Consider the following 56,650-nt stretch of genomic DNA (forward strand, 5'->3'; position numbering starts at 1 on the left):
GTGTTCGAAAAATAAATTGTTCTTTTCCACTGCCCATTTCAAGTGCGGTCTGTGCCTTTTTCGCAATCGGTGTTTCAAGCGACTCGGGAATCGAAACTGTTTTCAGTCCTAATTGATTGGCGCATTCAATCGCTTCGTACACAAGTTTTGTTTGGCCTCCTTGTGAAATGAAGATATAGAGTGCATGTTGATCACAAAGTGCTCGGTTATAGTGTTCAACAAAAATACTGGGGTACATTAATTCAACTTCAATGTGGCATGTAGATTCCGCAAATGTTTTTGTGGTAAATGCCGTATTGTAAGATGAACCCGAACCCACAACCACAACTTTGCGTACAGTATCTCCATGTGTCGCTTGGTTTATTGCGGTTGCAATCACATCACGTTGATCACGTAAATGATTTAATTTTTCTGGGATTTCAATAATACAATCCCTTAATGTATTCATTGAGTCACCTCTCTTTCCTTTGCTCGCCTTTATCATACATATCTCTGGTTTTTAGTTCCATAGGGACTTTTGCACGAATGTTCGTGCATAAATTTAAAGCGGTTTCAAAACTGAGTTTTAATGCTTGTTTTGTGTGTCAATATGTAAAATATAAAAACTCACAAAAAAGAATGAGAAATGAAAAACAAAGTTACTAACAATGATAAACGTTAATTAATTTATCTTTCAAGTTTACATTCTTCAATTTCGCGGGAATTTCATGCAATACTCAAGAATTTCGGTGAGGGTTATGTTTAAATGAAATTAGTTCGAAAGGATGTGACGATGTGATTGTGGTTTTTGACAGTTTAACGGGGCAATGTCAACGATTTGCGGAAAAACTTGGCGTACCATGTATTGATATCTTAGAGTATGAACCGATGGATGAAGACATTTTTTTGGTAACGCGGTCATGGGATTTCGGTAAGGTAACGGAAGAGACCAAAGCATTTTTGGAACACGAAGCTGCAAAGGTCGTTGGCGTTGCGGTTGGTGGCAATCGCAATTGGGGCACAAACTTCGGTGCAGCAGGCGATAAAATTCATGATGAATACAATATTGAACTTGTTTTAAAGTTTGAAGGATCAGGATTCACAAAAGATGTGGAGATTGTTCAACAATGGCTTGAATCATATAAGGGGAGGACAAAATAAATGACAGTACAAAATAAATCAAATCAAATTCCAGAATGGGTAATCCTAAATAATCAAATCGTTGATGGCGATGGAAATATTAAGGATTTAAATAAAGATAAGGAGGCAGTCCGCTCTTACTTTTTAAATGAAATCAATAAGAAAACTCAGTTTTTTCACTCACTTGAAGAAAAATTGGAATATCTTACAACGAATGATTATTACGAAACAGAATTTTTAGAAAAGTATACGTTTGATCAAATTCAAGCGGTCTATGATATTGCATATGATGCCAAATTCCGTTTCCCGACATATATGGGAGCGTTTAAGTTTTATAATGATTACGCACTTAAATCCATTGACGCGGAACGTGTGTTTTTAGAACGTTATGAAGACCGTCTTTCGGTAATTGCACTTTATCATGCGGATGGCGACTTTGAACTTGCTAAAAGACTGATTACGTCGTTAATTGCGCAAGATTTTACACCGGCAACACCAACACTTCTCAATACCGGTAAGAAAAAACGCGGTGAATTTGTATCGTGTTTCTTATTGGAAGTGGATGACTCGTTAAACGATATTGCACGAGTTCAAGAATTTGCGATGCAACTTTCAAAATTGGGTGGTGGCGTTTCCATTAACTTGACCAATTTACGTGCAAAAGGCGAATCAATTAAAGACATTCCAAACGTTGCGAAAGGTGTTGTTGGGGTAGCAAAACTTTTAGATAATGCATTCCGATACGCCGACCAAATGGGACAACGTCAAGGTGCAGGAGCTGTTTACTTAAATGTATTCCATGCTGATATTGAAGATTTCTTGCAAACAAAAAAACTCAATGCCGATGATGATGTTCGTGTTAAAACGCTCTCAATGGGGGTTGTGATGCCCGATAAAATGATTGAATTAGCGCGTGAAGATAAAGACATGTATGTCTTCTATCCACACACGGTCTATAAAGAATACGGGATTCCATTCTCAGATGTCGCCATTAAGATGGATGAATGGTACGACAAGTTGGTTGAAAATCCTAAAGTGCGCAAACGCAAAATCAATCCACGTAAGTTATTTGATATGATTGCGCAATTACAAGGGGAGTCAGGTTATCCATACATTATGTATGCGGACAACGTAAACAAAGAAAATCCACTTGCTGATCCAATCAAGTTCTCGAATTTATGTACAGAAATTTTACAGCCGTCGATTGTATCTCACTATGGTGATTATCATCGCCGTGATGAAGATGAAATCGGTCTCGATATTTCTTGTAACCTTGCGAGCGGTCATATGGGAAATATGATCAAAAATAACTCCATTAAAGAGACCGTATTTGCTGCAATGGAAATTATGAACTCTGTTTCCGAAAAAACAAATATTGCGCATGTTCCCGCTGTAGCGCGTGCAAACCGCATTATGCGAAGTGTTGGTTTTGGTATTATGGGACATCATGGTTATATTGCAGAAAATTACATTGGTTACGGTAGTGAAGAAGATATTGACTTAATTGATGTGTTCTTTAGTTTAATTAACTATTATAGTCTTGTGCATTCAATGGAGAAAGCGAAAGAAACCGGCGAGAAATTCTATGGTTTTGAGCGAAGTTCGTATGCGGACGGCAGTTATTTCAACGATCGGGGTCAAGTATTACCAAAGACTGACGTGGTTCGAGGCTTGTTGTCGGATATTGAAATACCAACGGATGAAGACTGGGCTCAATTAAAAGAAGATGTAATGACCCATGGACTCTACAACTCAAATCGATTAGCTGTTGCACCGAATGGTTCGATTGCATATGTTATGAGTGCTACACCTTCCTTAACGCCAATTAAACAAATTGTCGAAGAACGTACGTATGGAAATTCAAAAACATACTTCCCAATGCCTGCTGCGGATGTTGCGGGGTTTATGTACGAATCAGCATATCAAATGGATAAGTATAAGATTATCGACGTGATTGCTACGGCTCAAAAGCATGTTGATCAAGGAATTTCATTTGAGTTATGCATTACTTCGGATGAGACAACACGAAGTCTACAACGCTATTACCTCTATGCACATTACCAAGGAATTAAGACGTTGTACTATACACGAACACAAAAATTGAGAATTGATGAATGTGAAAGTTGTGCGGTTTAAGGAGGAGGAAAACGATGATGTTAAAGCAAATTAATGAGATTAAGGCGGATCGCGAATACGATGGCGCGAATTGGAATGAACATGAAGATAATTTTACACAGACGTTTTACGAACAAAATTTAAGTCAGTTTTGGAGACCGGAAGACATTAGTCTTCAGCCTGATTTAAATTTATGGGCGAGTTTACCTGAAGATGTGAAACTGGCCTATGGACGAAACTTACTCGTACTTACGTTCCTCGATACATATCAAGGTGATATAGGAATGCCTGTTGTTTCGCGATCGATTGATCATAAATATCATCAGCGTAAGTCGGTGTTGAACTTTATGGCAGCTATGGAAAATGCTGTGCATGCGAAAAGTTATTCAAATATTTTTATGACATATATGAAAAACGAAGAAATTGATGACCTTTATCGATGGGGCGAACAAAATAAGAATATGCAAAATATTCTTGCTTTAATTGTTGGTTACTATGAAAACTTAGATCGTCTTACCTATCGCAAGCAATATGCAGATTTAGGGGATCCAGTGGATGACTTTGAATTTGATGTTGCACAGTGGAAAGCCATGGTTGCAAGCGTGTTCTTGGAATCGTGCCTCTTCTATAGTGGGTTCTATTATCCCCTCTATTTTTATGGTCAAGGGAAATTAATGCAAGCTGGAGAAATCATTAATCTTATCTTGCGTGATGAAAGTATCCATGGGCTTTATATTGGAAACTTGGCGATGGAACTTTATCGCAAGTTCGATGCTGAGACACAAGCGTCGCTCTATGAATGGCTTACAACCTATCTCGATGCAATCTATGAGGAAGAAGTTGAACTCATTGAAACAATTTATGATCCCGTAGAATTATCGCACGATGTTAAGATCTTTGTTCGTTACAATGCGAACAAAGCCATGATGAATCTTGGGTTTGATGCATATTACGAATATGAAGAAGTAAACCCTGTTGTACTTAATGGATTAAACACTGAAACAAAAACAATGGATAACTTCTCGATGAAGGGAAATGGTTATCAAAAAATGAAATCTGAATCATTACATGATGATGACTTCTTCTTTGATAAAGAAAGGATTACACGATAATGACAAAAGTTATGATGTTAACTCAGGACAACTGTCCAAAATGTATGGCATTAAAGAACTACCTCGAGTTGGGACTTCGTAATAAATATGCCGAACATATCGAAGTGGTAAAGCGAGAGGAAAACCCAGAACGTTTTAAATCAATCGCGTTGGATCATGGGATTATGGCAACGCCTGCCTTAATCGGGGGCGATGAGGTATTGCTCGATACAAACCCATCTAAAGTAAACGCATTTTTCGAAAAAATCATTTAGACTGGAATTATTCCAGTCTTTTGTTACATTGATATAAGGAGAAGTGGTGCATGAAAAAAATAATAAAAAAATCCAAACTGTTATGGAGATGATGTCCTCAAATGAAGGGACACTCTTTACATATGCTTTGGCATATTCAATTATCGTTGGTATTGCACCGTTTATCATTATATCGGTGGTGTTTGTGGGGACGTATGTATACGATGTATCACAGATTATTCAACTTTTACAACGTTATGTCCCAGCGGACTTAATTCTGCCATTTGTGGATTACATTCAAACATCGGATTTGTCGAATTTATGGTTGATCATCTCATTGCTTGGGGTATCGATTTGGGTTGCTTCAAAAGTATTTATTCGTTCCTACTGTTAAGTAGCGAACAAGATGGGGTCAATATTAATCATTTCTTTTTAAGAATTTTAGCGTGTATTTACTTTATCATGATTGTTTTAGGAATCATGGCTTTTGGAATCTTAATTGGATATGTTCCATTTATCAATAAATTTACGAGTCCAATAGTCATTACATTTTTCTTCGTTTTTTTCTACCGATTGTTGTCATTTAAATACACGCGATTTCGCGATGTTATTTGGGGATCTGCAATTACTTCAATCATCTTGATTCTATTAGGCCGTCTTTTCTTTGTGTACATTAATCAATATTCAAATTACCAAACCATTTATGGTCCACTCGCATCGATAATGATTCTCTTAATTTCAGGGTGGATTATCGCTTGGGTTGTCTTTTTTGGATATTGCATAAACTATGTTGTTCGTGATGATTCATTGCCTGTTCAAGGGAAGCATCGACTGATATCCATTCTGGAAAAAACAAATGAAAAAATCGATGAACGAGAAGAAAAGTTTATTCATGATCATATTGAAAACAAACACCCAGTAAAGGAAGATGCCATTACAGAGGTTGAGGACAATTCAGAACACTTACAAGACTAAGAAGCACCACGGTGTTTCTTTTTGTTTTGAATTGTAATGCGTGTAGAACCTTGTTAATATATTTAAAGGGAGTTGACGTTTATGGAAAAATTGATTCTTTTTATTGAAAAACCATTTGTCTTACGTTTGGTAAGCATCGCTGTAACGCTTTTTATTGTGTTCGTAGTGGTTCGTATCATTCGTAAGAGTCTTGTTAAAATTGAAAATAAAGTTCCGCTTGGCAAACAACAACGTACGGTTTACCCAATTATTTCGAGAACACTTGTGTATGTTGTGTATTTTATTGCGTTTATCATTATTTTAGAAACAATCGGATTGGATACGAAGCCCATTCTTGCAGTCACAAGTATAGGGAGTGTTGCGGTAGGATTTGGTGCACAACAACTTGTGAAGGATGTTATTAATGGATTCTTTATTTTATCGGAGAATCAATTTAATGTCGGTGATGTTGTTTCCTTATCGAATGTGACAGGGACAGTCGAGGACATCACATTGCGGACGACGCGATTGCGTAATGGGACGGATGGTAAAGTTTATATCATACCTAATGGTGAAATTAAGATGGTTACGAATATGTCGAAGGAATTTATGTTTGCGGTTGTTGATGTACCTGTTCCTTATGACAAAGATCTGGATACGATTTTAGAAATTTTAAATAATACAGTAAAACACTATCAAAATCCAGGATCAATTATGCAAACACCGATTGTTCAAGGCGTTACAGCATATGAAGAAAGTTCGTTAAATATTCGTATTACATGTAAAACGTATGTAGGAAAAAACTGGGCAGTTGAGCGAGATCTTCGTCGTGTAATTATTTATGCACTTGAAGCCCATGATATTACACTACCGTTTCCAACTCGGACCGTTTATGTTGAACAGGATTTATCCAATTAGATGATATTATTAATTAAATGCAAAAAAAGGTAACACGGATGATGTGTTACCTTTTTGGATGGCCTGAATTAACAGCTTAAGCGGATTCTGTTTATTTATAAATTTTCGATAGCAGTGATTGCACCGGTTTTTGCATTAATCAGTTTAATGAGTGCTTCAGGTTTCATCTCAATTTGCGTTCCAATGCGTCCACCGGAAAAGATTATAGTCTCAAAGAGCAAACACGTTTCATCAATAATTGTAGGGAATTGTTTTTTCATACCGATCGGCGAGCAACCGCCTCGAACATACCCGGTTAGGTCGAATAATTCCTTCACATGTAGCAATTCAAGTTTTTTGACCCCTAACCCTTTTGCACATGCTTTGAGATCGATATGGTCGGCAACAGGGATTAGAGCAACAAAATATTGATTTCCATTATGCAAGACGATGGTTTTAAAAACCTTTTCGGCTGATTCTTGAATTTGTTTGGCAACCGAGATGCCATCAATATTAATGCCATCACTTTGATATTCGCGCATGGTATAGTCAATTTTCTTTTGATCAAGAATGCGCATTGCGTTCGTTTTTTTCATTTTACACCTCATTTGAGTATATAGTAACATAAGTTGATTTCTTAGGGCAGTCTTGGTATTCTTAATTTATCAAGCAAAGTAAATGACACGCGTTAAGTGCATACGGATGGGAAGTTTCTGTATGACGAAGCGAAAGCGCGATGTGTTATTGCGTCCGTTGCGAGAGCTTTTCTTTTTGCTTGACAAAGAAAAGAGGAATTTATGATGAATACACGAAAGCTTACACATCTTGCGATGTTTGTGGTGCTTCAAATCGTTGTTTCACGGTTTTTAGCAATACCAACACCCATCGTTAAGATTAGTTTTACCTATGTACCAATGGCAATTGCAGGGTATTTATATGGTTGGTTATTTGGTGGCGTTGCAGCTGCACTTGCAGATGTATTGGGAGCAGTGCTCTTCCCACAAGGGGGTGCTTATTTTCCCGGTTTTACCTTATCAGCATTTATTATTGGCGCGATGTATGGATTGTTGAAGGATGCAGATTGCCGCTTATCCGTTATTGTCGGGATTGCGCTTTTTAATACGATTGCCATCAATTTGTTATTAAATACGTATTGGTTAAGTTTGGTACTTGGAAAGAGTTATCTTGCGATGATACCCGTTCGCGTAACGAAATCTTTAGTTATGCTTCCCATTAAGATTTTTGTCATTAAAAAGGTTTTGGACTATATGAAACCTTATAAAACTCGATTAACGAAAGCATAGGCATCCTATGCTTTCTTAAATTTTAGGAGGAATGTTATGAAAACAGATGTAGAGATCTCTGAAGCAACAAAAATATTACCGGTGCAATCGATTGCGGATAAATTGGGAATTTCTGCCAATCTTATTGAACCTTATGGTAACAGCAAGGCCAAACTTTCATTGGAAATTATGAAACGACCTGAACAGGGAAAGTTGATTCTTGTAACTGCGATTAATCCGACGCCGGCAGGCGAGGGGAAGACGACGGTAAATATCGGTCTCTCGATGGCTTTGAACCGTTTGGGTGTATCTGCTGTCAGTGCCCTCCGTGAACCTTCTTTGGGTCCGTGTTTTGGTATGAAGGGTGGTGCTACCGGAGGGGGTTATGCTCAAGTTGTACCGATGGATGATATCAATCTTCATTTTACGGGAGATTTTCATGCGATTACCTCGGCACACAATCTTCTTGCAGCATTAATCGATAACCATATCTATCATGGGAATGAGATGGGTATTGATCCTGAGCGACTTGTATGGCATCGGGTGATGGATATGAATGATCGCTCTCTTCGGGAACTGGAAATTGTTGGTAAGCGTGTCTCACATGCGACGTCATTTGATATTACGGTCGCATCGGAAATTATGGTTATCTTGTGTCTTGCGGAAGATATGGATGACTTGAAGCAACGCTTAAGCCGTATTGTAGTAGGGTATACATTTGAAGGTGAGATGCTGACAGCACAAGATTTTGATGCGGTGGGGGCCATGGCCTTGCTTCTAAAAGATGCAATCAAACCCAATTTAGTTCAAACAACCGAAAATACACCAGCGCTGATTCATGGTGGTCCGTTTGCGAATATTGCTCATGGATGTAATTCGGTTATTGCGACACGAATGGCTCTCAAAGTAAGCGACTATGTTGTCACAGAAGCCGGTTTTGGGGCTGATCTTGGTGCAGAAAAGTTTTATGACATAAAATGTCGCGGTGCCAATCTCGTCCCGGATGCGACGGTTTTAGTCGCAACGATTCGAGCACTTAAATATAATGGTGGTGTTCCCCTTTCGGAATTGGAAGACGAAAACATCGCTGCATTAATGGAAGGATCAAAAAACCTAATTCAACATTACGAAAATCTAAAGCAGTTTTCAGATAACGTGATGATTGCGATTAATCAATTTGAAACAGACACGCAAGAGGAAATCAATTATTTAAAACACTTGGGACATGAACTGGGTTGTGAGGTTGTCTTAACCAACGTGTTTGCCAGAGGGGGAGAAGGCGGTGAAGCATTGGGGCGTGCTGTTATTGAAATGTGTCAACGTCCTTCTAATTTCAAGCCTTTATATCCGCTAACGCAAAATCTAAGACAAGAGATTGAAACGATAGCGCATAGAATCTATCGAGCTGATTCAGTTTCATATTCTGAGAGTGCCCTTGAGAAGCTTAAGGATATCGAATCACAATACCCTGATGGTCTTCCAGTTTGCATTGCGAAGACACAAACATCATTTAGCGATGATCCAAAAAAACTCAATGCACCCGCAAATTTTTCGGTACATGTACGCGATGTTCGCCTTGCTGCTGGGGCTGGATTTGTCGTCGTTTTATTAGGGAATATTCTAACAATGCCAGGGTTGCCGAAACACCCAAATGCAGTCGATATGGATTATATCGATGGTAAGGTGACTGGATTGCGTTAGAAGTTGTGCTATAATATCTTCATTAATATTTGAGGTGAGTTGTGGAACATAAAGAAGTTTATATCGTATTAAGTGATACGGGGAGTCTTTTAACGCGCGTTATTAAAATGGTTACGGGAGCACCTTATAATCATGTCTCTATATCCTTTGATGCGTCGTTACATACACTATACAGTTTTGGGCGTAAACAACCGCACAATCCGTTTTGGGGCGGCTTTGTGAAGGAAAGTTTCTATGAAGGAACGTTTAAGCGTTTTAAGAATACCCGTTGTTTGGTCTTAAAGCTGGATGTTGAATTGGAGACGTATGCACAATTAAAGGCGAATGTCGGCGTGTTTGTCGAAAATATGGATGATTACCATTATAATTTTGTGGGGCTTGTTGGTGCGGCGTTTAATCGACGCATAGCCCGTGAGAACGGATATTATTGCTCCGAGTTTGTTGCAGAGGTTATGGAACAAGCGAATCTTGTTTTCTGGGAAACACCTGCTTATCTTGTTCATCCTTATGATTTCACAAAGGTCGAGGCATTTGAGGTCGTATATGAAGGCTTATTAGCTGAATTTTCAAAAGCGTGATGCACGCTTTTTTATTTATTTAAAGGTGTGTTAAAATAAGAGAAGAAGTGAGGAAATTTAATGGAAAAAAATATAGTTGATTTACTCAAGCAAGAACTTAAAGCGTACAGTCCGCATCAAATTGATGCGGTTTTAAAATTATTGGAAGACGGAAATACCGTGCCCTTTATTGCTCGTTATCGTAAAGAGGTTACGGGGACGTTGGATGAAGTCCAAATTCGAGAAATTGAAGAACGTCATCACTATCTAGAAACGTTAGAAACGCGTAAAGAAGAAGTGCTCCGTCTTATTGATGAGCAAGGAAAGTTAACGGATTCTTTGGCGCTGGAGATTGGGAACGCAACCGTACTTCAAAAAGTTGAAGATTTGTATCGTCCTTATAAGCAAAAACGCCGCACAAAAGCAACGATTGCGAAGGAAAAAGGTCTGGAACCACTCGCGGATGATGTTTTCTCCTGTCCACGTGATTTTAATGATGAAGCTCAGGGAACGGCCTATTTAAATGCTGAATTTGACTTAATTACGTTGGAAGATGTTTACCAAGGGGTTCATGAAATTATTGCGGAACGCGTCGGGGATGAGCCAGCATTTAGAGAGTGGATTCGAGAATATACAATAAATACAGGTGTTTTATCGACAGTCCTAAAGGATGACACCAAAGATGAACGTCATGTTTATGAGATGTATTACGCGTTTACCCAACCCGTTAAAAATGCTGCATCGCATCGGGTTTTAGCAGTTAATCGAGCTGAAAAAGAGGGTGTTATAAAGGTCGATATCGTTGTCGACGAAACAAAAATAATGCGTTATTTGGATCATCAAATCATTGGAAACAAGACGGATTCTCCAACGGTTCACAGGGTTAGAGCGGCTTATGAGGACAGTTATAAACGATTTATTAAACCAGCGATTGAGCGCGAAGTTCGGAATATGTTGACGGAGGAAGCGGATAAACAAGCCATATCTATTTTTGGAGAAAACTTACGAAATCTACTGCTGCAAGCACCGTTAAAAGGTCGTACTGTCATGGGATTTGATCCTGCATATCGTACCGGATGCAAGCTCGCTATTGTAGATGAAACGGGGAAACTCTTAGCGATTGATGTCATTTATCCACACAATCCCGCACCTGCCCATAAGCAACGTGAAGCGGCTCAGCTTTTTATCGATTTAATTGAGAAATATCATGTTGATATGGTGGCGATTGGAAATGGTACAGCAAGTCGAGAATCGGAAGTGTTCGTAGCTGAAAACCTTAAAAAAGTAACGACAAAAACCTTCTACCTCATCGTGAACGAAGCGGGTGCATCGGTGTATTCAGCAAGTGATATTGCACGCAAAGAATTTCCGGATTTACAGGTTGAACAACGTTCGGCGGTAAGTATTGCACGCCGAATACAAGACCCCTTAGCGGAGTTGGTTAAAATCGATCCAAAATCTGTCGGAGTTGGACAATATCAACATGATGTAAGTCAGAAAAACTTATCAAATCAGCTGGATTTTGTGGTTGAAACGGCCGTTAACCAAGTCGGTGTTGATGTCAATACTGCGAGTCCACAATTATTGGAACATGTTGCAGGACTCACTAAAACAACTGCGCAAAACATCGTGACGTATCGTGAAGAGAATGGTTCCTTCGATTCGCGGACACAAATCAAAAAGGTACCTCGATTAGGGCCGAAATCATTTGAACAAGCCATTGGATTCCTTCGCATTCCTAAAGGAAAAAATATTTTAGATAACACAGGAATTCACCCTGAAACCTATGTCATCACCAAACAACTTCTAAGCGATGAAGGCATTGCACTGAAGGATCTTGGTACGGAAGCGACACGAAAACATTTGGAGTCCTTATCAATCAATGCATTATCGGAGAAATACGATTTAGGAAAAGAGACACTTAACGACATCCTTAAAGCATTAATCGCCCCTGGTCGTGATATGCGTGATGCGATGAGTGGTCCACTTTTACGTTCAGATGTTTTAACGATGGAGGATCTGAAATCAGGGATGGAACTAAATGGTACTGTTCGAAATGTTGTCGATTTTGGAGCGTTTGTGGACATTGGCGTAAAGCAAGATGGACTCGTACATATTTCCAAACTAAGCAATCAATTTGTGAAACATCCGACGGATGTCGTTGCAGTTGGTGATGTTGTGAAAGTTTGGGTTGTGGATGTGGATGCTGCCAAACAACGTGTTCAACTTTCAATGATTCCCATGTCACAATTAAATTCATAAGAAAAAATGGTCTTCATCTACGTAAAGGTGAAGGCTTTTTTTGTGGTTTGACGAAAGAATGATTGAAAAACAATAAAAGAACAACAAGGATTTGTTAAGTTTGTGTTAAATTTTGTTGGTGAAAAGGTCGTTTTCCTATCCTATTTATATATGGGCAAATTGAAGCGTTTTCTTTCGTAAATGTCGTACATACCCTGGTGTATTATTCATTGAAAAAAAACCTTCAATGTGTTACGATTTACCCGTATTCACAGTGTTGAATGAAGGAGTCGATAACCCGTTATGAATGTCTAACTTTTCTTACAGAAAGTGGATGCGAACAAAACGGGGTTTTTTGAGATTATGGAGGTGCTTATGGCAAAGAAAATTCAAGTTGGTGTGATTGCGATTGTGGCAATGATTCTAATGTTCTTTGATTGGCGAATGACTCTTGGTTGGCTCATTGGCTGGGCATGCCTCTTAACGTTGGGATTTTTCAGAGAAAAATTTTATGCGGTTATGCTCGATGAGGATCAATTTACTGTAGGGAAATATATCCGGTATATCATATTTGTATTTGTAATCTTATGGTTACCATTATTACTTGCATTTATGTTTCCTAATGCAATTAACCCGTATGCATTAGCGGCATCGTATTTGATCGATCGACTCATATTATTTATGTCGGGATTATTTACAAAGGAGAATAAGCATGGTACAGAGTGAGCTCTATTCAGTCTTGATCTTAACGATTGCTGTCTCCGCCTTGATTTATGTTATTGGTACAAAGCTTAAAGATTTAACGCTTGAGGAGCGTCCGAAAGGATTGGTACTTAAAGCAGTACTTTATGTTCAAACCATAACTACGTTTACTGTGCAGAACATGGGTGAAAAACATGGGAAGCGCATGGCGGCGTACATTGGGAGTGTATTTATTTACATTCTCTTAGCAAATATGATGGGTTTAACGGGATTAGAAGCACCGACAAGTAACTATAGTGTTACACTCGTTCTTGCGATTATAACGTTTGTTCTCATCCAAATTGCAAAGATTGACGCGAATGGTGTTAAAGGATACATCAAAGGTTTCTTTGAACCGTTCTTCCCGTTTGTAATTCCAAACTTTTTCGGTACAGTTGCACCGCTCATTAGTTTGTCATTACGTTTATTTGGGAACGTATTATCGGGAACGGTCATTATGACATTACTCTCTACGTTTACAGCATGGGTAAGTAGTTTTGTTCCAGTAATTGGTGGATTCAACTTTATGGGTGTAATTGTAGCCCCAGTATTGCATTTGTATTTTGATTTGTTTTCTGCATTTTTGCAGGCATTTATATTTATTTCATTGACATCAATTTTAATTGCTGTCGAGTATTCAGAATAAGGAGGATTTAAAATGGATACAGTTAGTGTTGGAAGAGGGTTAGTAGCAATTGCTGCTGCTTTAGCGGTTATGACAGGGATTTTCTCAACAATTGGACAAGGTTACGCAGCGGCTAAAGCTGTTGAAGCTGTAGGTAAAAATCCAGAAGCAGAAAGTAAAATCCGCGCTATGTTAATTCTTGGTGCTGGTATTGCTGAAACAGCTGCTATTTATGGTATGTTAATTTCATTCTTGTTAATCTTTGTATTTAAGTAAGATATTAGGAGGGTTCTATGACTATCGATATTGCACAAAAGTTAATGCCAAATCTCTTGACGATGGCAGCTCAGCTTGGTGCTACATTCGTAATATATTTGATGTATAAAAAATATTTACACGAACCTGTTCAAGAATACTTAGAAAAACGTTCGGAATTAATTGAGAGCGAAGTAAAAGAAGCAGAAGCACTTAAGCTAGAATCAAAAAAACTTAAAGAAGAACAACGTCATGAGTATGTTGTCGCAATGGAGCGCCTAAAGAAAATTGAAGGCGATATGATGGCCGATGCTGAAGCAAAACGTAAAGATATTATTGCGTCTGCTCAAGTAGAAATCGATCGTCGAGAAGCTGCATTGCAAAAAGAATATGAATTAGAAAAGAAAAAACTTTATACAGAAGTTCAACAATACATGCTGCAAGTTGCGGTCGATGTAAACCGTAAGGTTTTACAAGATGCGGAACTCAACAATCTAAATATGATGGATGATCTTGCGAAGGAAATGAATGCTTATGATTATAAGCACTAAAGTCTACGCAGAGGCACTTTATCAAGTGGGTGTTGAAACAAGAAACCCCTTGGAATTCTATAACGCATTACAAACGTTTCAAGAATTTTTAAACGATGAAGAATTTTATCGTATTATGACGGCAACGTTCTTGGATCAAGATGCGTTGGAACCAGTATGGAGTGAATTGGGGAAAACATTTCCTCAGGAAGTTGTAAAATTTCTCAAGATGATTCAAGATGCGAAGTTGATGAGCGATTTTGATCGTATTGTACGAGAATATCGTGATTTCCTTGAAGAAGGTAAGCATCTCAATGTTGTTGAGGTTACAAGTCCAAATGTATTAAGTGAAAACGAAAAAGAACAATTAATGGCCAATTTAAAATTACGCTATGAAGGTGTTTTTGAGATTGACTATAATGTTGATGCTTCGTTGATTAAGGGTCTTGTGGTACGTGTCAACCATGATATTTATGACACAAGTATTAAAAGTAAATTAGATCGAATCTTAAACCAGGGAGGATTAGAGAATGAGTAACCAAACTGAAAACATCTTACAGATGTTAAAGGAAAAAATTAGTACTATCGAATTTGATGAAGCCAATGTAGATGTTGGTAAAGTCTTCAAAGTTGGTGATGGTATTGCCTTTGTGCGCGGTTTAGATCAAGTTCTATCTGGTGAGATGCTCCGTTTCAATGATGAAGTATTTGGTTTGGCACTAAACTTAGAAGAAAACCAAGTTGGGGTTGTACTTTTAGGTAACGACAAACTTGTAAAAGAGGGCGATGTTGTTTACCGTACAAACCATATTATTGAAGTTGGTGTTGGTGATGCACTTTTAGGACGTGTTGTTAATGCTTTAGGTCAACCAATTGATGGTCAAGGAGCCATTGAAACGGTTGATGTCCGTCCTATTGAACGTGTGGCACCTGGGGTTATGACGCGTAAATCTGTACACGAACCACTTCATACTGGAATTAAAGTCGTTGACTCAATGATTCCAATTGGTAAGGGACAACGTGAGTTAATTATTGGTGACCGTCAAACTGGAAAAACAAGTATTGCTTTAAACGCTATTTTGAATCAAAAAGGTCAAAATGTGAAATGTATCTATGTTGCGATTGGTCAAAAAGCATCAACGGTTGCAATGGTTGTTGAAAAACTTAAAGAACATGATGCACTGGATTATACAGTTGTTGTTTCAAGTACTGCAAGTGAATTAGCACCGCTACAATACCTTGCACCTTATACAGGATGTGCAATTGGAGAGCATTGGATGGATAATGGCGAAGATGTTCTTATTGTCTATGATGATTTATCCAAACATGCGGTTGCTTATCGAACCATTTCACTCCTCTTAAGAAGACCTGCAGGTCGTGAAGCGTATCCTGGAGATGTTTTCTATCTTCACTCACGCTTACTCGAACGTTCTGCAAAGCTTAATGAAAATTACGGCGGCGGTTCAATGACTGCGTTACCAATTATTGAAACGCAAGCAGGTGATATTTCAGCTTATATTCCTACAAACGTTATTTCAATTACGGATGGTCAGCTATTCTTAAACTTAGATGCATTCAACAGTGGGGTTCGTCCTGCTGTAGATAGCGGAATGTCTGTTTCACGTGTAGGTTCAGCAGCACAAACAAAAGCAATGAAACATGTAGCATCGTCACTAAAACTAGAACTTGCAACGTACCATGAATTATTGAGTTTTGCTCAATTTAGTTCAGACATTGATGAAGCAACTCAAAAAACGATTGACCATGGTCGTCGTTTAACAGAACTTCTAAAACAAGGTGCACTTACAAAGACACCACATGAGTTGATGATTATTAGTATGTTTTTAAATAAATATGGCTATCTTGACCAATTAGAGGTTAAGGAAGTTTTACCGTTTGAAAAACATTTACATGGTCGTTTTGTTCAAACACATACCGATGTGCTTGATCGCATTAAAAAGGACTATGTCCTTGATGATGCATTAATCGAAGACTTAAAAACAATTATCGATGAAGAAATAAGTGATTTTAAGGCGGCACATCATGCCTAATACTTCAGGTATAAAAAAACGTATTAAATCAATCTCTTCAACTCAAAAAATTACGAAGGCGATGAAACTTGTTTCTTTGAGTAAATTACAACGTTATCGTGATCAAATGAGTGAGTTCAAAGAATATTATGAAGCCGTAACTAAGGTTTCTGAACAATTTATTCATTTTGATGAAGCGATTATTGATGACACCCCGCGATTGTACCTTGTAGTCATGCCAGATTTAGGGTTGTGTTCTGCATATACCCAAGGTCTTGCACGTAAACTGTTAGAAGTTTATCGTGAGGAGGATATGGTTATCAGTCTTGGTGCCCAAGCTTATGAATTTTTAAAAACACGAGGTGTAAACATCATTAATCAAGAAGTTTCAAGCGAACGTATTGAACTTCACGATATTATTAAAACGATTAACCCGTATGTATCTACACATCAAATTGTCGCAATCATACCCGAGTATGAAAATGCGATGACCCTTGATTTTAAACTTCATATCTTGAATACGAAATCAAGCGGTCGTCGTGATGATGTCATCTATGAACCAAGCTTTGAAGAAGCATCGGAAATGATGATTAAACAATCATTGATGAGTCTCGTTAAATATACATATCTAACTTCAAAAGTTAGTGAACATACAACACGTCGGATTGCGATGGAAAAAGCAACTGATAGTGCTCAAGATATGATTGACGATCTTGGCCGCAAGTACAATCGTGTGCGTCAAGAAGCAATCACACAAGAAATATCAGAAATTGTTTCTGGAATGGAGGTTTCTTAGATGAAAGGTCGTATCGTACAAATTGTCGGTCCTGTTGTGGATGTTCGCTTTGATAAAGAGCACATGCCAAAACTATACAATGCATTAAAAGTAAAACATGAATCAATGGATGTTACCCTTGAGGTATCACAACACATTGGAAATGATTTAGCGCGTTGTATTTCTATGGGTCCTACAGATGGCTTATCGCGTGGCCTCGAAGTTGAGGATACAGGTTTTGCTATCAAAGTTCCGGTCGGAAAAGAAATTTTAGGCCGAATGTTTAATGTACTGGGAGAGCCAATCGATGAACAAACATTTAACACAGAAGGTGTTGAAATGCATGAAATTCACCGTGAAGCGCCACCCTTTAAAGATCAACAAACTACTAATACTGTGTTAGAAACAGGTATTAAGGTTATTGACTTACTTTGTCCGTACCCACAAGGAGGAAAAATTGGTCTCTTTGGTGGAGCGGGTGTTGGTAAGACGGTTTTAATGCAAGAATTAATTCATAACATCGCAATTGAACACAGTGGTCTTTCTGTTGTTGCGGGTGTTGGTGAACGGACACGTGAAGGGAATGACCTCTATCACGAAATGAAAGATGCGAAAGTTCTTGAAAATACAGTTCTTGTTTATGGTCAAATGAATGAGTCACCTGGAGCCCGGATGCGCGTTGCGTTGTCGGCTTTAACCATGGCTGAAAATTTCCGTGATCAAAACAAACAAGATGTTCTGCTTTTCATCGATAATATTTTCCGTTTTACTCAAGCAGGATCAGAGGTTTCCGCGCTACTTGGGCGTATGCCTTCTGCTGTTGGATACCAACCAACTCTTGCAACTGAAATGGGTCAATTACAAGAACGTATTACGTCGACAAAATCAGGATCGATTACATCGATTCAAGCAATTTATGTACCAGCGGATGACCTTACGGATCCAGCTGCTGCCATTACGTTTACGCACTTAGATGCAAAAACGGTATTGGATCGTAATATTGCAGCGCTTGGTATTTATCCAGCGGTTGATCCACTTGAATCAAGCAGTAATCTACTATCGGAAGATGTTGTAGGTGCAGAGCACGTTTACGTAGCAACTGAAGTTCAAAAAATCTTACAACGTTATAAAGATTTACAAGATATTATTGCAATTTTAGGTATGGATGAATTAAGTGAAGATGATAAGTTGACGGTTAACCGTGCGCGTAAAATCCGTAACTTCTTGTCCCAACCATTCTTTGTTGCGGAGACGTTCTCAGGAATTTCAGGGTCGTATGTGCCAATTGCTGACACAATCCGTAGCTTTAAAGCAATTTTAGATGGGGAAGTGGATCACTTACCAGAACAAGCATTCTTGTTCGCATCTACAATTGATGACGTTTACCGTAAGGCAGGCGTAACAAAAGAAAATGTTTAATCTAAAAATAGTTACACCAGAAGGAGCATATCGGAGTGTGGAGATTGATTCCATCACACTCCCAACTTCTGATGGGCAACGCACGGTGCTCCAAGAACATATGGCAATCGTATTGCCAATTGAAATTGGAATTATGTATACAAAATCGAAAGATGGAAGAGAAAATTTTGCAGTTTCGGAAGGGTTGTTCACATTTGAAGACAATCAAGGAACACTTTTGGTTTCTACAATTGAAAGTGAAGAAGAAATTGATTTCCATCGTGCTGAACAGGCACGAATTCGTGCCGAAAAGCGTCTAAATGAAAAGAAAGAGTATGAGGATGGACTTGATTTAAAACGAGCTCAGCTTGCTCTTATGCGTTCATTATCGAGGTTGAGGTTGAAAAAATGAAACGTAAATTTAAAAAACTTACAATTCCTCAATATATTGCACTTGGTTTCGCACTAACAATTTTTGTTGGTGCGACCTTGTTGTCTTTGCCAATATCGAGTCAAAGCGGTCATGCAACCAATTTTTTGGATGCATTATTTACGGCGACATCTGCAGTCTGCGTGACAGGTCAGGTTACACTCAATACCGCAGAACATTGGAACTATTTTGGAAAAACGGTGATCATTACTTTAATTGAAATTGGTGGACTTGGGTTCATGTCAATTATCGTGATGTTTTTTGTCTTTATAGGAAAACGTCTCAATCTGCGTCAACGTCTGATTGTTCGTGAAGCCATAAATACGGATAGTTTATCGGATGCGCAGTTTCTCATTCGTTATATCATTCGCTTTTCGCTCACAATTCAAGCAATTGGAGCATCCCTTTTGGCGATTGATTTTATTCCGAGATTTGGAATATTAAAAGGAATCTATTTCTCTGTTTTCCATAGTATATCCGCATTTTGTAATGCAGGATTTGATTTATTTGGCGACAGTTTGGAAGGGTTCACTCAAAATCCACTTGTAATCCTTACAATTGGTGGTCTTATAGTCGTGGGTGGCTTAGGGTTTATCGTCTGGCGCGATGTATTATCGTATCGACGAAATCGTCAATTACTTATGCATACCAAACTTACACTGATAACCACACTTTCCATATTAGGGGTAAGTTTTTTACTCTTTTGGTTAAGTGAGAGTCGCAATGGAACGTTTGCGGATTTACCATTCCATATGCAACTTATTAATTATCTCTTTATGGCGATTACCCCGCGTACGGCAGGTTATGCGAATGTTAACTATGCGACGGTTTCGTCAGTGGGTATTTTTGTTACAATTCTCTTAATGTTTATTGGTGCTTCAGCGGGTTCAACCGGTGGTGGTGTTAAAGTAACAACCGTTGCTACCATTGTGCTCTTTGTTCGTGCTAAATTAAGAGATGAACAAACACATTTTAAGAATCGATCCATCTCTCATGAAAAAGTAGAGAAGGCGCTCTTAATTGTATTTGCTGGGATTATTATGGTCTTACTTGCTTCACTCATCCTTCTGATTACAGAAACGATACCTGAGCGTTATGGTATTGAATACGTATTGGTAGAAGTATTCTCGTGTTTTGGAACTGTGGGTCTAACCATGGGCCTCACACCAAATCTTACAGTGATTGGTAAAATTGTATTAATCGTATTAATGTTTGCTGGGCGAATTGGATTATTAACATTCTTCCTCTCGTTTGGTGGCCGTGCAGAAAAGAAAGAACCGTTAATTCGTTACCCTGAAGGGAACGTCTTAATCGGATAAAGGAGCGAAATAATGACAAATAAAACTGTTGCTATCTTAGGGCTTGGATTATTTGGAGCATCGATTGCGAAAACATTAGCGCGACATAAAGTTGATGTTATTGCGATGGATTCGAAAATGGAACGTGTTGAAGAAGTAGCGAATTTAGTGGAGCATGCAGTCCAAGCAGACTTCACCAAACTTGAACAACTCGAAGCTGCAGATGTCGCAAATGCCGATATCGCAATTATTGCATCGGGAGAACGTTTGGAATCCACAATCCTTGGTGTCCTAAATCTCAAAAAATTGGGCTGTAAACATGTTATTGTGAAAACAAAAAATATGGATTACTATGAAGTTCTTAAAAAAGTAGGAGCCGATCGTGTTGTTTTACCGGAAGTTGAAATGGGAAAAAGACTTGCAAACGAAATTGCGAAACACAGTGTAATTGATGCCTTGCGCATTGATGATCGATACAATATTGTTGAGATTCATGCACTCTCATCATGGTATGGTAAAAGCATTAACGACTTAAATCTTCGTCAAGAATACGGTTTTAATATTCTTGGTATGAAATGTGATAATAATCAAGAGTTTCAAATTCTTGTGAGTCCAGCATACAAAGTACGCGAAGGTGATCTCTTCTTTGTATTGGTAGAAGAAAAAGATCTACAACGCTTTAATGATCTTGAAGATCATCATGAATAAGAAAAGGACAATCTTTTAAAAGATTGTCTTTCTTTTATCAAATCTCAACCGCACCACTTTCACTTTTATTAAAGTCTATCTCATAGGCCGTTTTGAAGTCAAATATTTTTCGCGGCATTGAGTTAATTTTGAAGCAAATATCATCAAGATATTGTTGCGCTATATCATACATTGATTTTCCTTTTGGTATAAACCTTCTAACGATTGCATTCGCTCGTTCATTGGTTCCACGTTGAAAAGAACAGTATGGATCACACTTATATAGTTTCACACCCAACCGCTTGGCTGTAATTCCTAATGTTTTAAATTCAAGTCCATTATCTACTGTTATCGATTTCGTGGTTATATTATTCTCTTCAATAAATTTTCGAATTAAGTTTGATGTGTAATAGTCATATCGATATTCTGCTTTAATAAGCCAGGTCATTCTTGAGCAGCGGTCTACAATGGATATAATCGCTGCAGATTCATGTTTCTTACCGATTATAGAGTCGATTTCGAGATGGCCAATCTCGTTACGTTCCTCAATGTATTTAGGTCTAAGGCTAATTGGAAGTACCGTTTTCTCTTCCAAGTTCCATCTCAAGTGATTCATCATTCCACTAATTCTCTTTTTACGTTTTCGACGTTTATAGCACATTCTATTTGGTTTTATATCAAGTTTACCTTGATTAATCCAGTTATAGACTTGCTGCGATGAAACACACGGTTTATATGGATGATATCGTTTATAGTTACTCAAGCATACTTCTACCCAATGAACTTTAGGATCATAGTGAGAATGCAGATATTCGATTAAGTGGGAATATTTTTCTCGAATATCAATCGTTCGTTTCTTATAGACATTATTTTTATATCTAGAAATCGTAGAATGAGATATATTGAGTTTACGTGCTGCCTTGCGCATAGAGTAGCCGATGCTTAATAGAATATCAATTTGGTCTTTCATTTTTTTATCTAATTGTTTATACTTCATATGGGAGCTCCTTTTAGTGAACCGCACCTCCTCATCTTTGTCCAAGATTCGGGGTGCGGTTCATAGTCGGGTGGGCTCCTTTTATTATACAAAAACAACCGCACCTTGGGTGGTGCGGTTGAGATTTGAATTTAGGAAACGCCTGGTACGGCGTTTTAAAATAATGTATGAATTGCGTTATATATACCGTTATCTAAAATATCGGTTGTGACATAGTCCGCTGCTTCTTTAACATGTTCAGGGGCATTACCCATGGCAACCCCAATTGCAGCCATTTCAAGCATGGTTAGATCATTGGCGGCATCGCCAAATGCGATCACCTCATCCCATGTTAAACCGAGACGATCTAAAACAATTCCAATTCCCGCGATTTTACCCGCACGGTTTGAATAAATATCATAGGCATCAGCATACGCTTTCGCATAATGTCCATCCGGACATAATGCTTTTGAAGCTTCAATAAGGGATTCATCACCCATTAAAAAGAGACCCATAGGGACTTCATCACCTTCTTCAATTGACTGCGCGTGTGTGTAGTCCACAAGAATGTCTTGTTTTTCACTGCCTTGCATATATACCGTTTGAAATATTTCAAGATTACGGTAGACACGCATATCATGTTGCATTTTCATAGCAAGGCCAATATCGTGGTGATTGCAGTAGTCAATGATTGCATTGACTTCACTGCGCACCATTGGCACATTAAAAATTACATCCTTATTATGATCATAAACACATGCACCATTAATGGTGACATAGTAATCCGGATTAATGGTTTCGTGGATATCATCATGAATGAAGTAAAAAGCACGTCCGGTTGCAATCATTACTTCGATTCCTTTCGCTTTAAGATCGTTAATTGCTTGAACTGCTGTTGATTCTATTTTGACTTTTCCGCGTTTGATGAGGGTATCATCAATGTCAAAAATCGCGAGTTTTATTTTTTTAGTTTCCATATTCATTATTTTAACACATTTCTCTTTCATATTAGCGTTCTTTTATGTATAATATACCATAAGTTTATGGAGGTAGATGAATATGATGAATGGTAAAGTAATTAAAGAAGCTTACACATTCGATGACTTGCTTTTAGTTCCTGCAAAGTCAGAAGTTGTGCCAGCTCAAGTTAAATTACAAACGCGTCTAACGGATAAAATTACACTGAACATCCCTATTGTTTCAGCTGCAATGGACACTGTTACTGAAGATGCCATGGCAATCATGCTTGCGAAATTGGGCGGTATGGGATTTGTGCATAAAAACATGCCAATTGAAGCGCAAGCGGCAATGATTAAAGCCGTTAAAGAAACTGAAGTTGAATCATCATTCGAGGATGCAAACATCGACCCACAAGGACGCCTACGTGTAGGTGCTGCAGTTGGCGTTGGCGAATCATCATTAGAACGTGTACGTGCACTTGTTGAAGCAGGTGTGGATATCGTTGCGGTTGATAGTGCTCATGGACACTCACAAGGTGTTATTGACACTGTGCGTATGATTCGTGCCGAATTCCCAGAATTAGATATTGTTGGTGGTAATATAGTTACTGCACAGGGAGCAACAGATCTAATCTATGCGGGTGCTAACGTTATTAAAGTTGGTGTTGGTCCTGGATCAATCTGTACAACACGTGTTGTAGCAGGTGTTGGGGTTCCCCAATTAACTGCTGTAAACGATGTTTACTCTGTAGCACGCCAATATGGTGTGGGTGTTATTGCCGACGGTGGGATTAAACTATCCGGAGATATTGCAAAGGCACTTGCAGCCGGTGGAAGTTGTGTTATGCTAGGTGGGTTACTTGCGGGTACTGAAGAAACACCTGGAGAAGTAATGGAAGTATTTGGTAAAAAGGTTAAAGGTTATGTTGGAATGGGATCATTAAGTGCGATGCAACGTGGTTCAAGTGATCGTTATTTCCAAGGTGGCGTTTCTGAATTGAAGAAGCTTGTACCAGAAGGTATTGAAGCGACGGTTCCTTTTAAAGGATCAATTCGTGATGTTATTTATCAAATGCTTGGTGGATTACGTTCTGGAATGGGTTACTGTGGTTGCGGAACGATTGAAGAAATGCACCAAAAAGCGCAGTTTGTGAAAATCACAGGCGCAGGACTTCGTGAAAGTCACCCTCACGATGTTGACAACGTGAAGGAGGCACCAAATTATCATGGCAAATAAGATTATTGTTTTAGACTTTGGGTCACAGTATAATCAGTTAATTGTTCGTCGTATTCGTGATTTAGGCGTATACAGTGAATTATTAGATAATGAGATTACAGCTGAAGAAATCCGCGCAGATAAAGATATCGCAGGTATCGTTTTATCCGGTGGACCCAACTCAGTGTATGCAGATAATGCATATCACATTGATCAAGAAATTTTTGAACTTGGATTACCAATTTTAGGTGTATGCTATGGTATGCAACTTATGGCACATCAAAATGGTGGTAAAGTTGAATCACATTCAAAACGTGAATACGGCTTAGCACCGATTGAAGTAAAACAAGACAACCCAATTACTCAAGGATTACCAGCATCATATAATGTTTGGATGAGCCATGGCGATCAAGTTAAAGCAGTTCCTGCTGGATTTGACGTATATGCTTCGTCAGAAAATACAGACATCGTTATGATGGGGAATGATGAAAAGAAACAATATGGAATCCAATTCCATACTGAAGTACGCAATACTGAAAACGGTATTGAAATGTTAGAAAACTTTGTATTCAACGTATGTAAAGCTGAAGCAGGATGGGATATGGAGCATTTTGTTGAAGAACAAACTGCAATCATCCGTGAAAAAGTAGGTAACGAACATGTTATCTGTGCGCTATCAGGTGGTGTTGACTCTGCTGTTGTTGCAGCACTTTTACACCATGCAATCGGTGATCAACTCACATGTATCTTTGTAGACCATGGTCTACTCCGTAAAGGGGAAGCAGACAGTGTAGTGGAAGTATTCCAAGATCACTTTAAGATGAATTTAATCAAAGTTGATGCACAACGTCGTTTCTTAGACAAACTTGCAGGCGTTGATGATCCTGAGAAAAAACGTAAAATTATCGGTAACGAATTTATTTACGTATTCGAAGATGAAACTAAAAAGCTTCGCGATGCGAAATGGTTAGCACAAGGAACTTTATATACTGATGTTATTGAATCAGGAACAAAGACCGCTCAAACAATTAAGTCACACCATAACGTTGGTGGATTACCCGAAGATATGGACTTCAAATTGATTGAGCCACTTGATACACTCTTCAAAGATGAAGTGCGTAAATTAGGACTTGTTCTTGGTTTACCAGAACATATCGTTCACCGTCAACCATTCCCAGGACCTGGAATCGCAATCCGTATTCTTGGTGCTGTCGATGAAGAAAAAATTAAAATTGTACAAGAGAGTGATTACATTCTCCGTGAAGAAATTGCGAAAGCCGGTCTTGACCGTGAAATCTGGCAATACTTTACCGTACTAACAAACTTAAGAAGTGTGGGTGTCATGGGTGATCAACGTACTTATGATTACACACTTGCAATCCGTGCCGCAACATCAATTGATGGAATGAGTGCAGACTTTGCACGTATCCCATGGGATATTCTCCAAAAAATCTCAGTTCGTATCGTAAATGAGGTTCAAGGAATTAACCGCATCGTCTATGATTGTACTTCAAAACCACCAGCAACAATTGAGTGGGAATAGTTTTAAACCTTATGAAACGCCCTATTAAATAGGGCGTTTTTTAATTTCATACGATATGTAGCAACCATTTTGCAACCTATAACTCTTATATAAGCGAATAAAGTTTGAATTTTATGATTTTTTAGAGGTTTTCATTTAATAAATTTGTGAGAGTGTCTGCAACCTTATGATTCGCATTTGAATAAAGATGTGAATAGGTATTAAGTGTTTCATCAACAGACGCGTGTCCTAATCTATTTCTAATTACTAATGCATTTTCACCAAGATTTATTAGTAGAGAAGCGTGTGAATCTCTTAATGCATGTGTTGTGATTCTGTGAACATTGTAGCCGGTCCAGATTGTGATATTGCTCCGTTGGAGTTTGTTAATGTGATCGATTCGCCTACTTTGAGTTTGACAGTAGTATTATTGAAAATGGCATGATCATTATGGCTGTTTACTTTACTCCAGATTGCCTGTTTTTCAGATTGGTAGTCAAAGACTTCAAATCTTCATGAACCATTAATATCAAGGTCATTTCGGATGGAGGCGATATACTCCCACAAGGCATTTTGGGTTACCACATAATCTTTGCCAGTTTTGGCGGTGTTATCGTATCCATGATAGATTATACGGGCAAAAGTTTCGCGCTCATCATGGGTAAAGTCAGAAACGGTATAGACATCACCATCTCCCCGTTATATTTCAGGTTCGATACAGAAGGCAAAAACACCATTTACATAGATAATGTTTGAGTTATGACCTGACTTTCGTTGACTGCCCAACCACGGCTATTTGCTGCTTCATAGTATCCAGTAGATATGACTCCCGATTGTTGAGTGGTTATGTGAATGGGGTAGCTTGTAGAAAGGCAGTGATGGTTAGCGTGAGAGTCATCAGTAGTGTAGTGAGTTTTCTATTCATTTTTTTTCATAGTGTTTCCTTTCATGGTTTAGTGAAGATAAAAAGAAGCCCTACAACTCGGACTTCCACGAATTGGATTATTCATTTACAAAATTTCCTTCTATTTTTTTATCGAATATAATTGACGATTATTCTATACATTTACAGAACATGATGAAAAATGTATAATTGTGTAAAGGCTTACAGAACATGACGTTTACAAGTTTGACAAAAGGGGAAAATCATGGAAACATTCTTTAGCATATATAAATTAGATATAGAATTTATATGGAAAGAGATAATTGGGAATAAATTAGAGAGAGTTAATTTGAACACTTTATGCGAATCAGTAATTAGAATTGTAAAATCAAAAGCGTTATCCGACACATATAATAATGATAATGTAATTGAAGATGAAAATGGTTCTGATTATCTGCTTCTATATACGAAGAAGAGCACCCCATCGAGGTTGGAGGCGGTAGAAAGTAATTTTCCGGAAATAGAATTAAATAGAAGAAACCTCGTTAATAAAAGTACCTCGTTCTTAATGTTATCGATAATTGGGGATAGTGTATATGCTACAACTGGAGGTTATGCAAGTTCTTATGTGAAGTATTTTATAATCCGAAATTTCGGATTAAACCTACTTACCAAGTTGTTTGAAGGAACTGATTCAGTGATACAGGAGTTAACAGAAAAACATATGGTTGGTGGTAGACAATCTTTCTCTGCAATAAACAGGGAATATACTGATTTTGAAAATGAAAAAGACTATTCAACTATTTTTAGAAAAATTGGAGCTAGAGCTAGTTTTAGTTTAAGTAAGAGATTGGATTTACTCGATAGTGACAGCAATGAGGATAGTTATAAACAATATAATATTATTTCTACAGATGCGCTCAATATTAGAAAAAGAATGACAGTATCTGAATATAAAAAAGTATTAAATATAATTGATGAAATATATGAGCCAGAGTCTAAATTTGCATTAAGCTACTTTGTATCATTGAGTAATTTTGGTGTATCCGCAACCAAAGCACTAGACTATATGTGTAACAAGATTTTAGATAACCCGGAAGATATTGAAGATATTCAGATAGTCGGGGATAATCATTTTGATTATTTGGGAGCAGAAAAGTGGGCAGTTTTTAATGATGATAATTTAGTTGATGAAAAAAATGATTCTGCTTTTACTTTTAAAGAGATATTTGACCTTTTTAAAGACAGGTATACAAGAGAAGAATTATCGCTAAATGCAATAAAAACATTTATGAAAAAATGGACCATTTCAGCTTATGGTAATGAACAAAAGATAGTTTTAGATAAGGAAAGAATTTTAGATTTAATTGATTTCAATTTTACGCATATTTTTGATCTTGATGGAGAAAAGTATGGTGTTGATAAAGCGTTGAATAGAGAATTGACTGTATATCTGAATTCTGGATCTTGGTATGTTCTGGATATTAATTATACCCGTTTTATCGATGAATCATTTACTGAATTAAATAACAAATATCGTGAAGAGGCAGAAAAATTATATTTAAAGTTTGACTTAAATAGGATATGCAGTAATGAAAGTGAATATAATGCATCATTTCTAAATGGAAATGCAGTTGAAAATGTTATTTGCGCTGATCAGATATACTTATCAAATATTGAAATTTGTGATCTATTAATCTTTGATGATGACGAAACATATCTTGTGTGTAATAAAAAGGAACCCTCAGGATCAGGTAGTAGAGATTTGCTTAATCAGATTCATTCATCTGTAAAAATGATCCAAAATCAACCAAAAAGACTAAGAGAATATTACAATCAATTAATTACTAAAGGTCGTTTGTCTCAAGATTATATTACTGAGGATGATTTTTGCAGGAAGATTTCTCAAGGAGTTTTTGTAAGTGCATATGTTTGTAGAGAACTAACAACTGATAATGAATCAATGTATGCTAAACTGTTGTCGGTACAGACATCAAACTTACTCTTTAAAGAGGGGAAAAAATTGATAGTAACTAGCCCAATAAGGTATATTTAGCCTTTGATAACTTAAATGAGTGATATCAAAAACTTTGAAATTTAGAAGAACAATGAGAACAAGAGGGGAGGATTTTCATTATGGAATTTTTGTTTAATAGTCGCGGGGAGCATATTGCAAACTTTGTTAATGGTCAACTACATGCTCCAAGTGGACGAAATGTGGGACATTATCTGTCTGAAGAAAAAATTTTCATTAATATGTCTGGACATTATTTAGGAGAAATTATATATGAAAACCGCTTAATGTATAAATTTAATTTACCGTATAGGTCGGTAAATTTTGGTAATTTTGGTAATTTTGGTAATTACGGAAATGTTGGTAATTATGGTAATCCAGGTAATTATGGTTCAATTGGTTTAATTAGTGGATACCGAAATATAGAACTTTAATGACTTAGTATGGATTCAATAGTTATTTAAAAATAATTAGTGATGTCAAAATGATGTCAAAAACTTTGAGAACTAAGAGATACATGAGATTTATGAGAAGTAAGACTTCATAATAGCCTTTAAAATGGGTCATTTGAGAATAACGACAAGCTTTAAGTCGTTGAGTGGGAATAGTTTTAAACCTTATGAAACGCCCTATTTAATAGGGCGTTTTTTAATTTCTTGCGATATGTAGCAACCTTTTGCAACCTATAGCTTTTATATAAGTGAATAAAGGTTAAATTTTATGCATTTTTTACATGTTTTCTTTTAGTAAATTTGTAAGAGTATCTGCAACCTGAACCGGCTACAATGTAATAGACAAATCTGTTAGTTAGTATAAAATAACAGAAAGAGGATATTATCATGGAAAAAAGAACAAGAAGAAAATTTACTGATGAATTTAAAACACAAATTGTGAAATTGTATCAAGGTGGAAGATCTGCAGGTGACCTTGCGCGCGATTACGATTTGAATGAACAGCTGGTGTACCGATGGGGAAAACAACAGACTACATCAGGATCTTTCAAAGCTGCTGTTAATAGAACTGACGAAGAAAATTAACTTATAAAGCTTCGAAAAGAAAACCAATAGTTAAAAATGGGAAATGACATTTTAAAGCAATCAGCGCTGATTATGGGACGAAAATAGAGATTATACGTAAGAATTCGGATAAATATTCAATTTCTTCAATGTGTAAATATCTAAATGTAGCAAGAAGAGCGATCTATTCATACAGGCCAAAGACAAAAGAAATCGATCAATTTGAAGATGAAGTTATTGATGTATTTTATAAGAGTCATTCGGTATATGGCAGTCGTAAAATTAGAGCTGACCTTCGAAGAAAAGGAATGAATACATCACGACGCAGGATATCAAGAATTATTAGAAAACATGAACTGGTGTCAGTTTATACTAAAAAGAAGTATAAAAATCATTCATCTGATGTCAACGAATCAAAAACTGAAAATTTAGTAAACCGAGATTTCAATGATAGAAGTAAGTTGCAGGTTGTTGTTGTCAGTGATTTGACTTATGTAAGAGTTGGGAATAACTGGAATTATATTTACATACTTTAAGACCTTCATGCGAGAGAAATAATTGGATCAATTTGTGGTGAAAGGAAAACGCCATCTCTTGTCTTGGATGCCTTTACGAAAGTAGACGGAAATCTATCTAATATAAAATATTTTCATACCGATAGAGGTTCAGAGTCCAAGAATTACAGCATTGATGAAATGCTTGGAGCATTTGAGATTACACGATCACTTAGTGCGAGGAGTACACCTTATGACAGTACAGTAGCGGAAGCCACATTCAAGATTATTAAAACCGAGTTTGTAAGGAAGCGATCATTTGAGAGTCTCGAGGAGTTAAAGGAAGAATTATCAACATACATTTATTGGTTCAATCACAAACGCATTCACTCGACTCTGGGTTATTTGAGCCCAGTCGAATACCAACAAAGACTAACTAGTGATTTTGTCTAAAAAAGTGTTACGATACCAACATATAAATTATTTATTATATATATTGATATGATAATATTAAATAGGGGGCTGCTATGAGGCTAAAAAAAATTCGTGAGTCAAGAGGATTCACTCAAGATCACATTGCGAGAAAACTTTGTGTTACAAGGCAAGCAATATCTAGGTGGAAAAATGAAAAAACACAACCAGATATACAATCTCTAGCCAAATTATCAGAGATATATAATTGTTCTATCGATGAGTTAGTGAAAGATGATACAGAAAATTTTATAGAAAGAATATCAGGAACAACAGATGTTTTCAATAAATTTATTACATGGGTTCCTATCATAGGAATAATCTATTTAATCTATTTCTTGATAGATGTTGAGATTCAGGTTAGTGATAAAATAAAGAAAATAATAATAATTAGAATTTCTATTAGTGTCATAATTGTTATGTTATTGTTAATTATTTATATAATTTTTTTTAAATAACTCAACTAGAAAATTAGGAAAGAAACACATTGTTGCTATTCAGGCACAGGTGTTTCTTTCTTTTTTATTGGACATAATGAATAATTTGTTCATAGGTTACTGAATTTGAAAAAAATGTTCTTTTAATAAAGTGAACAATGTTTTAAAAGATTAGAGTATTATTTTGTTCTAAGGAAAATGTGTCATGAAATCGTTCAAATTATTATAGATTTTCGAATAATATTGACAAGAAAATATTGGATATACTAAATCAGTAACTTGTAGTCAAATTCATATAAGAAGGAGGTGGTAAAGAATGAATTATTGAAGAATAAAATTAGAATTGAACATAAATTTAAAGCGTGTTTCCTATAGAGTCCGAACATAAATGAGAAATTATCGATGCTATTGTCAAATATAATATTATAGAGTAGTCCAATTAAACCTAAAAAGATTGATATATAGTTAACACGGCTGTTAGGGTAGAACGCGTGAATATATTTCTTAATTAGAACTTGATTGGAATATAGTTTGAAAATAGGAGGACACCGCTCTTAATAACATGAAGTTTAAAATTGCAAAAAACATTCCTATAATCTTCTTTTGATTTAGGAAACATAAAGTAAACCAGATATAGCTTAAGTCAACTATTGTTAAGCGGTTTCGGATTTAAGAAGAAATAAAGATAGTTTTTTATACGCAAAAAATTAATTGAGCGCAACAAAAATTTATGGTCTTATGAAATTTATTTTAATACGTAAAAAGAAAAAGAGAGAAAAATGAAAAAATTATTACTTGGATTTCTTGCGTTTACAATGACTTTAGGTATTCTAAATTATGGTACTTCAATTGGTGTATCTGCAGAGGAGAAAATTAATTCAGAAACCGAGTGTCTTGCGGTAGGTGATGATATTGCAAACAATGAAGGCTCAACATTTGTCGAGTCTAAATTATTAGATAATCTAGATATTGATCGATTAATTCACCAGACTGCTCAAGCAGTTGATAATTTAATGTCATCAGTTTTTGTAACTGATATGGACGGAAATCTAATATCAGTTGATGTAGATGAGTTAGAATTGAAATATGGTGTATCAGCAGAATCAATAGAACTTAAGAGAATTTTAAACCAAAGAAATACAACTTTACGATCTGACGTTATGAGTCTAGGTTTAGGATACCACTCTGGTAGATTTGCAAGTTGTTTTATAAAACAAATAGCTCGAAGTTTTGGCGTCTCATCCGCTATTTTTGTAGGTAAAGGTGAGCTTATCAATCTAGTTGGAAAAAATCATATTATCGAGCTGTTCAAAAAATGGCGCAAATAGCTGTAAATAAATTGGGAAAAAAAGCGGCGTTAAAACTCGTAAAGTTTGCCACTCCTGCTGGATGGTCGTTATCCGCAGGTAAAGTTGCTCTTTGGACTTACAGATGCACCGTTGAGTACGAACAATGGGCCTAACAATTCTAATGACACTTCAATGAATCGAAATCAATCATAATACTTAAAAAATAGTATTTCGTTAAGATTATTGATTAAAGATAACTTAATAAGATACTCTATTTACAGAGTAATTATCAATTATTAGAGTATCATTGCTTATATTAGAGGTGATTTTAGAGGAGGTAAATTAGTGAATAACAGTACAAAGTATACACTTTCATTTGTTCTTATTTTTTTAGGGTTAGCTATCGCTATTTTTGGAGGCAGTACCTTAGGCAGTTTTATAATTACAGATATAATCATTCATAAAATGTTAAATGTACAAGGTAATTTGGGGACATTGGATTTAGTTGTACGAATCACTTTGATAGTGGTTGGCTTCTTTATTTCTGGAATTGGTGCTGTTTTATTTAGAAAATTAAACAAGAATAAATGATAATCTAAGTTAGTTTGATTAACACATGTATAGTACGAACTTGAGAAAGTGGTGCTGTTGAAATTTGAAAATAGAGAAAGGAAGCCTGTTATGGGCTTCCTTTTGATTTGTTAATACATTGGCGGCATTTCAGGAGTGATTTGTTTCTCTTCAACTGACGATGCAACTGCAGCTTCTGTTGTTAGGAATAGGGATGCAATCGATGCAGCGTTAAGTAATGCATTGCGTGTTACGCGTGTAGGATCAAGGATTCCTGATTCTTGAAGGTTTTCCCATTGTCCTGATTTTGCGTTAAATCCAATATTCAACTCTGATTCAAGTTGTTTTGTAACGATTTCATCTCCATCAAATCCAGCATTTTCAGCTATTTGCCATAATGGTTTTAGGATTGATTCAAAGACGGTCTTAATACCTCTATTTTCATCTTGATTTTCTGAACTAAGGTTATCTTTTAAATCCATGTAGGCGCGAGTAAGGGCATATCCACCACCAAGCACGACACCTTCTGCAACCGCAGCTTTGGTTGCGTTGAGTGCATCTTCAATGCGTAGCTTTTTCTCTTTCATTTCGGATTCAGTTGCTGCTCCAACTTTAATCACAGCAACACCATTTGTAAGTTTCGCAAGACGTTCCTCAAGTTTTTTCTTATCAAAGTCGCTGCTTACATTGTTTATTTGAGAACGAATTTCGCTTGCACGTTCTTCAATGGCCTCTTTGGTTCCTGCTCCACCAATTAAGGTTGTTTCGTCCTTGCGGATGACTACTTTTGAAGCCGTTCCAAGTTGTTCGATTTCAGTTTCTTTGATGTTCATTCCAAGTTCTTTACTGATGAATGTAGCGCCTGTCGCAATCGCAATGTCTTCAAGCATCATTTTTTGATTGTCTCCAAATCCTGGTGCTTTTGTTGCAGCTACATTGAAGGTTCCACGGAGTTTATTGACTACAAGTGTTGAGACAACATCATTGTCAATATCCTCAGCAATAATAAAGAATGGTTTATTTTGTTGAACAATTTGTTCTAAGAGGGGAAGGATTTCTTGGATTGTTGAGATTTTATGATCTGTAACCAAGATATAAGGGTTTTCCATCTCAATTTCCATGGTCTCACGATCTGAAACCATATAAGGTGAAATATAACCTTTGTCATATTGAAGTCCTTCCACAACTTCTAATTCAGTCTCAAATGTATTGGATTCATCTACTGTAATGACACCATCATTTCCAACTTTCTTCATTGCTTCCGCAATGATTGCTCCGATTTCTTCGCTACCAGCACTGATTGAGGCAACGTTTGCGATATCGCTGCTTGTCTCAATTTTACTGCTGTTTTCAAGCAGGTAGTCAGCAATTGCCCGCGATGCTTTTTCAATACCAAGACGCATTAATACGGGATTTGCGCCACGATCAACATGCACTAATCCTTTATGAATCATTTCCTGTGCAAGTAATGTAGCGGTTGTTGTTCCATCTCCAGACACATCATTAGTCTTATTGGACACTTCATAAAGCAACTTTGCCCCCATGTTTTCAAAAGGGTTTTTAAGTTCAATTTCTTTAGCGATGGTTACACCGTCATTTGTGATAAGCGGTGAACCAAAACTACGCTCTAAGACAACATTACGTCCCTTAGGACCGAGCGTTACACTTACCGCATTAGCAAGTGTGTCCATTCCTTTTAAGAGTAAATCTCTTGAGTTTTGTCCATAACGTACATCTTTAGCCATTATTTATCATCCTCCACAATTGCAAGTACATCTTTCATGTCGATAATTAAATAATCTTTGTTTTGATAAGTTACATCTGTTGTTGCATATTTTTTATAGATGACACAATCCCCAACCTTTACATCCATGGGAAGTGTATTACCTTCTTTATCTTTCGTTCCATTTCCTACAGCAACAACGCGTGCCATAGAAGGTTTCTCTTTGGATTCCGGCAATAAGATTCCGCTTGCAGTAGCGGACTCTGCAAGAATCTCTTCTAACAAAATGCGGTCATACAATGGTTTAATCATGATGCGTTTCCTCCTTTATTTCGACCTCTGGCCCTCTATTGTTACGAGTGCCAACACCTATATTCTAGGATTGACTTCAAATTTTGTCAATCCCCATTTGTTAAATTATCAGGTCTCTTTACAAAGTAATCGTGAAAGATTGCAATGTAATCATATTGACTTGAAAATTATTAAACAAAGAATAAAATCAAAGTGAAAGGGGGGATATTTTGCGACGAAGTGTTAAGAACACAGTATCGACAATGCTGTTATTTGGACTGATGATTCTCTGCGCACAGGCAACCGCACTCGCCAAAGTAGGTTGGGAAAATGTCGGTTGGTCAGGCGCAAATTTTTTGTCGAAGGCATGTAACTCAAAAACTACCGTTTTTGATGAACCCAAATATTCATATATGTCGGCGACAGCAAAAATAGGATCAAAGCAAACTAAAAAACATGCTTACAGTCCAAGTCCATATACATCGGTTCATGCAGTTGCTTTTTCAGGATATAACGAAACGTGCTATACCTGGGGTAACGCATACTAATCGATGGAACTCCCTAATACACTAGGGAGTTATTATAAGGGGTGTTAAATATGAATAAAAAAAATTATTGACAATTTATCATGTGCTTTTATCACTGTATATGATTGTATGTACTTCGTTCTTTTTCAATCAATATGGTGATATAGCGAAAAATAATGTTTCCAACTTATCGAATCTCATTTATTTCATCAAAGACAATTTGTTCTTATTGGTTTTATTTTCGATTGTACTCATTTCAATTGTTTTGAATCTCTTTTATGTTTCAGAATATTGGATTTTTGTATCTAGAGAAATACTTAAAATTAAGCGTATTGTAGGTTTTACTTATTCAGAAATACTACGCTCTTTCACCTTAGATTATATGGTGCAACTCGTCGCAACGTTTATCTTCTCATCACTTCTGTCAGTCCCTTTTTTGAACTATTTTAAATTGCCGATTGGAATGCCGATTATCATAGCGGGAACGATCATGATTCTTGTGATGGGGTTGATCATCAATATTTGATTTTGGCGATGTTTAAGGGCATATAGGAAAAATAAAAGTGTTGGTCTTAATATCACCAAGAAAGTGGGTTTAGTATTTCAATTCTCGACCTCTTTGATGTTGTTGTTTGTATCGCTCATTCTTTTTGAGGATTTAAACCGGAAAGTATCACCTTATAAAAACTATGCTCAATTAGATTCAGCTTGGTCCGTGTCTGCTAAGTATCCGGAATCGCTTCAAGAAACCATGAAAATTGAAGAAAATCCTGAGCTCTATCGTGGTGATATCCTCAATAAACTCGCTACCACCTACGAAAAATACCACGATCATCTGATTGTGTTCTATCTTGATTCCCACTCATCAAATACACTTGGAAATCTTATATTCCTAAACGAAACGGCCTTAAAACTTAATAACATAAATACAGAATCCGTGAAACGGTATCAGAATACCGATACGATCCCAATCATTACAAGTAACTCCCGATACACTGTAGGGGATCAAATTCAATCAGAAGGGTTAAACTATGTCATTGCGGAAGTTGTTGAAAAGCCATTTACATTCCTTGGTCCCAGCGACTATACTGAACTCTCGTCTAAGGACTACCAAATTGCCTATTTTGATATCACAAATATTAATCAACATCTCCAATTAACCAACAGTAATTTTATAGATGAACTCTTTTTTATGAATCTTTCAGAAGATGAGGTGGAACGCATCAGGAATGATTTAAATGAACCGACATTTAAGTACCAAGTATCATCGATTAAGAGCACTCAAGAAGGATTCTATCATCAGAAAATATTGATGTTGGCGAGTTATTTCGGTGTGGGAATGATTAATATGATTTTTAGCTTATTTGGCTTGATTTGCGCGGTGTTTGTAGATATTCATTATCGCTCTCTAGATTTTGCTTTATATCAAGTTGTGGGATACTCGAAACAATATCTTATCCGTTCATATCTCAAATCGATATTTTGGCTTATCTTTATATCGACGTTGATTGGAATTGCTACGATGCACATTACCCTCGATTTAACGTGGACTGTGCTTGGCATTGGTATTTCAATCTTAATCGTACTCGTTACGCTATTAAGTCAATTTATCACAAAACGCATTACCGCAATTCAAATTTTAAATATTATTGGAGGAGAAAATGTCTGATACAATTTATACCATTAAATCACTTTCAAAAACGTATGGCGATCATGACGCGAAGGTACATGCTCTAAATAATGTAAATATTGAGATTAAACGCGGTGATTTTGTTGCCGTAACGGGATTATCTGGTTCTGGAAAAACGACATTTCTCAATACCCTTGCTGGTTTAATTGAAGATGCACAGGGAAGTGTCTTGTTTGAAGGGAAAAACATCCTTGATTGGAATGATGCTTTACGTGCTAACTATCGCAATCAATCCATTGGATACATTATGCAAAACTTTGGTTTAATTCCAACGATGACGGTGATGCAAAATGTATTACTGCCCGTAAAACGAATTCGAAAAGAACATCAAGAAAAAGCACGACAATTACTTGAAATGTTAAATATCAAAGATAAAAGGAATGCATATCCACATCAACTATCAGGGGGGCAAAAACAACGCGTCGCTATCGCAAGAGCACTGATTCAAAGTCCTAAGGTTATCCTTGCAGATGAACCTACAGGTGCATTGGATGTTGAGAATGCGCAGATGGTTATGCGTATTCTTAAAGCGATTCATGAACAAGGTGTCACCATCATTCTTGTTACCCATGCACAATCACTTGCAGTTACATGTCCAACCCAACTGATATTTCAAGATGGTTATCTCAAAGAAGTCCTTAAAACGTAAAAAGCCAAGTTTCCTTGGCTTTTTTCATTTAAAACATACTTTTAATGGTTCCTTCGGTTGCCGCTTTCACTGCGACACCTAAGAGTGTTTCAAGGTAACGCAACGGATTCTTGGATGCAATAAAAGATTCGCTCTCGGGTGTCGCGTAATAGTAAGCAATCTGATCATGATAGACAACCGAAATTAAATTGGCTTTAAGAAGTTGTTGGATGTAAACATTAAACTCTTGTTGACTAAGATGATAAAGCTGAGGTAGGACATGATATCGATCAATACAACCTCTTACAATACTTACGTAAATGGCAGAAGCGTTTTTAGCACGTGCTTTTGTATAGGGTGGTCGAGCTTCATCCGGAAGTACCCATGTTTGTTTCGGCTTATCAAAATAGGCACCTGGAATAAGACCATCGTGAATCCAAGCCAGAATGGTTTCTTCGTGTTTAATCTTAAAATTCTTTTGAAATGTACGGATATTCATAACATCCCCCTTAGTCGCTTTTCTTAAGCATACCATATCGTTAAACAAGACAAATAAAATTTTATTGAAATCGTCTTGGATTGTAGGGTCAAATGTTTACGCGTATAATCAAAGATGAAACGAGGATGCTTATGAAAACATACATTGCATTATTACGAGGTATTAATGTTGGCGGGAAGCATAAAGTTCCAATGGCTGACTTAAAACAGATTTTTGAATCACTGGGTTATACTACCGTTAAAACGTACATAAACAGTGGAAATGTTATTTTTAAGAGTGAAAACGAAGCATTAAGATCAATGCAAGAAGCATTAGAAGGAACCCTCAAAGATTTTTTTCATTTCGAAATCCCGTTGGTCCAAAACTGCGAATACATCAATCAATAATTGTGTAACACTCCGAACCGCCAATACCGTTCACAAGCTTTTAGAACTCTCTCAAAAACTGAAGGATTAGAAAGTTGTTGCAAATCGTTAGCAATTAGAATAAAATAAGTGCGAAGGGAGTGTGCTATGAATCAATACGAAATCTTAAAAAAACAGCTAGATTTAAATCCAGATTTTAATGACCGGTATCAAGCTCTTTCATTTGAACTGCAGAAAGAATATCAAGCATTTGTGTCGCGACTGTTAGAAGGGGAACTTGATGACGAAGCATGGTTATCATGTTCACCAGCACTTTACGATTGTGACCTAATTAATGCATCTTGTAAGGCATGTTACCCAATATCAGGGCAGAAAACCGCTTTTGAAGTTTCAATCCCCGGTGTTGAGAAAGTCTACGCAATGTGTGCATTTGATGCCATGTGCTTCTTATCACTGAACAATTCGGAAATAATTTGCCTTGATGGCACTAGAATCACACGTGATAACCTCCAAGACATCCCACTGAAGGTATGGGTTCCCAATGCGAAATCAGGTTGTTGTGTTGCCTCTAAATCGTGCAGTTCAATCAAATTCATTGCTAAAGATGAGGTTCCATGTAATGGTGGCGTGAGTTATACATTACCGGAGGCGTTTGCGTTATCTGTGCAACTTTTTGATTATGCACTTGATGTTATTAAAGCGAAGATCTCAGTTTCATGAGATCTTTTTTTTACCACTCGTACAAATGAACTACTCAATTGATTTGTTTCTCCGTATTATTTAAAAAGTAGTGTATAAAATTTTTAAGGGTTTTACTTGTTTATAGCGTATTAAGTAATATTCTAAGGGGGGAAACAGATGTATCATATTGCAGTTGTTCATGAGTGCGAAGATGTTAGGCACCAGCTTTTCCAAAGTCTTTTACGGATAAAAAAACGCCATAGCATTAACGAGTGTTTCTTATATAAAAAATTTGTAGATCTTCAAACAGATCCATTATGTTTAAAGATTGATATTCTAATCATCAGTGTAGCCATACCCGATCAATTAGGAATCGAATGTATCCATACGCTTGAACGTTTGAATCCAAATCTTATCGTAATTTTTATATCGTCACTTGATGATGTAATGCATACGGTCTATGGAACTAATATTTATGGATTAATGTTTCAAGAAAATATAGAATCAACTTTAGAGGAAACATTACGGGCTGCGATTCTAAAAATTGAGAACTGTGATCAAAGCATCATCTTTAAAACACGAGAGGGTATGGTAAGATTGGTACAAAATCAAATTAAAGCAATCATCTATGAGAAGCGTCATCCCGTTATTTATACCGATACAGGAACATATACGGTCATGAACCAATCTTTAAAATCAATAGAAGAAGTGTTAGATGCCGCACGTTTTGTACGAGCAAATCACGGGACGATTGTAAATGTAAATTATATTTCTCAACTGAATCCAAAATCATTATTTCTAAAGAACGATCCTGAGGCGATTGTTATTTCGCGGGGACGTTATCCAAAGATACTTAAGGTAATGTTGAAGCGATGAAAATAGAAAAGACATGCATAGTGTGGAGTAGTAAACTAAAAGTAGACAAGTAAAAAAGACTTGTCTACTTTTTTGTGTAATAATAAAATCAAAGATAAAACGGAGGTATTAATGATGGGAAGACCCAAAGGTGGATTAAATAATAAATGGACTTATGAGGATCGTATTAAAGTCGTTACACGTCATATTGATGAACATATAAGTGCTGCGAAACTATCACAAGTCCTAAAGGAACGATTAATGGTTGGATTGATCGATTCATGCGTGATGGTAAAGAGGGTTTAAAAACAAGAAAAAGACAGGAAATCATTTTTCTGCGCTTCATACGAGTAAATCATTAACTGAGATCGAACGACTTCAACTCGAAATTCTAAAACGAGATATTGAGATTGCACGATTAAAAAAAGGGTACCAGGTGAAAGGAGTTGGTGTAAACAAGGAGTTCGTTACTTTAAAAGACAAGAATTCCAAATAGCACATGACTTATCTTTTAAACATCCGATTACGTTCATTCTTAGATTTATGAATTTGAACCGATCTGGTTATTACAAGTGGTTAAAGCATAAGAATGATCTCAATATTTATGAACAAAAAAGAGCGATTCTTAGCTTTGTGATTAAAGACTGGCATCGCCGTTTTCCAAGTTATGGTTATCATGATATCGCTGCAGTCATGAGAAAGCAAAGTGATTTAGGGATTGAATTTTCCGATAATTTAATCCACAAGTGTTGCAAGTTTTTAAATATTAAATCAAAAGTTAAACACTATTCCTATAAAAAACCTGGAACACAAAGTCGAATTTATCCTAATATTATAAAGAATCAATGGAGGGCAACCAAACCTTTAGAAATTATTGTTTCAGATATGACACATATTCGAAACAAAGGGATTAATTATGAATGGACTTTAATGGTTGATACCTTTAACAATGAAATTATCAGTTCTGCATTATCGCGTACAACTGGTGATCCTAAGCCTTACTACAAGTGTCTCGAGGATCTCCTTGCGCTACTTAAGGATAATAAAAAAACAGCTCCCACGATTCTTCACACAGATCAAGGAGCTGTCTACCACTCTAAAGCTTTCGCTAAAGCGCATGAAAATTATAACATAATTAGATCTATGTCGCGAGCTGGAACACCTACAGATAATCCAATTATCGAATCATTAAATGGATGGATTAAAGCAGAAATGGCGTGTGATTATCAATACTGGTCCGTAGATAACTTTGAAAATTTTATCGAAGAATATGTACATTATTTCAATTTTGAAAGACCTGCTTACTGTTTAAATTACAAAACCCCTATCCAATATAAAATGGATAAGGGTTTCTAGTCTTTTATTAATGTCTACTTTTGTTTGACAACTCCACTCCTAGGAGGTCTTTATTTTTGTTTCAATTCAAGATATCGGGGTGTATACCCAAGATGATTGAGGTATTTTTCCACATCACGAACCTGTAAGGTTAAGGTGATGGTGTTGTTGTTGGCGAGAAGACCAATGGTATCATCGCGGTCAATAGCGGTATCAAAGATTGGGGTGACTTTATGATCGGTGTCTGCAATAAGTGAAAGCAATGTAAGTGAACCGAATTCAATCCCTAATAAATCTTTCATCGCTTCATTCGATGGAAATGAGAGCCGTTTGGTTCCCAAGTCCTGAGCAAGTTGTTTTAAATCAGGATGTGTTTCATCGTGTGCGACGACTAAGTAATATTCATCCGTCTTCTTAGGTTGTAACAATAAATATTTAACTTGTGGACCTGGAATATCGAGATCATCGGATTCAACGGAAAAAATTGGTTTATGATGATCTTCGCGATAGGTAATGTCAAGTTCATGGAGTAAATGATAGATTTCTTCTTGATATGGTTGTGGATTCATAGAAAACCCTCCTGTTTCTTTACAATCATCATAAGTCATTTTGAAAGAGGTTTCAAGGATTACCTTGAGAAGTATGAGATATGCGTGAACTCATTGCTTTTCATAAGTGTCTAAGCTATTATTTTCATACATATTGGAGGAGCGTTATGAAAAAAGTATATGGAATCATCTTGGTGATGTTAAGTTTTGTGCTGGTGGGGTGTGGCTCGAATCCGCAAGGATCGGAACAAAAAGCAATTGACGCTTTTTTTGCGGGAAAAACTTATACAGCCTATATCTCGAACATGGAGTCATCGAGTGAATTGGATTCTTATCTAAATCCCTTGGATTATTCCTATGCGAATATGGATGATCTTAATGGTCGTGTTTACTATAAAGAAAATACAAAGGGTGATTTGGTCGTTGGTACCGTGACCATTTTAAACGGTCAAAATCTTAGAACGGAGAAGGTTCATATGTTGAATCATCGCAACAATACAGGGGGGCTTTTTGTTACTGAAAATATCAAAAAGTCTAATGACATTGCCTTGAAGAAATTGACAGAGCTACCACCATTTTCGACAGGTTATGAGTTTCTTGAGTTAAAGAATGGTAAGCGTGTCTTACTTGAGTACGATGAAGATACGAATTATGTTGACTCAATCTATATGTTTGACGAATTGATGGACCACTTATTAAGCATTTCACTGTCAAAGCATGATTTTGAAGACATTATTGATTTATCAAAAACACGAGGGGGTATCATTCGATATTTAGATCGTGATGCTCTGAAAGAACTTCTTTAAGATGAGAACAATCCATTTTGGGATGTTTTAAACAAAAATATTAAAGCAAGCCGTGATGTGTTCACAAGTTCGAATCAAAGTGAAACAAACTCAAATGGTATCCGTCGTTATTTCGTAGCGGATAATGGTAAGACTGCTGAAGCGTGGAAAGAATTTTTAGGCGGCTTTGACGTAAAAAGTATCGACTAGTATGTAAAATAGAAAAGAGGGGTTCTATGAAAAAAAACGGTGTGATGGTCGATGGCACAATCTATTCACCATCATTAGGATTTGATTGGAATTACAGTGTTTACTGTCCATATTTAGACAGTAATGAATCGTTTGGTTCACTCCCTGTTGTTTATCTCTTACATGGGGCAACCGGAAACCATCGTAATATGACGGAGCGGTTTTTATTGCCGGAGTTTCTGGATGAGTGTATGGAACTGGGTGAATGTCGTAAATGTGTTGTGATTTTTGTAGATGGCTTTAACTCGTTTTATCTAAACAGTCGTTGTTTACAAATGGAGACGGCCGTGATCGAAGATCTTATTCCAACACTTGAAGCGCGTTTAGGACTTCATCCTACCCGAGAAAAACGCTTTATTGGTGGTTTATCTATGGGAGGTTATGGGGCAAGTAATTTAGCTTTACGCTATCCTGAGTATTTTTCAAAGGTAATGGCTTTATCGCCGGCAGTTTGGTATACCATGACACCCACGACCGTAACTTATGAGTGGCATGTATTCCGAAATCAAAATGATGTATTTGATCATGACCTTTGGAATCGTCAACATCCAAGCGCAATGCTTCCGTCATATCAAACCAAAAACCTCCCTGTGTCTTTTCTCGTTATGACGGGAGGTAGGGATGAGGCGGTACCGATTGCGGATGTAAAGCAGTTTGTCGCCGATTTAGAAGCCTATACAGAGGTCGATGTTCATTATCTTGATGATGGAGACCACTCATGGCCTTTTTGGGAGTATGGCACTTATTATGCGTTTAAACATTTTTTCTAAAACAGCTTAGGCTGTTTTTTTAGTGTGTTTAAAAAGGATTGATGAAACGACTAGGGTAAGCAATTCGTACGCTAGGGGAGCAAACCAAATTGAATTCGCACCCAATACGTAGGGAAGACCTAGAACACACAGTGCCACTAGAACGTAGCCTCGTGACATGGAAATGATCATGGCTGGACGAATGCGTTCCAAGGCTGTGAAATAACCCGCAAAGACAATATTAATTCCAGAAATTAGAAAACCATAGCTAAAAATTGGTAAGGCTTTGACTGCAAGGGTAAACGGTTCGATGTTTTCCGCATTAATAAACCCACGAACCAGAACCTCTGGAAAAATCTGACAAAGGAGAAAGAAAGCAAATCCACAGACAACACTGACAAAGAGCGCATCGCTTAAAATCCAATCAATCAGTTTTGTTTCTTCTTGACCGTGATAGAAACTAACAAGCGGTTGAATGCCTTGGTTGATTCCAATCATGGTAACCGTAACAAGATTGGTTAGATACATCAAAACACCAAAGGCTGCAAGGCCATTGGAACCAAAATAGAAGGCAATTGCGAGGTTAAAGACAAAGGTAATAAATCCAGAAGAAAGCTCTGTTAAGGCATCTGGAATGCCGATTTGAATCATGGTTTTGATCGTCTTAATATTCCATGTAGGCTTGATGAATTTGAGTGTGGACTTCGAAGATTGGAAATACGATAAGAAGAAGATAAAGCCAAAGACTTGCGCAATACCGGTCGCAATCGCTGCACCTTGAATGCCCCATTGAAATTGAATTACGAAAAGATAATCAAAGATAATGTTCACAAAGGCACTTAAGATGATACCCAGTAACGATAAACCGGGAGCACCATCGGCTTTAACCAATACTTCAAGATAATAGGTCAACATAAAGAATGGACTAAAGAAAATCATGATCCTAAGATATTGAGAAACATAGTTCAGGGTATCGGGTGTGGCCCCTAGCACACGAATGAATGGATTGTGCATAAACCCCATGAATAGGGCTAAGATCAGTGCGAAAATCCCTAAAAACCAAAAACCAAGGGAAAAGATGACATTACTTTCATGAAAGTTTTTTTGACCGAAGTAGTAGGTGATGCGGGTTGATGCCCCAACCGCAATCATTAATGCAAACGCAAAGATCATATTAATGTAGGGCATTGAGAGGTTTACGGAAGCTAAAGCTTGAGGACCGCCCCCTTTACCGACAAACATTCCATCAACCATGGTATATAAAGAAAAAAAGATCATCGCTCCAATTGAAGGAAGGATGTAACGGGATAGATTCTGACGTAATTGTTTCCGTGTGGGTATTGTATTCATAAAAGACCTCCAAAAAAGAAAATGTACCAAGAATGGCTCAATTGAAGGTCATCATACCATGTTTAACCTCAATGTATGGTAGAATAAATAGGATTTGGAGGACATTATGACATATACTACATTACTATTTGATATTGATAATACCCTGTTAAATTTTAAGGAATCCGAAACGATTGCACTTAAACAACTCTTTGAAGCGTTAAAGGTGCCGTATACCAAAGAAGTCTTGGATTACTACTACGATGTAAACCATCAGTTATGGGAAGCCCATGAACGTGGCGAGATTGATCAACAAACCATTCTTGACAAGCGCTTTGATGTATCCCTTGCATCCTTGATTTACCGTATACAGGTCGTGAGATGGATCAAATGTTTCGAACACTGATTGAAGAAAATAATATCTTTATGCCGGGTGCAATGGAATTGCTTGCGGCAGTGAAGGATGACTATCGTTTAGGCATTGTGACCAATGGGATTACCGATACACAATATAAACGATTGGATCACGCAAACATTCGTGATTGGTTTGGTCATATCTTTATTTCTCAAGAACTTGGGTATGCGAAACCGATGATTGAGTTTTTTGAAATCGTCGCCAAAGAAATGCAACCGTTTAATCCTGCCGAAACAATTGTATTGGGTGATAATATTAAAGCAGATGTTTATGGTGCCATGAATGCCGGACTTACAGGATGTTGGTATAATCCTGAAGGGAAAGCAAACCCCACGGATATTAAACCGGATTTTGAAATTAAGAACCTGCTTGATTTCCTCGATATTATTAAATAAGCGGTAACCGATAAAAAATATATTTACGAAAATAATTTTAATGAAAACTGTTTTCGATAGGATTTAAAATTAGAAAAATAAACCGAAGAACCACTTTATAGTGGTTTTTTTTGTATATTGTAATCATTTACAAAGTTAAAGATAGTATACACAAGTATGAAAGTGCTTACTCCATTGGTATTTGTTTTCAATAAATCATCTTGATTAAAACAATTTTCGATGCTATACTCCAAATGTAAGCGATACCAATAAAGTCGCAGAGGTGGAAAATGAAAAAACTATATTCAGCATTACTGGTTGCCTTTGATGAAAACGGAAATCTTTCCGAACAAGGATTACGTGAAATTGTCCGATACAATATTGATCATAATAACGTCGATGGTCTTTATGTCGGAGGAAGTACGGTGGAAAACTTCTTAATCTCTACTGAAGAGAAAAAACGTATCTTTGAGATTGCTTTTGATGAAACACAAGGGGCATGTGATTTGATTGCGCAAGTAGGTTCCACAAACCTTAAAGAAGCCAAAGAACTTGCACGTTTTGTAACGGATCTCGGATATAAAACAATTTCAGCGGTTACGCCTTTCTATTACAAATTTGATTTTGAGGAAGTTAAAAATTACTACAACCGCATCTTAGAAGATATTGATACAGAGATGATTATTTATTCAATTCCTTATCTAACCGGTGTATCCCTTTCATTGGATCAATTTGCAGAGCTCTTTGAAAACGAGAAAATTAAGGGCGTTAAGTTTACGGCTGCGGATTTCTATCTTCTTGAGCGTATGCGATCAACATTCCCTGAGAAATTAATTTATGCAGGCTTTGATGAGATGCTGTTGCCAGCGTGTGCATTGGGTGTTGATGGTGCGATTGGTTCAACCTTTAATGTGAATGCATTAAAAGCACGTCAAACGATGGATGCTGTGGACGCAGGGGATTTAAAAACTGCATTACAACTTCAAAAAGAGACCAATGACTTAATCAGTGCGGTCTTAGATAATGGCCTCTACAACACATTAAAATTAATCTTAGCGGAGGAAGGGGTTCATGCAGGTATTTGTCGCGAACCCATGAAAGCACCTCAAGATGCACAACGTGAACGTGCTATTGAGATTCACCAAATGTATGTAAAAGCATAAAGGAGGTTTGTCATGAAGCGTTACCGTTGCATTGATATCGGAGGCACTTCGATAAAACATGCATGTTATAACGAGTTGGGTGATGCATTAACTGAAACAGAAACCCTTTCTGTAAAGCAAACACCTGGTAATCATGAAATTGTTGATACCTTGCACCAAATTTTAAAACAGGATTTAGATGTCGATGGTGTTGCGATTTCTACGGCCGGTGTTGTGGATTTAGAAACCGGATCGATTCAATATGCGGGGTATACGATTCCCGATTACACGGGAACCCCGCTTAAAGAAATAATCGAATCAACTTATCACATTCCATGTTTTGTAGAGAATGATGTGAATTGTGCCTGTATGGGTGAATATTGGAAGGGTGCTGCACGCGGTGCATCATCTGTGGTATGCCTCACTATCGGTACAGGGGTTGGTGGTGCTTTAATGTTTGAAGGAAATCTTTGGCATGGTGCAAGCGGTACGGCTGGGGAAGTTGGTTACATTCCAATAAAGAACGCATATTTTCAAGATTTAGCGTCCACAACTGCATTGGTTGAAGATGTGATGAGACATCATCCCAGTGATCAAGTTTTTGATGGACGATTGGTAATTGCCAATGCAAAAAGAGGGGATCTTATTTGTCAACAAGCACTTACACGATTTGTAGATCATTTAGTTCAAGGTCTTGCTACGATTCAATACTTAATCAACCCTGAGGTGATCGTCCTTGGTGGGGGAATTATGGCGCAGCAGGATTATCTTGAACCAATGATTCAAGCTGCACTTTAAAACGCCATGATCCCATCCTTTAATACCGCAAACATCCAATTTGCGAAACTTAAAAATGATGCCGGAATGGTTGGTGCACTCTATCATTTTTTAAGAAGAAAGGAAGGATAACATGGATATCCTCGATGAAATACAAAAACAATATGTCAATTTCTCTCAGAAAGAGAAACAAATTGCCATGTACATTCTGCAAAAAAATAATGAAATAAGAAATATTAATATTGGCAAATTGGCGGAACAAACGGGAACTTCCAGTGCAACGATTACACGCTTTTGTCGCAAGATTGGGTGTGAGAGTTTTGTTGATATGAAAATTCAAATTTCTGCTGCAGAACAAGATGGGATACCGCTTGAGTCTTCGGATATCTTTGATAGTGTTTATTCCTACTACAATCGCGTGATTGATCGTACCAAGAAAAACATCAACAAAGAAGAGTTGGAACGTGTGATTACAGCTTTAAAAGATGCTCAGAGAATCTTTATCTATGGCGTTGGGAGTTCAGGGCTCACAGCGATGGAAATGACGCAACGATTATTACGTATGGGGTTCAATGTCTCCGGTATTACCGATTCCCATATGATGTTGATTAATTCAACCATTACCAAAGAAAAAGATCTTGTGATTGGTATCTCCACATCGGGGAAAACCATTGAAGTCCTTAATGCTGTGAAAACAGCGAAGAATAATGGATCTAAAATACTGTCCATGACCAGTTTCTCAGAAAGTGAATTGGCCCATATTAGTGACTATCAAATGTTTGTATACAACAGTTTATTTATCGACAACAAACGTTTTGTGAATTCACAGTTTGCGATTATGTATCTTGTTGATATTATCTCCATGAAATTATTGGAAGATGATCAATACAGTTATGTAATGAGCCAGACGGTTGATGCGATTATTAAGAAAGTCAATGAGAAAACGGAAGAATAGGTTTATTTAAAGCCGTATTTTACGAAAATTTTTTTAATAAAAGTAAAATCCAAAGCGTGAATACGAAAATGAATTTCATAAATTATGAAATTGTAAATAATTTTATGAAAACGCTTGCAAAGATATAAATAGATGCTATTATGAAATTACGCACAGCATATCCAAATGCTTGACATGCATGTTAGAGGAGGAAAAGCATGAAACGATTTACGAAAGGTGTTATTACAACAGCAGCGTTAGCGTTATTGTTAACAGGATGTGGGAAAAAGAATGATTCTGAAGAAGTAACCATTAAATATTGGAACTTCCCAAACTTTACCAATGATCAAGAATTTCCAGATGCAGCAGATTACGATGCAGCACTTATTAAAGCATTTGAGGAAAAGAACCCAACAATTAAAGTTGAGTACCAAAAAATTGACTTTACAGATGGTCCAGCTAAAGTTGAAACCGCAATTCAATCCAAAACAAATCCTGATGTAATCTATGATGCTCCAGGACGTGTCATTGACTGGGCTTCAAAGGGTTACCTCAAAGAATTTGCAGATGTGGATACAAAACAACTCGATGCATCTGCAGTAAAAGCAAGTAGTCTTGATAATAAACTCTATCTTTACCCACAAGGGATTGCACCATTCTTAATGGCTGTAAATACCAATGTAACAGATAAGTTAGGGATTACAGATCTTCTTCCATTAGATAAAGAAGACAATCCAGGACGTAATTGGACTGTTGATGAATTTGAGACATTCCTAAAAGCAGTTAAAGAAAAAGATCCAGAAATGATTCCGACATTGCTTTATGCAAAATCAGCAGCAGGGGATCAAGGTCCTCGTGCCTTTGTTTCAAACTTATACGGATCATGGATTACAGATGAAGCAATCTCAGAATATACCATTAATAACGAACAAGGTGTTAAGGGTCTTGAATGGGTAGCTAAAGCTTCAAAAGAGGGATTACTTGGAAGTGGACAAGGTCTTGAATCAAAAGATGGTCAAGAATACTTCAAATCCAATAAAACCGCAATTTCAATTCTTTCATCTCCAGGACTTCGTACACAACACATGCAAGGTTCCGACATGAATGCACGTTTCTTACCTTATCCAAATGATGCGAAAGCACCTAAATATGAATTCTTAGTTGCGGGTCCTGCTGTATTTGACAACGGTGACGATGCAAAAGCAGCAGCAGCTCAAAAATTCGCAGACTTCATGATTAATGATGAAGTATGGGGTAAACGTACACTTCTTGCAACAGGAAACTTCTCAGCACAACAAGGTCAAACAGGATTATACGATGATGCAGAACTTAAATTCGCAGAATCACTCACACCTCAATTTGGTCCTTACTACAATACCATTGAAGGTTATGCAAAAATGTGTCCTTACTGGTTCCCAATGTTACAATCTGTAATGAGTGGTGAAGCAGAACCAAAAGCCGCAGCGGATGCATTTGTAGAAAAAGCAAATAATACAATTAAAGAAGCATAATAGGTTATCAATCATAGTATGGGATATGGATGTTTGTTTCATCTCCCATTTTTATTAGAAGGGGATATGTATGAAGGCATTAAAACAGAAAATTAAAAAGAAGCATATTGATACCAGTGGGTATTTATTCTTACTCCCTGCAATGTTATTCTTCGTGACATTCGTTTTATATCCCATGGTCAAAGGGATCTACTTATCATTTTTCAGATTTAGAGGACGTAACCAGGTCTTCTATGGACTCAATCATTACGCAAACTTAATGCATGATGATATATTCTTAAAATCAATGCGAAATACAGCGGTTATCACCTTAGTGGCGGTACCAATTGTGGTAATGTTGGCACTCTTTATCGCAATCCATATCTATAATAAACACGCTGCAGTTCGATCATTCTTTAGGGGTGTATTCTATATTCCTGCAATCTCTTCGGTTGTTTCCATTACAGTCGTATGGCTATGGATTTATAACCCGGATTTTGGAATCTTGAACTATATCCTAAAAAATGTAGGACTTATTAGTGAAAATGTACAATGGATTGGAAATTCTAAGACCGCAATCTATGCAATTATTGCAGTCCTTATTACCACAAGTCTTGGACAACCCATTATTCTGTATGTTGCAGCTTTGGGAAACGTTCCAGAAGAGTTATTGGAATCTGCACGCATTGATGGTGCTGGAAACTGGGTTATTTTTAGAAAAATAATCTGGCCACTGATCAAACCAACCACACTCTATATTGTGGTAACAACAACCATCAACAGTTTCCAAATCTTCTCTCTGATTCAATTAATGACAGCCGGAGGACCAAACTACTCTACCTCAACCGTAATGTATCTGGTTTATGAAACGGCGATTATTCTACAAGAATATGGAAAGGCGTCAGCGATGGGGGTTATTCTTGCGGTAATTATCGCAATTATCTCGACCTTACAATTTAAATTCTTGTCCGATGACGTTAATTATTAGGGGGGCACATATATGAAGTTTAAAAAATTTGGACTCTTTAATATCATTTCAATGATATTAAAGAGTCGCACTCACCATATTCTTTATCTTTCCATTCTATTGGATTGCATCCGGTTCATTTAAATTACAAGATGTTGCGATTGCCTTGCCACCCGAGTGGTTTCCTTTAAATCCAACATTTGATAACTATAAATTATTACTACAACCACTAACCGCTCGCTGGTTCTTTAACTCAGTGTTTGTGTCCTTAACAACGACATTGTTAGTGTGTACAACTGCTTCGCTTGCTGGATATGCCTTAGCGAAGAAAAAATTCCCTGGGGTTAAGCTGATCTTCGCAATCTTTATTGCTGCGATGACTTTACCAAAACAGGTAATCTTAATACCGCTTCTACGTTTTATTACCGAACTTGGGTTAATGGATACGTATGCAGCGCTCATTCTTCCAGCAGTTGGATGGCCCTTTGGCGTCTTCTTAATGAAACAATTCTCGCATGCTGTTCCAGATTCTTTGTTAGAATCTGCGGACATCGATGGCTGTGGTGAAATTAAGAAATTCTGGCACATTGTACTTCCAATTGTAAAACCAGGGATTGGAGCGCTTGCAATCTTTACCTTTATCTCAAGTTGGAATGATTACTTCTCACAACTTGTCTTTACAAACTCGGAAGTTATGAAGACACTTCCATTAGGCCTTGCTTCCATGGCACAGTCTGCAGAGTTCTCATTAAACTACGGACTTCTAATGGCAGGGGCATTACTTGCATCCTTACCGATGATTGTTGTGTTCCTCTGTTTCCAAAGCTTCTTTACACAAGGTGTTACAGTAGGTGCTGTGAAAGGATAAGCATATGAAAAAGCATAGTATTTTTAAACAACTCGAGAAGGGTCTTGTCGTTTCATGTCAAGCCCTTCCCGATGAGCCTCTTTATCGTCAAGAGGGTGGGATCATGGTGTTAATGGCTCAAGCAGCAGCACGAGCAGGTGCTGTAGGAATACGAGCACAAGGGGTTACGGATATCAAGCAAATAAAAGCTGCAGTGGATCTTCCAGTGATCGGGCTTATTAAAAAACCTTATCCAAACTACCAACAATATATCACAGTAACCATGACTGAAATTGATGCGCTCGTAGCATCCGGGTGTGATATTATTGCCTTGGATGCAACCTTAAGACCGCGTGGCGATGGTAAAACCATCGAAACATTTATTCATGAAATTAAGACGAAATATCCAGACTGTATTTTAATGGGTGATATTTCAACGTTAGAAGAAGGGATGCATTGTGAAGCGATCGGTATGGACTGTGTGGGCACAACACTCAGTGGCTATACCGATTACTCACCCCAACTGGAAGGACCAGACTATCAACTGATGGTAGACTTAGTTCAAAACGTATCCATACCCGTGATTGCGGAAGGACGAATTCATGCTCCTGAAGCAGCGCGAAAAGCGATTGAATGTGGGGTTCACTGTGTTACTGTAGGGGGTGCGATTACACGACCTCAAAAAATCACAAATCGCTTTGTGAAAGCGATGAACGAAAACTAGAAGGAGTTGGTTTGATGACTTTAAGTCAATTAATTATCGGATGGTTCTATTATGGAATCGTGTTTATGGGTTTATCGATATTAGCGACATTCCTGTTGAATAAAGTGACCTCCAAACGATGGTTACCACCTCTCATTATTAATGCGGTTTCGATTCTCTTGCTTTTAGGTCTTGCAGCGAAAGGTCTTGTACCATCGAACCAACAAGCTTATGCACTTTATTTTATTTATATGCCCGTTGTTGCCGCAAGTGTCTTGTATAATGGATCCCTTGTCGCAATGGATCGCATTCGTATTTTTATGAAATAATTCTCCTAAAAAGGCAAAGTCACCACTTGCCTTTTTATTTTTGTAAAAAATACTTGATATTATAAAAACATTTCATGTATACTCTAATGAAGTGGGAACGAATGGAGAAGGTTATGATTAATTTGTTTTTATATGTTGCCATTCTACATATTCTTGCAGATTTCCATCTACAATCCAATAAAATGTTTGAGAACAAGAGCTCATCATTTTCTTGGTTGATTGCACATATTGGGGTGCATGCAGTTGTATTTGGCGTGTTTGCGTTTATGTTTGATGGCGAAGCCTTAATGTATATTATGGCAATGGTTTTTATTCACTTTATTTTAGAGTGAATGAAAGCAATACTTGTTCAATGTGAATTGAAAGGGGTATGGGGTCGTACTAGTTTTGTGGAAGGTATCAGTCAATTGATTCATTTTGGAATTCTTTATGCATTTTCGGAATATTTCTTTAGACACCAATTCTTTACAGAGATTACGCAAATTCATACGGTCTTTGGAATGAATGCAACAGTATGTTTAAGTGTTGTTCTTGCAATACTTGTGTTGACAAGACCCATCCAAATTTTAGTTAAATTAAATAAAGGTTCTTTGAATCTTATAAATGTCTAACAGGCCAAGGCCTGTTTTTTAAAAGGAGAAATGTGATGATACGAAAAACACAAATGGATGATTTACCTGCGATTTGGCATTTAATGAATGATTTAGAGGATACAGAGTTTCCCTATGAAGCATTTTGTACTGCTTTTGATGCGGTCTATTCCAATCCCTCCATGCACATGTTTGTGTATGAAGATAAACAGGAGGTTGTGGGGTGTTTGAATATGCGAGTGGATGTACAACTTCATCACAGTGGTTTGATTGCGGAAATTAATGATTTTGTGATGAATCCATCCTGTCGCGGTCAAGGTTATGGCGCGGCTTTACTGAATCATGCTGAATTATTTGCGATTAAAATGGGAGCACTTCAATTAGAGCTTACGACAAATAAAAAACGAAAACGAGCGCATGCATTTTATACAGCGCATGGCTTTGAATCAACCCATTATAAATTTGTGAAAATGCTTTAATCTTAGACGCATTGGTCTCTTGGAATAGATGTGATACAATGACAGTTAGCGTAACCCGTAAAGGAGTTTTTGGTGATCATATTAATCAGTGCATGGTTGGATGCTTTTCGCAATGGACCCGTCCAACTGAATACCGGCATTTACTTATACATTGCATTGTTTATCATGTGTTATTTTATGTACTTTCGAAAACAAGAACGTAGTGACTGTATTATAAACAGTCTGTTTTTTATCTATTTTTGTGGTGTTTTTGAAGTCGCACTGCTACCAATTTCGATGAATGATAAACAGATTATTGCGAATCAAGCACTCAAGTTTGGACTGAATTACAATACCCAGCCATTTTTCGTGGATCTTTTTGTTAGTCAGTATTCCAGTGATATGGATTATTTAATTCCAAATATTGTGATGTTGGTGCCGTTTGGTTTTTTAATGAATTATAAACTTAAAAAACCAAGTTTTATTAAAATTGTGCTATTAAGTATGACCTTCTCACTGTGTATTGAGATGACCCAACTTATGATGCAGTTAACGCTGTATACACGTCGTGTCGCGGATATTAACGATCTCTTATCCAATACCTTTGGTGGCATGATTGGCTGGGCCTTGTACACTCTATGCGCTCCTGCAATTGAAAAAATCTTCGCCCTAATACCCGCACGAAGATCTCATAATATTTAGACGCTTTGCGTCTTTTTTATTGCATGTGATGGAGGTCATTAACAATACCGCGAACACTATGAATTCAACCATCAAGTTTCGAAAGAGCATTGTTTATTTTTGTTTGCACCATATAATCCGCAAAAAAACCATCCATAAAATAATCTGCAAAGGTCCAAAAACCATTCAAATCACCAAGGTCATCAAAGGTACCGTGCACATCCCGTAATTCTTTACTGAATCGTTGTAGGAGAAACTGCGCATCATTCATATGTTGTTTTGCTTCATTAATACGGTTATGTTTGATCATTGTCACAAACATTCCTCCCCCAAACATATCAAACAGGCCCCAATCCGATGCTTTCTTTAATTGAGCACGTGATTGTTCCAATTGATACAAGAGTTGTTCTCCAGCTTGAATTGCTTCTTGAATTTCAACATATTGTTCTGTCATAACGCGACCTCCATCATTTATAGATTGAGTATATCGTAAGGGAAGCCGGAATAACGTAAAAGGTGCTTAACAGTCGTATTTACGTACTAATTGACCCATTTACGTAAAAAAATGATTTCTGATAAGCGTCCTTCGTGGTTTATAAGCATGGCACCAACGAGTGAAAGCAGCCCTAAATCGAGAAATAAGTCTTTTAAATCAAAAGAGAATTGTGTTAATGATTGCGTGGTATATTGAATCCAATCAAAAGAACCACCCCATAAGGTTTGATCGAGAATGGATGCAAGGGTTGCGCTTAAAATAAGGGCAATGCTGATGCGGTAATGACCATCAAGTCGGCGGTTATCGATACCAACATGGTAAATTAAATACATTACAATCATGAGCAATATGAACCGCGCATCATCAGCATAAAATGAGCTGAAATACTAAGGTTAAATGTATCTTTTAAGAAGTGGTTTATCCAGCTTAAATCGGTGTTTATTTGTGGATGGATTTGCAGCGAATCGCCCCAGAGATAAAGCGTTGATTGATTCAAAGTCGAAGCAACATAATACTTGCTTCCTTGATCAACAAGAAGAAAGCCAAATACCCATAAAACAGTTTTCATAAGAATCCCCCCTATGCATGATAATTATAGGTTGGATGTGTGATATTTAGGTGCAAAAAAAACACTAAAGTGTTGTACTTTAGTGCTTTTAAGCCCCTTTAACTAAATCAAATGCTTTTTGTGTAATGGTATCAACGATCGATCCACGTGTTTCTTCTTTGACGTCTTGTGACGTTAAAGCGTGATTTAAATCGTTAACAACATCAAATGATTTATTACCAATCATGGTTTCCATTAATGATTTTACAACCTTAACACCGGTATCCATACTTAATTGTGATGTAATGGCCTGGATGATTACATCAAAGAATTGATTCCCTTTGTTGCTTTCTGTTTTTGTGAAATGGGAAAGGGCTTGGTTCATAAGATTTTGGACTAAATCTTCTTGACCTGTTTTCTTCAACATTTCAGTAACCATTGCGGAAGGATTGCTTGCAAGACCCATCAATGATTTCACATCGAAGTTATCCATGAGTGCATCGGTTGTTTCATCTTGTGGTAAAAATTGCTTTACCAAATCTTTTAAATTTGCCATATTTTTCTCCTTGTTTTATCTATTATAACGGATAAAAACATGAACAATGAGTGAAACGCTTGAAAAATCATGAAATTATTACCCACCCTTTGTTTACAATCCGAATGTTAAACAAAAAGTTGTTATCATAAAGCTAATATTTGAGGGGATATTTATGAAGATAATAACAAATGTTTGGTTTTTTCTTGCAGTGCTTTCCGCTATTATTACGTGGATTACAATACCGTAAGGAAGTGTTCGTGGGCTTTATTGTACAATCGTC

Annotated in this window: 69 protein-coding genes, 2 pseudogenes and 1 riboswitch (1 of these 72 cut by a window edge); of the genes and pseudogenes, 56 read left to right on the plus strand and 15 right to left on the minus strand. The window is 37.0% G+C overall.

The genetic code is table 11. From position 1 onward, the window contains the following. Positions 1-448: the 5' end (the start) of an SIS domain-containing protein gene (locus EEI45_RS03655; RefSeq protein ID WP_228410525.1), read on the minus strand. It extends 629 nt beyond the left edge of the window; only the first 448 of its 1,077 coding nucleotides appear in the window; its start codon is at positions 446-448; its stop codon lies beyond the left edge, outside the window. Between the two features lie 326 nt (positions 449-774). Here EEI45_RS03655 and nrdI point away from each other — a divergent pair, with 326 nt between their 5' ends. The 7 genes from nrdI (at position 775) to EEI45_RS03690 (ending at position 6,451) form a co-directional block, all read left to right on the plus strand. Then, positions 775-1,140, plus strand: a complete 366-nt coding sequence (gene nrdI, locus EEI45_RS03660; protein ID WP_125164186.1) for a class Ib ribonucleoside-diphosphate reductase assembly flavoprotein NrdI — start codon at positions 775-777, stop codon at positions 1,138-1,140. After that, entirely contained in the window at positions 1,141-3,255 is a 2,115-nt protein-coding gene (nrdE, locus tag EEI45_RS03665; protein WP_125164187.1) for a class 1b ribonucleoside-diphosphate reductase subunit alpha, read from the plus strand. 14 nt (positions 3,256-3,269) lie between these two features. After that, positions 3,270-4,346, plus strand: a complete 1,077-nt coding sequence (gene nrdF / locus EEI45_RS03670) for a class 1b ribonucleoside-diphosphate reductase subunit beta (protein WP_125164188.1) — start codon at positions 3,270-3,272, stop codon at positions 4,344-4,346. Next, the gene (locus EEI45_RS03675; RefSeq protein ID WP_125164189.1) at positions 4,346-4,600 is read left to right on the plus strand and encodes a glutaredoxin family protein; all 255 of its coding nucleotides are present in this window, start codon (positions 4,346-4,348) and stop codon (positions 4,598-4,600) included. The genes nrdF and EEI45_RS03675 overlap by 1 nt, the downstream gene beginning before the upstream one ends. Positions 4,601-4,646: 46 nt before the next feature. After that, on the plus strand, positions 4,647-4,973 hold the full coding sequence (locus tag EEI45_RS09130; RefSeq protein ID WP_228410526.1) for a hypothetical protein: 327 nt from the start codon (positions 4,647-4,649) through the stop codon (positions 4,971-4,973). Next, complete coding sequence (locus tag EEI45_RS03680) at positions 4,901-5,554, plus strand: YihY/virulence factor BrkB family protein (RefSeq protein WP_228410527.1); 654 nt, start codon at positions 4,901-4,903, stop codon at positions 5,552-5,554. Before EEI45_RS09130 ends, EEI45_RS03680 begins: the two co-directional genes overlap by 73 nt. Positions 5,555-5,635: 81 nt before the next feature. Then, complete coding sequence (locus tag EEI45_RS03690; protein WP_125164191.1) at positions 5,636-6,451, plus strand: mechanosensitive ion channel family protein; 816 nt, start codon at positions 5,636-5,638, stop codon at positions 6,449-6,451. 95 nt (positions 6,452-6,546) lie between these two features. Here EEI45_RS03690 and ybaK read toward each other — a convergent pair whose 3' ends face one another. Beyond that, positions 6,547-7,026 carry a Cys-tRNA(Pro) deacylase gene (gene ybaK, locus EEI45_RS03695; protein ID WP_125164192.1) on the minus strand — a complete coding sequence of 160 codons (480 nt, stop codon included), beginning with the start codon at positions 7,024-7,026 and terminating at the stop codon, positions 6,547-6,549. A gap of 72 nt (positions 7,027-7,098) precedes the next feature. Continuing rightward, a riboswitch (THF riboswitch) is annotated at positions 7,099-7,188 on the plus strand. Between the two features lie 39 nt (positions 7,189-7,227). Between ybaK and EEI45_RS03700 the strand changes: the two genes are divergently transcribed. The 15 genes from EEI45_RS03700 (at position 7,228) to EEI45_RS03770 (ending at position 21,002) form a co-directional block, all read left to right on the plus strand. Continuing rightward, on the plus strand, positions 7,228-7,734 hold the full coding sequence (locus EEI45_RS03700) for a folate family ECF transporter S component (protein WP_125164193.1): 507 nt from the start codon (positions 7,228-7,230) through the stop codon (positions 7,732-7,734). Between the two features lie 36 nt (positions 7,735-7,770). After that, entirely contained in the window at positions 7,771-9,414 is a 1,644-nt protein-coding gene (locus tag EEI45_RS03705) for a formate--tetrahydrofolate ligase (RefSeq protein ID WP_125164194.1), read from the plus strand. 41 nt (positions 9,415-9,455) lie between these two features. Continuing rightward, complete coding sequence (locus EEI45_RS03710; RefSeq protein ID WP_125164195.1) at positions 9,456-9,992, plus strand: hypothetical protein; 537 nt, start codon at positions 9,456-9,458, stop codon at positions 9,990-9,992. Between the two features lie 60 nt (positions 9,993-10,052). Continuing rightward, positions 10,053-12,233, plus strand: a complete 2,181-nt coding sequence (locus EEI45_RS03715; RefSeq protein ID WP_125164196.1) for a Tex family protein — start codon at positions 10,053-10,055, stop codon at positions 12,231-12,233. Between the two features lie 354 nt (positions 12,234-12,587). Next, positions 12,588-12,938: a hypothetical protein gene (locus EEI45_RS03720; protein ID WP_125164197.1), complete on the plus strand. Its 351-nt coding sequence runs from the start codon at positions 12,588-12,590 to the stop codon at positions 12,936-12,938. Continuing rightward, positions 12,925-13,599, plus strand: coding sequence for a F0F1 ATP synthase subunit A (locus EEI45_RS03725; RefSeq protein WP_125164198.1), 675 nt, complete (start codon positions 12,925-12,927; stop codon positions 13,597-13,599). Before EEI45_RS03720 ends, EEI45_RS03725 begins: the two co-directional genes overlap by 14 nt. Positions 13,600-13,611: 12 nt before the next feature. Next, positions 13,612-13,854, plus strand: coding sequence for an ATP synthase F0 subunit C (gene atpE, locus EEI45_RS03730; protein WP_003775506.1), 243 nt, complete (start codon positions 13,612-13,614; stop codon positions 13,852-13,854). 17 nt (positions 13,855-13,871) lie between these two features. Next, positions 13,872-14,384, plus strand: coding sequence for a F0F1 ATP synthase subunit B family protein (locus EEI45_RS03735; RefSeq protein ID WP_125164199.1), 513 nt, complete (start codon positions 13,872-13,874; stop codon positions 14,382-14,384). Then, positions 14,362-14,901, plus strand: a complete 540-nt coding sequence (gene atpH / locus EEI45_RS03740) for an ATP synthase F1 subunit delta (protein WP_125164200.1) — start codon at positions 14,362-14,364, stop codon at positions 14,899-14,901. The genes EEI45_RS03735 and atpH overlap by 23 nt, the downstream gene beginning before the upstream one ends. Continuing rightward, positions 14,894-16,414: a F0F1 ATP synthase subunit alpha gene (atpA, locus tag EEI45_RS03745; RefSeq protein WP_125164201.1), complete on the plus strand. Its 1,521-nt coding sequence runs from the start codon at positions 14,894-14,896 to the stop codon at positions 16,412-16,414. The genes atpH and atpA overlap by 8 nt, the downstream gene beginning before the upstream one ends. Next, on the plus strand, positions 16,407-17,189 hold the full coding sequence (locus EEI45_RS03750) for a F0F1 ATP synthase subunit gamma (protein ID WP_125164202.1): 783 nt from the start codon (positions 16,407-16,409) through the stop codon (positions 17,187-17,189). Before atpA ends, EEI45_RS03750 begins: the two co-directional genes overlap by 8 nt. Next, positions 17,190-18,587 carry a F0F1 ATP synthase subunit beta gene (atpD, locus tag EEI45_RS03755; protein ID WP_125164203.1) on the plus strand — a complete coding sequence of 466 codons (1,398 nt, stop codon included), beginning with the start codon at positions 17,190-17,192 and terminating at the stop codon, positions 18,585-18,587. It begins immediately after the preceding gene. Beyond that, entirely contained in the window at positions 18,580-18,978 is a 399-nt protein-coding gene (atpC, locus tag EEI45_RS03760) for an ATP synthase F1 subunit epsilon (RefSeq protein WP_125164204.1), read from the plus strand. The genes atpD and atpC overlap by 8 nt, the downstream gene beginning before the upstream one ends. Then, positions 18,975-20,315, plus strand: coding sequence for a TrkH family potassium uptake protein (locus EEI45_RS03765; RefSeq protein ID WP_125164205.1), 1,341 nt, complete (start codon positions 18,975-18,977; stop codon positions 20,313-20,315). The genes atpC and EEI45_RS03765 overlap by 4 nt, the downstream gene beginning before the upstream one ends. 12 nt (positions 20,316-20,327) lie before the next feature. Continuing rightward, complete coding sequence (locus tag EEI45_RS03770; RefSeq protein ID WP_125164206.1) at positions 20,328-21,002, plus strand: potassium channel family protein; 675 nt, start codon at positions 20,328-20,330, stop codon at positions 21,000-21,002. Between the two features lie 37 nt (positions 21,003-21,039). On the opposite strand, the gene EEI45_RS03775 is transcribed toward EEI45_RS03770, so the two are convergent. Both EEI45_RS03775 and EEI45_RS03780 read right to left on the minus strand, forming a co-directional pair. Continuing rightward, entirely contained in the window at positions 21,040-21,978 is a 939-nt protein-coding gene (locus EEI45_RS03775; RefSeq protein ID WP_125163807.1) for an IS30 family transposase, read from the minus strand. 155 nt (positions 21,979-22,133) lie between these two features. Next, positions 22,134-22,934 (minus strand): Cof-type HAD-IIB family hydrolase, encoded by an 801-nt coding sequence (locus tag EEI45_RS03780; RefSeq protein ID WP_228410528.1) that lies wholly within the window; start codon positions 22,932-22,934, stop codon positions 22,134-22,136. A gap of 82 nt (positions 22,935-23,016) precedes the next feature. On the opposite strand from EEI45_RS03780, the gene guaB reads away from it, so the two are divergent. Next, on the plus strand, positions 23,017-24,153 hold the full coding sequence (gene guaB / locus EEI45_RS03785; protein ID WP_200542865.1) for an IMP dehydrogenase: 1,137 nt from the start codon (positions 23,017-23,019) through the stop codon (positions 24,151-24,153). After that, positions 24,143-25,675 carry a glutamine-hydrolyzing GMP synthase gene (gene guaA / locus EEI45_RS03790; protein ID WP_125164209.1) on the plus strand — a complete coding sequence of 511 codons (1,533 nt, stop codon included), beginning with the start codon at positions 24,143-24,145 and terminating at the stop codon, positions 25,673-25,675. The genes guaB and guaA overlap by 11 nt, the downstream gene beginning before the upstream one ends. Positions 25,676-25,796: 121 nt before the next feature. Here the strand turns inward: guaA and EEI45_RS03795 are convergent, their stop codons facing one another. After that, positions 25,797-26,054 (minus strand): tyrosine-type recombinase/integrase, encoded by a 258-nt coding sequence (locus EEI45_RS03795; protein WP_125164908.1) that lies wholly within the window; start codon positions 26,052-26,054, stop codon positions 25,797-25,799. Between the two features lie 113 nt (positions 26,055-26,167). Further along, positions 26,168-26,305, minus strand: a pseudogene (locus EEI45_RS10070) (Cys-Gln thioester bond-forming surface protein); the annotation flags it as partial. Positions 26,306-26,802: 497 nt separating this feature from the next. Between EEI45_RS10070 and EEI45_RS03800 the strand changes: the two are divergent. From EEI45_RS03800 to EEI45_RS03825, 6 genes and pseudogenes are all read left to right on the plus strand, one after another. Further along, positions 26,803-28,593 carry a TIGR04141 family sporadically distributed protein gene (locus tag EEI45_RS03800; protein WP_125164210.1) on the plus strand — a complete coding sequence of 597 codons (1,791 nt, stop codon included), beginning with the start codon at positions 26,803-26,805 and terminating at the stop codon, positions 28,591-28,593. An 80-nt stretch (positions 28,594-28,673) separates the two neighbouring features. Further along, positions 28,674-28,985: a hypothetical protein gene (locus tag EEI45_RS03805; RefSeq protein WP_125164211.1), complete on the plus strand. Its 312-nt coding sequence runs from the start codon at positions 28,674-28,676 to the stop codon at positions 28,983-28,985. 399 nt (positions 28,986-29,384) lie between these two features. Then, positions 29,385-30,514, plus strand: a pseudogene (locus tag EEI45_RS03810) (IS3 family transposase). 74 nt (positions 30,515-30,588) lie between these two features. After that, the gene (locus EEI45_RS03815) at positions 30,589-30,990 is read left to right on the plus strand and encodes a helix-turn-helix domain-containing protein (RefSeq protein WP_125164212.1); all 402 of its coding nucleotides are present in this window, start codon (positions 30,589-30,591) and stop codon (positions 30,988-30,990) included. Between the two features lie 758 nt (positions 30,991-31,748). Further along, positions 31,749-32,297, plus strand: a complete 549-nt coding sequence (locus tag EEI45_RS03820; RefSeq protein ID WP_125164213.1) for a hypothetical protein — start codon at positions 31,749-31,751, stop codon at positions 32,295-32,297. A 306-nt stretch (positions 32,298-32,603) separates the two neighbouring features. Then, positions 32,604-32,849, plus strand: a complete 246-nt coding sequence (locus EEI45_RS03825; protein WP_125164214.1) for a hypothetical protein — start codon at positions 32,604-32,606, stop codon at positions 32,847-32,849. A 110-nt stretch (positions 32,850-32,959) separates the two neighbouring features. Here the strand turns inward: EEI45_RS03825 and groL are convergent, their stop codons facing one another. Together groL and EEI45_RS03835 are read right to left on the minus strand one after the other, a co-directional pair. Next, positions 32,960-34,573: a chaperonin GroEL gene (gene groL / locus EEI45_RS03830; protein WP_125164215.1), complete on the minus strand. Its 1,614-nt coding sequence runs from the start codon at positions 34,571-34,573 to the stop codon at positions 32,960-32,962. Continuing rightward, complete coding sequence (locus EEI45_RS03835) at positions 34,573-34,863, minus strand: co-chaperone GroES (RefSeq protein WP_123171202.1); 291 nt, start codon at positions 34,861-34,863, stop codon at positions 34,573-34,575. Before EEI45_RS03835 ends, groL begins: the two co-directional genes overlap by 1 nt. A 209-nt stretch (positions 34,864-35,072) precedes the next feature. Between EEI45_RS03835 and EEI45_RS03840 the strand changes: the two genes are divergently transcribed. The 4 genes from EEI45_RS03840 to EEI45_RS03850 all read left to right on the plus strand — a co-directional run bounded on the left by EEI45_RS03840 (position 35,073) and on the right by EEI45_RS03850 (position 37,708). Next, positions 35,073-35,390 (plus strand): hypothetical protein, encoded by a 318-nt coding sequence (locus tag EEI45_RS03840; protein ID WP_228410529.1) that lies wholly within the window; start codon positions 35,073-35,075, stop codon positions 35,388-35,390. Between the two features lie 67 nt (positions 35,391-35,457). Further along, positions 35,458-35,895, plus strand: a complete 438-nt coding sequence (locus tag EEI45_RS09135; RefSeq protein ID WP_228410530.1) for a hypothetical protein — start codon at positions 35,458-35,460, stop codon at positions 35,893-35,895. Between the two features lie 63 nt (positions 35,896-35,958). After that, positions 35,959-37,038 carry an ABC transporter permease family protein gene (locus tag EEI45_RS03845; RefSeq protein ID WP_228410531.1) on the plus strand — a complete coding sequence of 360 codons (1,080 nt, stop codon included), beginning with the start codon at positions 35,959-35,961 and terminating at the stop codon, positions 37,036-37,038. Then, positions 37,031-37,708: an ABC transporter ATP-binding protein gene (locus EEI45_RS03850; RefSeq protein ID WP_125164216.1), complete on the plus strand. Its 678-nt coding sequence runs from the start codon at positions 37,031-37,033 to the stop codon at positions 37,706-37,708. The genes EEI45_RS03845 and EEI45_RS03850 overlap by 8 nt, the downstream gene beginning before the upstream one ends. Positions 37,709-37,736: 28 nt before the next feature. Here the strand turns inward: EEI45_RS03850 and EEI45_RS03855 are convergent, their stop codons facing one another. Next, positions 37,737-38,186, minus strand: coding sequence for a hypothetical protein (locus EEI45_RS03855; protein WP_125164217.1), 450 nt, complete (start codon positions 38,184-38,186; stop codon positions 37,737-37,739). A 131-nt stretch (positions 38,187-38,317) separates the two neighbouring features. On the opposite strand from EEI45_RS03855, the gene EEI45_RS03860 reads away from it, so the two are divergent. The 5 genes from EEI45_RS03860 to EEI45_RS03880 all read left to right on the plus strand — a co-directional run bounded on the left by EEI45_RS03860 (position 38,318) and on the right by EEI45_RS03880 (position 41,443). Then, a complete protein-coding gene (locus tag EEI45_RS03860) occupies positions 38,318-38,572 on the plus strand; it encodes a DUF1697 domain-containing protein (RefSeq protein ID WP_228410532.1) in 255 nt (84 codons plus the stop codon). 126 nt (positions 38,573-38,698) lie between these two features. Beyond that, positions 38,699-39,271, plus strand: coding sequence for an alkylmercury lyase (locus tag EEI45_RS03865; RefSeq protein WP_125164218.1), 573 nt, complete (start codon positions 38,699-38,701; stop codon positions 39,269-39,271). Positions 39,272-39,409: 138 nt separating this feature from the next. Continuing rightward, positions 39,410-40,108, plus strand: a complete 699-nt coding sequence (locus tag EEI45_RS03870; RefSeq protein ID WP_125164219.1) for a LytR/AlgR family response regulator transcription factor — start codon at positions 39,410-39,412, stop codon at positions 40,106-40,108. Between the two features lie 111 nt (positions 40,109-40,219). Beyond that, positions 40,220-40,393, plus strand: coding sequence for a hypothetical protein (locus EEI45_RS08550; RefSeq protein ID WP_164503737.1), 174 nt, complete (start codon positions 40,220-40,222; stop codon positions 40,391-40,393). 186 nt (positions 40,394-40,579) lie between these two features. After that, positions 40,580-41,443, plus strand: a complete 864-nt coding sequence (locus EEI45_RS03880; RefSeq protein ID WP_267128160.1) for an IS3 family transposase — start codon at positions 40,580-40,582, stop codon at positions 41,441-41,443. A 50-nt stretch (positions 41,444-41,493) separates the two neighbouring features. Here EEI45_RS03880 and EEI45_RS03885 read toward each other — a convergent pair whose 3' ends face one another. Further along, positions 41,494-41,991: a YbaK/EbsC family protein gene (locus tag EEI45_RS03885; RefSeq protein WP_125164220.1), complete on the minus strand. Its 498-nt coding sequence runs from the start codon at positions 41,989-41,991 to the stop codon at positions 41,494-41,496. A gap of 146 nt (positions 41,992-42,137) precedes the next feature. Here EEI45_RS03885 and EEI45_RS03890 point away from each other — a divergent pair, with 146 nt between their 5' ends. From EEI45_RS03890 to EEI45_RS03895, 3 genes are read left to right on the plus strand one after another with little or no spacing between them, the layout of a single operon-like run. Then, positions 42,138-42,776, plus strand: a complete 639-nt coding sequence (locus tag EEI45_RS03890) for a hypothetical protein (RefSeq protein ID WP_228410533.1) — start codon at positions 42,138-42,140, stop codon at positions 42,774-42,776. A 57-nt stretch (positions 42,777-42,833) separates the two neighbouring features. Beyond that, positions 42,834-42,965: a hypothetical protein gene (locus EEI45_RS09900; protein WP_267128152.1), complete on the plus strand. Its 132-nt coding sequence runs from the start codon at positions 42,834-42,836 to the stop codon at positions 42,963-42,965. Positions 42,966-42,991: 26 nt separating this feature from the next. Then, positions 42,992-43,774 (plus strand): alpha/beta hydrolase, encoded by a 783-nt coding sequence (locus tag EEI45_RS03895; RefSeq protein WP_125164221.1) that lies wholly within the window; start codon positions 42,992-42,994, stop codon positions 43,772-43,774. A 6-nt stretch (positions 43,775-43,780) separates the two neighbouring features. Here the strand turns inward: EEI45_RS03895 and EEI45_RS03900 are convergent, their stop codons facing one another. Continuing rightward, positions 43,781-45,103, minus strand: coding sequence for an MATE family efflux transporter (locus EEI45_RS03900; RefSeq protein ID WP_125164222.1), 1,323 nt, complete (start codon positions 45,101-45,103; stop codon positions 43,781-43,783). A 106-nt stretch (positions 45,104-45,209) separates the two neighbouring features. On the opposite strand from EEI45_RS03900, the gene EEI45_RS09140 reads away from it, so the two are divergent. The 14 genes from EEI45_RS09140 to EEI45_RS03960 all read left to right on the plus strand — a co-directional run bounded on the left by EEI45_RS09140 (position 45,210) and on the right by EEI45_RS03960 (position 54,810). Beyond that, a complete protein-coding gene (locus tag EEI45_RS09140) occupies positions 45,210-45,488 on the plus strand; it encodes an HAD family hydrolase (RefSeq protein ID WP_228410534.1) in 279 nt (92 codons plus the stop codon). Then, on the plus strand, positions 45,473-45,892 hold the full coding sequence (locus EEI45_RS09145) for an HAD family hydrolase (RefSeq protein WP_228410535.1): 420 nt from the start codon (positions 45,473-45,475) through the stop codon (positions 45,890-45,892). The genes EEI45_RS09140 and EEI45_RS09145 overlap by 16 nt, the downstream gene beginning before the upstream one ends. Positions 45,893-46,161: 269 nt before the next feature. Continuing rightward, positions 46,162-47,034 (plus strand): N-acetylneuraminate lyase, encoded by an 873-nt coding sequence (locus EEI45_RS03910; protein WP_125164223.1) that lies wholly within the window; start codon positions 46,162-46,164, stop codon positions 47,032-47,034. 12 nt (positions 47,035-47,046) lie between these two features. Continuing rightward, entirely contained in the window at positions 47,047-47,811 is a 765-nt protein-coding gene (locus tag EEI45_RS03915) for an ROK family protein (RefSeq protein WP_228410536.1), read from the plus strand. Positions 47,812-47,923: 112 nt separating this feature from the next. Further along, positions 47,924-48,745 (plus strand): MurR/RpiR family transcriptional regulator, encoded by an 822-nt coding sequence (locus EEI45_RS03920; protein WP_125164224.1) that lies wholly within the window; start codon positions 47,924-47,926, stop codon positions 48,743-48,745. 197 nt (positions 48,746-48,942) lie between these two features. Continuing rightward, complete coding sequence (locus tag EEI45_RS03925; protein ID WP_125164225.1) at positions 48,943-50,235, plus strand: ABC transporter substrate-binding protein; 1,293 nt, start codon at positions 48,943-48,945, stop codon at positions 50,233-50,235. 70 nt (positions 50,236-50,305) lie between these two features. Continuing rightward, on the plus strand, positions 50,306-51,202 hold the full coding sequence (locus EEI45_RS03930; RefSeq protein WP_125164226.1) for a carbohydrate ABC transporter permease: 897 nt from the start codon (positions 50,306-50,308) through the stop codon (positions 51,200-51,202). 145 nt (positions 51,203-51,347) lie between these two features. Further along, positions 51,348-52,049, plus strand: coding sequence for a carbohydrate ABC transporter permease (locus tag EEI45_RS03935; protein WP_228410537.1), 702 nt, complete (start codon positions 51,348-51,350; stop codon positions 52,047-52,049). A gap of 4 nt (positions 52,050-52,053) precedes the next feature. Next, on the plus strand, positions 52,054-52,752 hold the full coding sequence (locus tag EEI45_RS03940; RefSeq protein ID WP_125164227.1) for an N-acetylmannosamine-6-phosphate 2-epimerase: 699 nt from the start codon (positions 52,054-52,056) through the stop codon (positions 52,750-52,752). 14 nt (positions 52,753-52,766) lie between these two features. Beyond that, positions 52,767-53,060, plus strand: coding sequence for a hypothetical protein (locus tag EEI45_RS03945; protein WP_125164228.1), 294 nt, complete (start codon positions 52,767-52,769; stop codon positions 53,058-53,060). 113 nt (positions 53,061-53,173) lie between these two features. After that, positions 53,174-53,392 (plus strand): DUF3307 domain-containing protein, encoded by a 219-nt coding sequence (locus tag EEI45_RS09150; protein WP_228410538.1) that lies wholly within the window; start codon positions 53,174-53,176, stop codon positions 53,390-53,392. Beyond that, positions 53,393-53,671: a hypothetical protein gene (locus tag EEI45_RS09155; protein WP_228410539.1), complete on the plus strand. Its 279-nt coding sequence runs from the start codon at positions 53,393-53,395 to the stop codon at positions 53,669-53,671. A gap of 35 nt (positions 53,672-53,706) precedes the next feature. Then, the gene (locus EEI45_RS03955) at positions 53,707-54,129 is read left to right on the plus strand and encodes a GNAT family N-acetyltransferase (protein WP_125164229.1); all 423 of its coding nucleotides are present in this window, start codon (positions 53,707-53,709) and stop codon (positions 54,127-54,129) included. Positions 54,130-54,201: 72 nt separating this feature from the next. After that, a complete protein-coding gene (locus EEI45_RS03960) occupies positions 54,202-54,810 on the plus strand; it encodes a VanZ family protein (RefSeq protein WP_125164230.1) in 609 nt (202 codons plus the stop codon). A gap of 64 nt (positions 54,811-54,874) precedes the next feature. Here the strand turns inward: EEI45_RS03960 and EEI45_RS03965 are convergent, their stop codons facing one another. From EEI45_RS03965 to EEI45_RS03975, 4 genes are all read right to left on the minus strand, one after another. Next, complete coding sequence (locus EEI45_RS03965) at positions 54,875-55,243, minus strand: hypothetical protein (RefSeq protein WP_125164231.1); 369 nt, start codon at positions 55,241-55,243, stop codon at positions 54,875-54,877. Positions 55,244-55,329: 86 nt separating this feature from the next. After that, positions 55,330-55,626: a signal peptidase II gene (locus tag EEI45_RS09160; protein WP_228410540.1), complete on the minus strand. Its 297-nt coding sequence runs from the start codon at positions 55,624-55,626 to the stop codon at positions 55,330-55,332. After that, the gene (locus EEI45_RS09165) at positions 55,623-55,853 is read right to left on the minus strand and encodes a hypothetical protein (protein WP_228410541.1); all 231 of its coding nucleotides are present in this window, start codon (positions 55,851-55,853) and stop codon (positions 55,623-55,625) included. Before EEI45_RS09165 ends, EEI45_RS09160 begins: the two co-directional genes overlap by 4 nt. A gap of 88 nt (positions 55,854-55,941) precedes the next feature. Next, complete coding sequence (locus EEI45_RS03975; protein ID WP_125164232.1) at positions 55,942-56,388, minus strand: hypothetical protein; 447 nt, start codon at positions 56,386-56,388, stop codon at positions 55,942-55,944. Between the last annotated feature and the right edge of the window lie 262 nt (positions 56,389-56,650).

Source organism: Erysipelothrix piscisicarius, assembly GCF_003931795.1.
In the GTDB taxonomy this organism is placed as follows: Bacteria; Bacillota_I; Bacilli_A; order Erysipelotrichales; family Erysipelotrichaceae; genus Erysipelothrix; species Erysipelothrix piscisicarius.

Excerpts from the sequence above, each read along its gene's own strand:
- nrdE (WP_125164187.1), top strand. The coding sequence starts at position 1,141 with ATGACAGTACAAAATAAATCAAATCAAATTCCAGAATGGGTAATCCTA.
- nrdF (WP_125164188.1), top strand. The coding sequence starts at position 3,270 with ATGATGTTAAAGCAAATTAATGAGATTAAGGCGGATCGCGAATACGAT.
- EEI45_RS03675 (WP_125164189.1), top strand. The coding sequence starts at position 4,346 with ATGACAAAAGTTATGATGTTAACTCAGGACAACTGTCCAAAATGTATG.
- EEI45_RS03680 (WP_228410527.1), top strand. The coding sequence starts at position 4,901 with ATGGTTGATCATCTCATTGCTTGGGGTATCGATTTGGGTTGCTTCAAA.
- EEI45_RS03690 (WP_125164191.1), top strand. The coding sequence starts at position 5,636 with ATGGAAAAATTGATTCTTTTTATTGAAAAACCATTTGTCTTACGTTTG.
- ybaK (WP_125164192.1), bottom strand. The coding sequence starts at position 7,026 with ATGAAAAAAACGAACGCAATGCGCATTCTTGATCAAAAGAAAATTGAC.
- EEI45_RS03700 (WP_125164193.1), top strand. The coding sequence starts at position 7,228 with ATGATGAATACACGAAAGCTTACACATCTTGCGATGTTTGTGGTGCTT.
- EEI45_RS03705 (WP_125164194.1), top strand. The coding sequence starts at position 7,771 with ATGAAAACAGATGTAGAGATCTCTGAAGCAACAAAAATATTACCGGTG.
- EEI45_RS03715 (WP_125164196.1), top strand. The coding sequence starts at position 10,053 with ATGGAAAAAAATATAGTTGATTTACTCAAGCAAGAACTTAAAGCGTAC.
- EEI45_RS03720 (WP_125164197.1), top strand. The coding sequence starts at position 12,588 with ATGGCAAAGAAAATTCAAGTTGGTGTGATTGCGATTGTGGCAATGATT.
- EEI45_RS03725 (WP_125164198.1), top strand. The coding sequence starts at position 12,925 with ATGGTACAGAGTGAGCTCTATTCAGTCTTGATCTTAACGATTGCTGTC.
- atpE (WP_003775506.1), top strand. The coding sequence starts at position 13,612 with ATGGATACAGTTAGTGTTGGAAGAGGGTTAGTAGCAATTGCTGCTGCT.
- EEI45_RS03735 (WP_125164199.1), top strand. The coding sequence starts at position 13,872 with ATGACTATCGATATTGCACAAAAGTTAATGCCAAATCTCTTGACGATG.
- atpH (WP_125164200.1), top strand. The coding sequence starts at position 14,362 with ATGCTTATGATTATAAGCACTAAAGTCTACGCAGAGGCACTTTATCAA.
- atpA (WP_125164201.1), top strand. The coding sequence starts at position 14,894 with ATGAGTAACCAAACTGAAAACATCTTACAGATGTTAAAGGAAAAAATT.
- EEI45_RS03750 (WP_125164202.1), top strand. The coding sequence starts at position 16,407 with ATGCCTAATACTTCAGGTATAAAAAAACGTATTAAATCAATCTCTTCA.
- atpD (WP_125164203.1), top strand. The coding sequence starts at position 17,190 with ATGAAAGGTCGTATCGTACAAATTGTCGGTCCTGTTGTGGATGTTCGC.
- atpC (WP_125164204.1), top strand. The coding sequence starts at position 18,580 with ATGTTTAATCTAAAAATAGTTACACCAGAAGGAGCATATCGGAGTGTG.
- EEI45_RS03765 (WP_125164205.1), top strand. The coding sequence starts at position 18,975 with ATGAAACGTAAATTTAAAAAACTTACAATTCCTCAATATATTGCACTT.
- EEI45_RS03770 (WP_125164206.1), top strand. The coding sequence starts at position 20,328 with ATGACAAATAAAACTGTTGCTATCTTAGGGCTTGGATTATTTGGAGCA.
- EEI45_RS03775 (WP_125163807.1), bottom strand. The coding sequence starts at position 21,978 with ATGAAGTATAAACAATTAGATAAAAAAATGAAAGACCAAATTGATATT.
- EEI45_RS03780 (WP_228410528.1), bottom strand. The coding sequence starts at position 22,934 with ATGGAAACTAAAAAAATAAAACTCGCGATTTTTGACATTGATGATACC.
- guaB (WP_200542865.1), top strand. The coding sequence starts at position 23,017 with ATGATGAATGGTAAAGTAATTAAAGAAGCTTACACATTCGATGACTTG.
- guaA (WP_125164209.1), top strand. The coding sequence starts at position 24,143 with ATGGCAAATAAGATTATTGTTTTAGACTTTGGGTCACAGTATAATCAG.
- EEI45_RS03800 (WP_125164210.1), top strand. The coding sequence starts at position 26,803 with ATGGAAACATTCTTTAGCATATATAAATTAGATATAGAATTTATATGG.
- EEI45_RS03805 (WP_125164211.1), top strand. The coding sequence starts at position 28,674 with ATGGAATTTTTGTTTAATAGTCGCGGGGAGCATATTGCAAACTTTGTT.
- EEI45_RS03815 (WP_125164212.1), top strand. The coding sequence starts at position 30,589 with ATGAGGCTAAAAAAAATTCGTGAGTCAAGAGGATTCACTCAAGATCAC.
- EEI45_RS03820 (WP_125164213.1), top strand. The coding sequence starts at position 31,749 with ATGAAAAAATTATTACTTGGATTTCTTGCGTTTACAATGACTTTAGGT.
- groL (WP_125164215.1), bottom strand. The coding sequence starts at position 34,573 with ATGGCTAAAGATGTACGTTATGGACAAAACTCAAGAGATTTACTCTTA.
- EEI45_RS03835 (WP_123171202.1), bottom strand. The coding sequence starts at position 34,863 with ATGATTAAACCATTGTATGACCGCATTTTGTTAGAAGAGATTCTTGCA.
- EEI45_RS03850 (WP_125164216.1), top strand. The coding sequence starts at position 37,031 with ATGTCTGATACAATTTATACCATTAAATCACTTTCAAAAACGTATGGC.
- EEI45_RS03855 (WP_125164217.1), bottom strand. The coding sequence starts at position 38,186 with ATGAATATCCGTACATTTCAAAAGAATTTTAAGATTAAACACGAAGAA.
- EEI45_RS03860 (WP_228410532.1), top strand. The coding sequence starts at position 38,318 with ATGAAAACATACATTGCATTATTACGAGGTATTAATGTTGGCGGGAAG.
- EEI45_RS03865 (WP_125164218.1), top strand. The coding sequence starts at position 38,699 with ATGAATCAATACGAAATCTTAAAAAAACAGCTAGATTTAAATCCAGAT.
- EEI45_RS03870 (WP_125164219.1), top strand. The coding sequence starts at position 39,410 with ATGTATCATATTGCAGTTGTTCATGAGTGCGAAGATGTTAGGCACCAG.
- EEI45_RS08550 (WP_164503737.1), top strand. The coding sequence starts at position 40,220 with ATGATGGGAAGACCCAAAGGTGGATTAAATAATAAATGGACTTATGAG.
- EEI45_RS03885 (WP_125164220.1), bottom strand. The coding sequence starts at position 41,991 with ATGAATCCACAACCATATCAAGAAGAAATCTATCATTTACTCCATGAA.
- EEI45_RS03890 (WP_228410533.1), top strand. The coding sequence starts at position 42,138 with ATGAAAAAAGTATATGGAATCATCTTGGTGATGTTAAGTTTTGTGCTG.
- EEI45_RS03895 (WP_125164221.1), top strand. The coding sequence starts at position 42,992 with ATGAAAAAAAACGGTGTGATGGTCGATGGCACAATCTATTCACCATCA.
- EEI45_RS03900 (WP_125164222.1), bottom strand. The coding sequence starts at position 45,103 with ATGAATACAATACCCACACGGAAACAATTACGTCAGAATCTATCCCGT.
- EEI45_RS09140 (WP_228410534.1), top strand. The coding sequence starts at position 45,210 with ATGACATATACTACATTACTATTTGATATTGATAATACCCTGTTAAAT.
- EEI45_RS09145 (WP_228410535.1), top strand. The coding sequence starts at position 45,473 with ATGTTTCGAACACTGATTGAAGAAAATAATATCTTTATGCCGGGTGCA.
- EEI45_RS03910 (WP_125164223.1), top strand. The coding sequence starts at position 46,162 with ATGAAAAAACTATATTCAGCATTACTGGTTGCCTTTGATGAAAACGGA.
- EEI45_RS03915 (WP_228410536.1), top strand. The coding sequence starts at position 47,047 with ATGAAGCGTTACCGTTGCATTGATATCGGAGGCACTTCGATAAAACAT.
- EEI45_RS03920 (WP_125164224.1), top strand. The coding sequence starts at position 47,924 with ATGGATATCCTCGATGAAATACAAAAACAATATGTCAATTTCTCTCAG.
- EEI45_RS03925 (WP_125164225.1), top strand. The coding sequence starts at position 48,943 with ATGAAACGATTTACGAAAGGTGTTATTACAACAGCAGCGTTAGCGTTA.
- EEI45_RS03930 (WP_125164226.1), top strand. The coding sequence starts at position 50,306 with ATGAAGGCATTAAAACAGAAAATTAAAAAGAAGCATATTGATACCAGT.
- EEI45_RS03940 (WP_125164227.1), top strand. The coding sequence starts at position 52,054 with ATGAAAAAGCATAGTATTTTTAAACAACTCGAGAAGGGTCTTGTCGTT.
- EEI45_RS03945 (WP_125164228.1), top strand. The coding sequence starts at position 52,767 with ATGACTTTAAGTCAATTAATTATCGGATGGTTCTATTATGGAATCGTG.
- EEI45_RS09150 (WP_228410538.1), top strand. The coding sequence starts at position 53,174 with ATGATTAATTTGTTTTTATATGTTGCCATTCTACATATTCTTGCAGAT.
- EEI45_RS09155 (WP_228410539.1), top strand. The coding sequence starts at position 53,393 with ATGAAAGCAATACTTGTTCAATGTGAATTGAAAGGGGTATGGGGTCGT.
- EEI45_RS03955 (WP_125164229.1), top strand. The coding sequence starts at position 53,707 with ATGATACGAAAAACACAAATGGATGATTTACCTGCGATTTGGCATTTA.
- EEI45_RS03965 (WP_125164231.1), bottom strand. The coding sequence starts at position 55,243 with ATGACAGAACAATATGTTGAAATTCAAGAAGCAATTCAAGCTGGAGAA.
- EEI45_RS09160 (WP_228410540.1), bottom strand. The coding sequence starts at position 55,626 with ATGATTGTAATGTATTTAATTTACCATGTTGGTATCGATAACCGCCGA.
- EEI45_RS09165 (WP_228410541.1), bottom strand. The coding sequence starts at position 55,853 with ATGAAAACTGTTTTATGGGTATTTGGCTTTCTTCTTGTTGATCAAGGA.
- EEI45_RS03975 (WP_125164232.1), bottom strand. The coding sequence starts at position 56,388 with ATGGCAAATTTAAAAGATTTGGTAAAGCAATTTTTACCACAAGATGAA.